49 protein-coding genes (1 of these 49 only partly in view) are annotated in these 57671 nt (G+C 40.9%); 25 read left to right on the top strand and 24 right to left on the bottom strand.

Annotated elements, in window-relative coordinates:
- Positions 1–77 precede the first annotated feature (77 nt).
- Positions 78–452, top strand: coding sequence for a hypothetical protein (locus H6G83_RS14835; protein ID WP_190473524.1), 375 nt, complete (start codon positions 78–80; stop codon positions 450–452).
- A 193-nt stretch (positions 453–645) separates the two neighbouring features.
- Here H6G83_RS14835 and H6G83_RS14840 read toward each other — a convergent pair whose 3' ends face one another.
- Together H6G83_RS14840 and tnpA are read right to left on the bottom strand one after the other, a co-directional pair.
- Entirely contained in the window at positions 646–1911 is a 1266-nt protein-coding gene (locus H6G83_RS14840) for a nicotinate-nucleotide--dimethylbenzimidazole phosphoribosyltransferase (RefSeq protein ID WP_190473527.1), read from the bottom strand.
- Between the two features lie 233 nt (positions 1912–2144).
- Entirely contained in the window at positions 2145–2552 is a 408-nt protein-coding gene (gene tnpA / locus H6G83_RS14845) for an IS200/IS605 family transposase (protein ID WP_190473529.1), read from the bottom strand.
- 235 nt (positions 2553–2787) lie between these two features.
- On the opposite strand from tnpA, the gene H6G83_RS14850 reads away from it, so the two are divergent.
- Complete coding sequence (locus tag H6G83_RS14850; RefSeq protein ID WP_313936170.1) at positions 2788–3597, top strand: transposase; 810 nt, start codon at positions 2788–2790, stop codon at positions 3595–3597.
- A gap of 32 nt (positions 3598–3629) precedes the next feature.
- On the opposite strand, the gene H6G83_RS14855 is transcribed toward H6G83_RS14850, so the two are convergent.
- Together H6G83_RS14855 and H6G83_RS14860 are read right to left on the bottom strand one after the other, a co-directional pair.
- Entirely contained in the window at positions 3630–4370 is a 741-nt protein-coding gene (locus H6G83_RS14855) for a DUF2232 domain-containing protein (protein WP_190473534.1), read from the bottom strand.
- Positions 4371–4382: 12 nt separating this feature from the next.
- A complete protein-coding gene (locus H6G83_RS14860; protein WP_190473537.1) occupies positions 4383–5081 on the bottom strand; it encodes a Crp/Fnr family transcriptional regulator in 699 nt (232 codons plus the stop codon).
- 980 nt (positions 5082–6061) lie between these two features.
- On the opposite strand from H6G83_RS14860, the gene H6G83_RS14865 reads away from it, so the two are divergent.
- Together H6G83_RS14865 and H6G83_RS14870 are read left to right on the top strand one after the other, a co-directional pair.
- Positions 6062–10306 (top strand): hypothetical protein, encoded by a 4245-nt coding sequence (locus H6G83_RS14865; protein ID WP_190473540.1) that lies wholly within the window; start codon positions 6062–6064, stop codon positions 10304–10306.
- 325 nt (positions 10307–10631) lie between these two features.
- Positions 10632–11234: an MBL fold metallo-hydrolase gene (locus H6G83_RS14870; protein ID WP_190473543.1), complete on the top strand. Its 603-nt coding sequence runs from the start codon at positions 10632–10634 to the stop codon at positions 11232–11234.
- Here the strand turns inward: H6G83_RS14870 and H6G83_RS14875 are convergent.
- The 6 genes from H6G83_RS14875 to H6G83_RS14900 form a co-directional block, all read right to left on the bottom strand.
- A complete protein-coding gene (locus H6G83_RS14875; protein ID WP_190473546.1) occupies positions 11217–11453 on the bottom strand; it encodes a hypothetical protein in 237 nt (78 codons plus the stop codon). The two genes, H6G83_RS14870 and H6G83_RS14875, sit on opposite strands and share 18 nt — an antisense overlap.
- 168 nt (positions 11454–11621) lie before the next feature.
- A complete protein-coding gene (locus H6G83_RS14880) occupies positions 11622–12449 on the bottom strand; it encodes an Rpn family recombination-promoting nuclease/putative transposase (RefSeq protein WP_190473549.1) in 828 nt (275 codons plus the stop codon).
- Positions 12450–12840: 391 nt separating this feature from the next.
- On the bottom strand, positions 12841–13506 hold the full coding sequence (locus H6G83_RS14885) for an ABC transporter ATP-binding protein (RefSeq protein WP_190473675.1): 666 nt from the start codon (positions 13504–13506) through the stop codon (positions 12841–12843).
- A gap of 30 nt (positions 13507–13536) precedes the next feature.
- Complete coding sequence (locus H6G83_RS14890; protein ID WP_190473552.1) at positions 13537–14808, bottom strand: ABC transporter permease; 1272 nt, start codon at positions 14806–14808, stop codon at positions 13537–13539.
- A gap of 168 nt (positions 14809–14976) precedes the next feature.
- On the bottom strand, positions 14977–16521 hold the full coding sequence (locus tag H6G83_RS14895) for an efflux RND transporter periplasmic adaptor subunit (protein WP_190473553.1): 1545 nt from the start codon (positions 16519–16521) through the stop codon (positions 14977–14979).
- A 224-nt stretch (positions 16522–16745) separates the two neighbouring features.
- Positions 16746–17108 carry a hypothetical protein gene (locus H6G83_RS14900; protein ID WP_190473556.1) on the bottom strand — a complete coding sequence of 121 codons (363 nt, stop codon included), beginning with the start codon at positions 17106–17108 and terminating at the stop codon, positions 16746–16748.
- Positions 17109–17894: 786 nt separating this feature from the next.
- Between H6G83_RS14900 and H6G83_RS14905 the strand changes: the two genes are divergently transcribed.
- From H6G83_RS14905 to H6G83_RS14920, 4 genes are all read left to right on the top strand, one after another.
- Positions 17895–19175: a lipopolysaccharide biosynthesis protein gene (locus tag H6G83_RS14905; RefSeq protein WP_190473559.1), complete on the top strand. Its 1281-nt coding sequence runs from the start codon at positions 17895–17897 to the stop codon at positions 19173–19175.
- A gap of 110 nt (positions 19176–19285) precedes the next feature.
- On the top strand, positions 19286–20491 hold the full coding sequence (locus H6G83_RS14910) for a polysaccharide pyruvyl transferase family protein (RefSeq protein WP_190473562.1): 1206 nt from the start codon (positions 19286–19288) through the stop codon (positions 20489–20491).
- 71 nt (positions 20492–20562) lie between these two features.
- Positions 20563–20847 carry a hypothetical protein gene (locus H6G83_RS14915; protein WP_190473564.1) on the top strand — a complete coding sequence of 95 codons (285 nt, stop codon included), beginning with the start codon at positions 20563–20565 and terminating at the stop codon, positions 20845–20847.
- A gap of 169 nt (positions 20848–21016) precedes the next feature.
- Positions 21017–21895 carry a tetratricopeptide repeat protein gene (locus H6G83_RS14920; protein WP_190473677.1) on the top strand — a complete coding sequence of 293 codons (879 nt, stop codon included), beginning with the start codon at positions 21017–21019 and terminating at the stop codon, positions 21893–21895.
- A gap of 386 nt (positions 21896–22281) precedes the next feature.
- On the opposite strand, the gene H6G83_RS14925 is transcribed toward H6G83_RS14920, so the two are convergent.
- Positions 22282–22683 (bottom strand): response regulator, encoded by a 402-nt coding sequence (locus H6G83_RS14925; protein WP_190473679.1) that lies wholly within the window; start codon positions 22681–22683, stop codon positions 22282–22284.
- Positions 22684–22910: 227 nt separating this feature from the next.
- On the opposite strand from H6G83_RS14925, the gene gyrA reads away from it, so the two are divergent.
- The 5 genes from gyrA to H6G83_RS14950 all read left to right on the top strand — a co-directional run bounded on the left by gyrA (position 22911) and on the right by H6G83_RS14950 (position 34425).
- Positions 22911–25412 carry a DNA gyrase subunit A gene (gene gyrA / locus H6G83_RS14930; RefSeq protein WP_190473565.1) on the top strand — a complete coding sequence of 834 codons (2502 nt, stop codon included), beginning with the start codon at positions 22911–22913 and terminating at the stop codon, positions 25410–25412.
- Positions 25413–25599: 187 nt separating this feature from the next.
- Complete coding sequence (locus tag H6G83_RS14935; RefSeq protein ID WP_199328441.1) at positions 25600–26352, top strand: ABC transporter ATP-binding protein; 753 nt, start codon at positions 25600–25602, stop codon at positions 26350–26352.
- Between the two features lie 1098 nt (positions 26353–27450).
- Positions 27451–29652 (top strand): lipoxygenase family protein, encoded by a 2202-nt coding sequence (locus H6G83_RS14940; RefSeq protein WP_190473568.1) that lies wholly within the window; start codon positions 27451–27453, stop codon positions 29650–29652.
- Between the two features lie 240 nt (positions 29653–29892).
- Positions 29893–31080, top strand: coding sequence for a TRC40/GET3/ArsA family transport-energizing ATPase (locus tag H6G83_RS14945; protein ID WP_190473571.1), 1188 nt, complete (start codon positions 29893–29895; stop codon positions 31078–31080).
- Between the two features lie 582 nt (positions 31081–31662).
- A complete protein-coding gene (locus H6G83_RS14950; RefSeq protein ID WP_190473574.1) occupies positions 31663–34425 on the top strand; it encodes a GAF domain-containing sensor histidine kinase in 2763 nt (920 codons plus the stop codon).
- A gap of 155 nt (positions 34426–34580) precedes the next feature.
- Here the strand turns inward: H6G83_RS14950 and H6G83_RS14955 are convergent, their stop codons facing one another.
- Positions 34581–36197 carry a CocE/NonD family hydrolase gene (locus tag H6G83_RS14955; protein WP_190473576.1) on the bottom strand — a complete coding sequence of 539 codons (1617 nt, stop codon included), beginning with the start codon at positions 36195–36197 and terminating at the stop codon, positions 34581–34583.
- A gap of 61 nt (positions 36198–36258) precedes the next feature.
- Positions 36259–37035 carry a hypothetical protein gene (locus H6G83_RS14960; RefSeq protein WP_242044600.1) on the bottom strand — a complete coding sequence of 259 codons (777 nt, stop codon included), beginning with the start codon at positions 37033–37035 and terminating at the stop codon, positions 36259–36261.
- A 292-nt stretch (positions 37036–37327) separates the two neighbouring features.
- Between H6G83_RS14960 and H6G83_RS14965 the strand changes: the two genes are divergently transcribed.
- The 11 genes from H6G83_RS14965 (at position 37328) to H6G83_RS15015 (ending at position 45246) form a co-directional block, all read left to right on the top strand.
- Positions 37328–39541 (top strand): phosphoketolase family protein, encoded by a 2214-nt coding sequence (locus tag H6G83_RS14965; RefSeq protein ID WP_190473577.1) that lies wholly within the window; start codon positions 37328–37330, stop codon positions 39539–39541.
- 212 nt (positions 39542–39753) lie between these two features.
- Entirely contained in the window at positions 39754–40314 is a 561-nt protein-coding gene (locus H6G83_RS14970) for a 7-cyano-7-deazaguanine synthase (RefSeq protein ID WP_190473580.1), read from the top strand.
- Entirely contained in the window at positions 40307–41299 is a 993-nt protein-coding gene (locus H6G83_RS14975; protein WP_190473582.1) for a hypothetical protein, read from the top strand. Before H6G83_RS14970 ends, H6G83_RS14975 begins: the two co-directional genes overlap by 8 nt.
- Complete coding sequence (locus tag H6G83_RS14980; protein ID WP_190473584.1) at positions 41299–42225, top strand: CBASS oligonucleotide cyclase; 927 nt, start codon at positions 41299–41301, stop codon at positions 42223–42225. Before H6G83_RS14975 ends, H6G83_RS14980 begins: the two co-directional genes overlap by 1 nt.
- Before the next feature lie 12 nt (positions 42226–42237).
- The gene (locus tag H6G83_RS14985; protein ID WP_190473586.1) at positions 42238–42819 is read left to right on the top strand and encodes a hypothetical protein; all 582 of its coding nucleotides are present in this window, start codon (positions 42238–42240) and stop codon (positions 42817–42819) included.
- Between the two features lie 407 nt (positions 42820–43226).
- Positions 43227–43448: a hypothetical protein gene (locus H6G83_RS14990; RefSeq protein WP_190473588.1), complete on the top strand. Its 222-nt coding sequence runs from the start codon at positions 43227–43229 to the stop codon at positions 43446–43448.
- 4 nt (positions 43449–43452) lie between these two features.
- On the top strand, positions 43453–43665 hold the full coding sequence (locus H6G83_RS14995; protein ID WP_190473590.1) for a PIN domain-containing protein: 213 nt from the start codon (positions 43453–43455) through the stop codon (positions 43663–43665).
- 156 nt (positions 43666–43821) lie between these two features.
- Entirely contained in the window at positions 43822–44085 is a 264-nt protein-coding gene (locus H6G83_RS15000) for a type II toxin-antitoxin system ParD family antitoxin (protein ID WP_190473592.1), read from the top strand.
- 5 nt (positions 44086–44090) lie between these two features.
- Positions 44091–44414 carry a type II toxin-antitoxin system RelE/ParE family toxin gene (locus tag H6G83_RS15005; protein WP_190473684.1) on the top strand — a complete coding sequence of 108 codons (324 nt, stop codon included), beginning with the start codon at positions 44091–44093 and terminating at the stop codon, positions 44412–44414.
- Positions 44415–44488: 74 nt separating this feature from the next.
- The gene (locus H6G83_RS15010; RefSeq protein WP_190473594.1) at positions 44489–44848 is read left to right on the top strand and encodes a ribbon-helix-helix domain-containing protein; all 360 of its coding nucleotides are present in this window, start codon (positions 44489–44491) and stop codon (positions 44846–44848) included.
- On the top strand, positions 44845–45246 hold the full coding sequence (locus H6G83_RS15015) for a type II toxin-antitoxin system VapC family toxin (protein WP_190473596.1): 402 nt from the start codon (positions 44845–44847) through the stop codon (positions 45244–45246). Before H6G83_RS15010 ends, H6G83_RS15015 begins: the two co-directional genes overlap by 4 nt.
- 559 nt (positions 45247–45805) lie before the next feature.
- On the opposite strand, the gene minE is transcribed toward H6G83_RS15015, so the two are convergent.
- The 6 genes from minE to H6G83_RS15045 form a co-directional block, all read right to left on the bottom strand.
- Entirely contained in the window at positions 45806–46096 is a 291-nt protein-coding gene (gene minE, locus H6G83_RS15020; protein WP_190473597.1) for a cell division topological specificity factor MinE, read from the bottom strand.
- Positions 46097–46128: 32 nt separating this feature from the next.
- The gene (gene minD / locus H6G83_RS15025) at positions 46129–46935 is read right to left on the bottom strand and encodes a septum site-determining protein MinD (protein ID WP_190473599.1); all 807 of its coding nucleotides are present in this window, start codon (positions 46933–46935) and stop codon (positions 46129–46131) included.
- 45 nt (positions 46936–46980) lie between these two features.
- The gene (minC, locus tag H6G83_RS15030; protein WP_190473601.1) at positions 46981–48090 is read right to left on the bottom strand and encodes a septum site-determining protein MinC; all 1110 of its coding nucleotides are present in this window, start codon (positions 48088–48090) and stop codon (positions 46981–46983) included.
- Positions 48091–48169: 79 nt separating this feature from the next.
- A complete protein-coding gene (locus tag H6G83_RS15035) occupies positions 48170–49495 on the bottom strand; it encodes a four-carbon acid sugar kinase family protein (protein ID WP_190473603.1) in 1326 nt (441 codons plus the stop codon).
- Positions 49496–49500: 5 nt separating this feature from the next.
- Complete coding sequence (locus H6G83_RS15040) at positions 49501–50160, bottom strand: hypothetical protein (protein WP_190473605.1); 660 nt, start codon at positions 50158–50160, stop codon at positions 49501–49503.
- 415 nt (positions 50161–50575) lie between these two features.
- Positions 50576–50737 carry a hypothetical protein gene (locus H6G83_RS15045; RefSeq protein WP_190473607.1) on the bottom strand — a complete coding sequence of 54 codons (162 nt, stop codon included), beginning with the start codon at positions 50735–50737 and terminating at the stop codon, positions 50576–50578.
- 607 nt (positions 50738–51344) lie between these two features.
- Between H6G83_RS15045 and H6G83_RS15050 the strand changes: the two genes are divergently transcribed.
- The gene (locus H6G83_RS15050) at positions 51345–52856 is read left to right on the top strand and encodes a hypothetical protein (protein ID WP_190473609.1); all 1512 of its coding nucleotides are present in this window, start codon (positions 51345–51347) and stop codon (positions 52854–52856) included.
- A gap of 38 nt (positions 52857–52894) precedes the next feature.
- Here H6G83_RS15050 and H6G83_RS15055 read toward each other — a convergent pair whose 3' ends face one another.
- From H6G83_RS15055 to H6G83_RS15075, 5 genes are all read right to left on the bottom strand, one after another.
- A complete protein-coding gene (locus H6G83_RS15055; protein WP_190473690.1) occupies positions 52895–53176 on the bottom strand; it encodes a hypothetical protein in 282 nt (93 codons plus the stop codon).
- Between the two features lie 401 nt (positions 53177–53577).
- Entirely contained in the window at positions 53578–55125 is a 1548-nt protein-coding gene (gene cobA / locus H6G83_RS15060) for a uroporphyrinogen-III C-methyltransferase (protein WP_190473611.1), read from the bottom strand.
- 48 nt (positions 55126–55173) lie between these two features.
- Entirely contained in the window at positions 55174–56034 is an 861-nt protein-coding gene (locus H6G83_RS15065; RefSeq protein ID WP_313936186.1) for a class I SAM-dependent methyltransferase, read from the bottom strand.
- A 116-nt stretch (positions 56035–56150) separates the two neighbouring features.
- Positions 56151–56990 (bottom strand): WecB/TagA/CpsF family glycosyltransferase, encoded by an 840-nt coding sequence (locus tag H6G83_RS15070; RefSeq protein ID WP_190473614.1) that lies wholly within the window; start codon positions 56988–56990, stop codon positions 56151–56153.
- A gap of 58 nt (positions 56991–57048) precedes the next feature.
- On the bottom strand, positions 57049–57671 hold the end of the coding sequence (locus H6G83_RS15075) for a GumC family protein (protein ID WP_242044602.1). It continues 1537 nt past the right edge of the window; only the last 623 of its 2160 coding nucleotides appear in the window; its start codon lies off the right edge, out of view — the gene reads right to left on this strand; it ends in the stop codon at positions 57049–57051.

Consider the following 57671-nt stretch of genomic DNA (forward strand, 5'->3'; position numbering starts at 1 on the left):
TTAAATAATTCATAAGTATATTTAACATTGCGAGTAAATTGAATAACATAGAGAAAATGTGCGGACGAGGGTATTAAATGGAGCCATTACAACAACAGATCCTGACTTTGAGTCATAAGCTGGATGCCCTCTACCAGGTGATTGAGCAGCTTGACTTAAAAGTCGCTCAAGCTTTTTCGGAATGTTCTTTAGCCAGAACAGAAGCAAAAGATAATTATCTGGAAAATAGCCAAACTGGTCATTACCAGTTTAAAGGACATATCGGTTTTAATCAGGAACTAGAACATAAGGATGTACTGACAGACGGCCTTTACCTAGACATGAGCCGTCAAAATGGAGAAAAAGTATTATCACCAGAAATTCAAATACAACGACTAACGGCACAATTAACCGCAGCCTACAATCGTATCGCTGCTTTAGAAGAACAATTACTCAGAGAAAGAATTCACTAGTTAATTAAACTAAAGTCAAACTTACCCAGTTTTCCCGGAGTCTGTCTGAGTCCGGTATTTTAGGTTTTTGACAGTTGACAGTTGACAGTTGACAGAGGGGACAGTCTTTCCTCTTTCCCCCTTCCCCTTTCCCCTTTCCCCCTCATCTTTATGGCATAAGTTAGCAATTACGATATACTTTCCCCTTTCCCCCTTACCCTTTCCCCTTTCCCCCTCTTGTTTCCTCACTCCCCAGTTCTAACCGTTGAATTTGGCTTTCAATGGCTTGTAACAGTTGATGTTGTTGCCAATTCTTGTATAGGTTAGCGGCTATGCAGGCTGCACCAGCTCCTACGCCTTCCTTGACAAAGCCTTGCTCATATGCTTGGAGTTGGGTGTAACGGGAATCAGCAAAACTTAACTGAGTGGCTAAGAGTGGAGGGGTTTTCATTTGCGGATATTGGCTATTTTTACCTATATTCAGAGCTAATTCGACAGTGCTGCCTGTGGGGTCTTCTGCTACCCACCGGGTTGTGCCTACAACCACTGCTGTAGGTTGCCAAGCTAAATTGTAGGCTTGGGCGATCGCACTGGTCAAAGCATAAACAGCCAACATTTGCGTACCCCCAGCCAACATCACACCACAACTGCGACTAGCTGCGATCGCCATCCCTGCCACAACCACCTGCATGGGATCACCAACGGCGGCGACTAGTTTTAGTGGGTCTGGGGTCTGGGGATTGGGGGGAGATGAGGGGGAAAGGGGAAAGGGGAAGGGGGAAAGGGGAAAGGGGGAAGACTGTCCCCTCTGCCCCTCTGCCCCCCTGCCCCTCTGCCCCTCTGCCCCCTGCCTCCTCATCCTCTCCAACCCCTGCTGCACGACTTGCCATTTTTGCTCATGGTTACAGACTGGGTGACTGCTGTTGACTTTGCCTGCTGCGTCAATGCCTAAGCCAGTTAAAATTGCTTGAGCAGTTGTAGTCCCACCCACAACGCATTCGCTGAGAATTACATATCCCTGGGGAACTTTAGCAGCCAAGCGATCGCCCCAAAGCAAACCTTGCTCAAATAGATGGTGTACAGTTGTTATTTCCATTGCCGCGCCTGTACTCAAACATCTAGCAGGACAACCACCTAAATCAATTATTGGTATAGCCGGGGAATGAGGTAAACCCGCATTAAATACATCAACCGGAATGTTGAGTTCCTCCACAACCGCGCGGGATATAACAACAGGAGATGCACCTGCTGTCAGTGGTGGTAGGGGATACTTGGGTTGATGTGCTGCACCGTAGTATAAAAACTCAGCATCAGCGCAGGCAGTATATTTCCGATCCTCCGGAGTGCGACCAGCCGCCGAAATGCCGGGAATCAGACCAGTTTCCGTAAAACCGAGGATACAGGTAAATAAGGGTAGGCGATCGCTATATCGTCGCAACCAAGCTTCACCCTGTTCGATTTGAGTATAAATGCTTATCATTAGTCATTAGTCATTAGTCAACAGTCAACAGTCAACGGTACTCAACCTTAAACAGTAGACTATCGACTATTGACCAATCTTTAACGTAACGCGAAAGTCCCTACATAGGCGCGAAGCAAGGTAGGGATGAATAGCGGGCTATGACGATTGCATACCTGAGTGAAATCAACCGTGAGGTTGATAAGGGAACGGTATGTATGTTCGCGTAGCGGCACGTAGTGCGGAGTAGCCAATCATTCTTCTGGGTTTTCTTGAGATTGTATATATTGTTGAATTTTTTCAATAGGTGCGCCACCAGTAGAAGCAACATAATATGAACTAGACCAAAATAGGGGTTTTCGATAAAAAGTAGATAAATGCTCTGAAAATTCTTTTTGGATAATTCTACTAGACGCTGATTTCAGGCTACCTACAAGAACAGATAAATTGTTGTCTGGGTGAAAATCAATTAGTAAATGAACATGGTCTACTTCTCCTGAAAATTCAATTAGTCTGCACCTAGTTTTGATGCAAACGTTAGCAAATATTTCTTGTAACCGTTCCAGAATTGGAACGGTTATTGTTTTGCGCCTGTACTTGGTGACAAACACAAAATGCAGGTGAATGGAGAAAACAGAATGAGAACTTTTTCTGACAACCACTTAACAACCCTATAGGTCAACCGTAATATCATAGAATAATTTATTTTAGGAGACAACTAGATCAGTGGCTACAAGGCGGATGACTTTCAGGTTATACCCAAATAAACAAATAGAGAAGTCTTTGAGGTATCACCGGAAGCTCCACAAAGACTTGTACAACTGTGCTATATACAATAGATTCACTCAATATCAAAAATTCAATCATTCTGTTAGCTATTTCGAGCAACAAAACTCATTGCCTGCTTTCAAGGAGATTTGGACTGAGTACAAGCTAATAAATTCTCAAGCCTTACAAGCAACCTTAAAACGTGTTGATTTTGCCTTTGAACGCTGGTTTAAAGGATTAGGTAAGCGTCCTAGATACAAATCAATTCGTCATTACTCAGGTTGGACTTATCCAGCTAAAAGCGGATATTCAGTAGAGTCCAATGGTGAAAATGGTTATATTACTTTAGCTAAAATTGGTAGTATTCAGATGCGGGGCAAAGCTAAGTATTGGGTAACTCCAACCACTTGCACAATTGTTTACCGTAATGGTAAATGGTACGCATCTATTACCATTGATGTGCTAGACCAAGTTCTAAAACCAGATGTTTTACCAATTAATGCTGTTGGTTTTGGAATGCTTCGTAGTACCATCAAATATAAGGTTGAGCAAATTGGTGGTGTGTTTGTTGAAGTTCCGACCAAAAAAGTAAAGCCTAGCCAAACCTGCCCAAAATGCGGTCATCAACACAAAAAAACTCTTGATATTAGAGTTCATAATTGTGAGTCTTGTGGATACGTTCAAGACCGTGATATTGCTGCTGCTGAAGTTATGCTTTACTATGCTCAAGGTAATCTACCGGGGTTTGGAACGAACCTCGTTCGCGTTGGCGTAGCCTCACGTAGTGAAGCGTCTCGCAGAGAAGATGCTGATGTCACTAGCTCTACTTCACGTACTCGCTCATCTGCGGGAAGCATGAAGCAACTGGGGCAAATGAAGCGTCAAAAACTCAACTCTACTGGGGTGAATGTAGAAACTCACCCCTCAACGTTCGCGTAGCGTCACGAAGTGAAGTAGGGGTGAGTAGTTCATTAATCCAATAGAACTTGTATCCAATGGGGAGGGCGGGGAATGGGATTGCCTAAGCGATCTAAAAGTAATAACGCCGCTATGTGTACAACAAACAGATAAATAAAATTGTTGATCACAATTAATGCTACTGCCCCCAACTGAATCAAAAATACACTAGGACTATTTAACAATCCCAGTTGCAAGAAGACCCACTCGATTAACTCTGTGACTTGGGTAATTAAATAAATCCATAGGTCTTCCCCCGACAACACAGACAGTAACCACAAGCGGAAAAAGACCCCCAAACTACCTAACAGCGTACCCAAGGTAATAGAGACAATCCAAGGAGCGCGGCGATACCAAGCCGCACCTAGTAGCACGCCCATGAAGGCAAAAGGCATGACAAACAACAGGCTGCGTGCTGGCCCCATTAACACGGATAACAGTAAACCAGAGGTTACAGCCGCCATCCATGCAGCTCGTTTACCCCAACGTAGGTAAACTAGGGCGATAGGTACGGGGAAGAATATCCGCAACAATGGGCCGAGGGGAAAGTAGAAATTGATAAACCAAATCAGGCTGGATGTGCTTGCTAAGAAAGCTGTCTCTACCATCCTCAAGGGAGCATCAACTTTCATTTGGGGAGATAGCAAGTTGTGTTGCTTTGGCTCTGGTTGATCTGAATTTGGGTTATGTTCGGTCTGAGATTCAGGGGATGTATCTTCCTCTGGCTCATCTGGCAGAGAATCTAATGTACTCATCGGGAAAATTGATTAGATTAACATCTTTTCTAAGGCTGACAAATCAGGAATACAAATAGTGTCTTGATCTCGCTTAATCAAGCCTTTTTTTTCTAACCTTGTCAATACCCTAGTCACAGTTTCTCTTGCCAAACCACTCAAACTGCTCAGTTCTCGATGAGGTAAATTAGGGATTTCCGTTCCTGTCTGTCCCCGTTTTCCTTGACCTTCTGCTAAAAATAGCAGAGTATCTGCCACCCGCGATTGACTATCAGATTCTCGCAACCGCAGCCGGCGATTTACTTGCCGCAAGCGCCTAGCCATCAACTGCGATAAGCGCACACCAGCCAAAGGTTCCGTGTGCAGCAACTTGACAAAATCTTGGGAAGGCATACTGCCAATTACTGTACTAGTCAGAGTAATCACATCTGTGGAACGAGGTACTTCATCTAAAGCCGCCATTTCCCCAAATAATTCTCCTGTGCCGAGAATATTCAGCGTCACCTCTTTCCCTTCTAAATTATAAGTACGTATTTTTACCCAACCATCAACTATAAAATATACAGCGCCTCCCCAGTCGTTTTCTAGTAGGATAACCTGATTAGCTGGGTGTGTACGTGTAACAACATGATTAAGAGCCAGTTCTACAGCAGTTTCTGGTAGCCCTTGAAAAAAGGGAGCCGAGATCATCCAAGGATTAGTAGACAACTGCAAGCTATATCGGTCTTCCATTACGACATTATGATGATTAAGCGGCTATATGTAAACAAAGTTAAAGAAGTACATCTTAGCCTAAAATGTTAAGTACTAGTTATTACACTAATGTTTTTAAATTTTATCTTATAAATTTAAACTACGTTACACTTATACACGCAACTGTTCTTGATTTTTAATTGAAAAACAACCAAACTCAAACTAGTTAATTTTTGTTAATCAGTTTAACTAAGTATTATGTACAGTGTCTTAGGCGTAAGCCATAACCTGCCAAAAGCTTTGGGCTAGGGGTAGGAAGTGGGAAGTGGGTAATGGAAAATTCACCAATATCATCATAAATCATAGTAGATATTTGTTAACCCGCGCCTACTTTTTTATAGGTAGTAAATTCGTGCAAAAGTCAAATAGGAATTTGATAGTTTAATACTTTTTTGCTATTCACTCAGTCTATCGTTCTCTACGGAAATCTAATTAAATACGTATTATCACGTAAATACATATATTTAACTACTACAAATTTTTGCTACTGACTACTGCTAAAAATAGGAGTTTGCCGACAAGCAGAGTTTTCTATTGACTGAAAATTTAAGATTTTTAACATGATTGTTCTCTGTTGCTCAGTATTTTAGATGTAGCAGATTCATCTGAGAAACAAAGTAGTGTTATACACTAAGCAGTTTCCTTGGCGGTTTGGATTTTTTTATGTTTTCATAACTATGAACATCATCATGAGAAACTGACTGGAACAAGTGCTGAGGGTTGAGGGTTGAGTCAAAATACTAGTTCTTAGCCTAAGCACCCTTTTTCACTTGTGCTAGTTGCTCATGGCGAAACTTGAGACAAAGTTAGGAAATGCAAAAATTCTCAGTCATAGACAAAAAACCATACACCAAGGAATGACATACTAAACCAGATCCAAAAACTGTCAACTGACAAAGTGATTGTAAATTAATTTTCTAACCCAGTTAACCTAAAATTTCTAGCTAAGGTAATTTAAAGTGACTTCCCGCAATGATGAAATTCAAAAACTGATTGGAGATATTGACAATTTGCTTAACAGCAATGGCAAGCGCCTGTCTAGGCTTTTGTCTAGTCAGGCGCAAGAGCCAAAAGATGTTTTAGAAAGAGTTCGCAATTTTTTAGTCAGTCTCCAAGAAAGTGAGACTGTAGAGCATGAACCAAACCGTAATTCGCCTTTGCTCACCAAGTTTATTGGTCAAGGGAAGAATCAGCCTTCACCAGAAAACCATCAACCCCAAGAAGATAATAATTTTTTCTTCCAACAATTTAAAAATGAATTATCGGAATTAATACAGCCCTTGCAAGGGGAGATTACAGCACTGTTGCAAGAGCGAACAATTTTGACACAAGAAATTAGACAACTAGAACAGAAGCGATTACAAAATTACTCCTTAAGTCAGCAGTTAGCTCACCAAGAGCAGATTATTACAGACTTTTTACAAGTCCTGATGAGTCGCCTAGTGCCAGTAATCAATGCCCATATTACTGAGGGTGGTGTTAATCCTGATACTTACACCAATGGCATGAACGGCAACAGATTGGAGTTACCACCCGCAACGACTCCAATTTGGGAATCATCGTCACAGGGAGAAAGGCTAAACCAACTAACGAAAGAGTTAGACCAACGCTTATTATCGCTTGATGGTACTGTTAACGTTGTTTTTGAGGCATTACAACGCAATATTAATACTTATCACGAATCCCTGTCGCAAGCGATCGCCAAAATGCACAGTACGGGATTACAAAGTGAACAGTTGATGACTACGTTCCTCAACAATTGGACAGAGTATTTACAACAATTATCTAATTTTCAGCCGCCTGTTGCCAAAGAAAATACCCCAGCCACAACCGCACCATCATCACCAACCCCAGCTCATACTATTATCGAAGTTTCCCCACCAGCAGAGTCTAGCAGTACGACAGCAACTCCAGAATTAGCTCCTCCGTTGGAAAACCAACAAGCGAATACAGATGAGTTAGATGCAGTATTGCAGCAACTTGGTGTTGATGATGCTTTCTCTTTAGACAGTCCTCATAACTTCACTACTTTGCTCCCTAATAGTTGGGAATTGGCTAATGATGAAGTTGATTTAATTTACGCTAGTTTGTTTGGTAATGATAGTTTCACTGATGCCAATCTTGAGGTTAACCCAAATTTAATTACTTCTGATTTACTGGATCTGGATGTTGATGAGCCGCCTATAACCATAAATGATTCTCTAACAGAGGAAGATAGGGCGGCAATTATGCCGGAGGCTTGGTTTGATCAATCGGATGATTTGTTTGATTTTACAGATACTCTAGAACCAGAAACGCAAGTTCTACCACTGCAAGATACGGACTTACCAGCATCACCAGCAACACCGTTATTTTTTGAGCAATCAGATACAAATCTGTTTGACTTCAATGATACGCCAGAACCACAAACCCAGGTTTCACCACCATTATCTGTGGAAGTAACTCCAGAACCACAAACCCAGGTTGCGCCACCACCATCTGTGGAAGTAACTCCAGAACCACAAACCCAGGTTGTGCCACCACCATCTGTGGAAGTAACTCCAGAACCACAAACCCAGGTTTCACCACCACTATCTGTGGAAGTAACTCCAGAACCACAAACCCAGGTTGCGCCACCACCATCTGTGGAAGTAACTCCAGAACCACAAACCCAGGTTGCGCCACCACCATCTGTGGAAGTAACTCCAGAACCACAAACCCAGGTTTCACCACCACCATCTGTGGAAGTAACTCCAGAAACTCAACCGAGTGCTACTGTATCGCCAGTTGCAACTACCGAAATTGTGACTACGCAACCAAACGATACTGATATAGTAGTATCACTGGTAGAGATAGATTTCACAGAGGAGGAACATTCATCTAATGTTTCTTTGTTGTTGGCAGATACGGAACAAGTAACTGTAACTCTGATTACGCCAAAGTCAGAATCTCCTCCTCACAAGGAGCCTGAACAGTCGTCGGATAGTTATATACCCGCTTCACCACAGGAAAATTTACTTTCTTGTGAAGTGACTCAATTGGCAAACCCGCCAGATATCTCTCTCAATGAGGAGCAATGGCTACAATTACATCAGGATTTGGCTAAATTTGATGAGCAATCTTCTGAACCACAACCAATAAATAACTCAGATATTGTAAATAGTTTAGTTGAGCCTCAACCAGCGCCACCTGAACAAAAAATTACAGAAACAAGTGATGTTGTTACTTCACAGCCAGCCTCTAAACCCGCAGCCAACGAGGTTTTAACTTTTACTGCAAGCACAGATCAAGTAGAAGTACCTAATTCTGGTGAAACTATTGCGACTGTTACACCCAATAATTCTGTGAATAATACTGAGGCTGCATCAGGTAATTCTGATTCGCAGTGGTATTTAGGGATAGATTTGGGAACTACAGGAATTTCTGCTGCTTTGTTAAATCGCGCTACTGGTGTGGTGTATCCTATCTTTTGGTCAACAGAAGCACAACCTGGCGCAAATTCATTCCAGCAGTCTTTCCGACTACCAGCAGAAGTTTATTTACCGACTGCTTCTGTAACTCCGACTTCCCCAGATAAAGAGGTGTCTGAGTCGAAGAATCATCTTTATTCAGTGCAGTTGAAGCCGTATTTACAGGTAGCTATTCCCTACAAGAGTGAACAGCAAAAATGGGAACCTGTACTACAATTTAACGAATCCTCTGCTGGGCCTTTGGTTTGGGTGGTGCGATCGCTCTCTAAATTACTCTTGACTCTCAAAGCCGACCGCTACAGCACTACTCAAGGCTTAATCGCTACGGCTGTGGGTCTAAATCAACGCAGTTTTCATGGTATTGTTAGTAATATTGCGGGAATTATCTGTAACTGTCCTGCCAGTTGGTCAGAACAATATCGCTTTAATGTGCGGGAAGCTTTACTGACAAGTAAATTAGTCCAACATCCACAACAGGTATTATTTGTAGAAGAGGCGATCGCTAGTCTTCTCAGTTTTATCGATGGTGGCAATGGTGAAGCTGTGAAATTAAGCACACAGCAAGGTTTATCCCCAGCCAAAACTAGCGACCACTCTTTGGTAGGTAACACCCTCATCTTGAATATAGGGGCAACTGCCACAGAAATGGCACTGGTTGATATTCCCGATGATTTATCGCAACTGACCCATAATAATTTCATGCTTCACAGTTTTGCCTACGCTAGCAAGGGACTGGAGCAAGATATTATTTGTCAGTTACTTTTATCACCAAAATACCGCAAATCTCGCTGGGAAACCCCAGAAGACAGCCAGAAAATTACCAGCAACCCTTGGCAATGGCAGCCTTCTGTCCCCGGCTTAGACAGGATGCAGTGGCAAAGTTTGGGCTTGGAAGGGTTAGAATTGCCCCGCTTGGGTGAACCAGATATTCCCGCCCGGATACGCCTCCAGCAACATTTAGAAAGTTCTCTGCTGGGTCAAGCAGTTTTAGATGCAGCCTTAGCATTAAAGCTAATTTTACAGCATCAGGAATCTTTTACCCTAGAATTAGCAGACCAAAGATGGACTTTACAGCGTCGGGAATTAGAAAGTCAAGTATTTATCCCCTTTGCTCGTCGCCTGAACCGCGAACTCAACAAACTATTAGTCGCCCGTGGTATCCCCACCGAAGCAATTAATCAAGCCATTCTCACTGGTGGCGTAGCGAATTTGGGGGTTGTTAACCTGTGGCTGCGGCAAAAACTCCCCAATGCCAAAATTATCCAAGACTCATACTTGGGAGAAAACGGCGCACCTAACTGTAGTCGCGTAGCTTGTGGTTTAGCTTTACTTCCTCTACATTCCCAAGTATTGGAAGAATCAAGACATCAATACACCGACTACTTCCTGTTTACAGAATTGCTACGACTATTGCCAGATAGGGCATTATCTTTTAGCGAAGTGCTGCATTTATTTGAGGAACGCGGGATCAATACCAGTATTTGCCAGCAAAGACTGTTAGCCTTCCTAGAAGGAGAACTTCCCCCTGGCTTCATACCTGCATCGCCTGAGTCTAGCTGGTTGACTGCTAATTCTCTGGGTCATTTTGATTATCGCGCGATCGCAACTGCGCCTCTGTTTGAAAAACAAGGCAATCTCACCTACCGCCCCAATTCCCAACAATTGCAAATACTCCACCGTTATCTTCATGCCATCAAAGCCAGTACTCAGCAGTCATTAGAGGAACCTTATACGGTAAATTTTGTTTCTGTTTAGAGACAGTTGACAGTTGACAGTTGACAGTTGACAGTTGACAGTTGACAGTGAACAGTGAACATCACCAACTCTCAAGAAATACAGGTGACAGGTGAGTCCAGTCCTGTAAGCGGGTTTCCCGCCGTAGGGAACTGGCGTTCGCCCTTGGCGTGCCGAAGGCATACCCGGAGGGTGACAGGTGACAGGTGACAGAAAATAGGGAATAGTTGTGTTTCTTTCATATTTTGCGGGAGCGTTAACTGCGCCCGTGGGAGGCTGATAACTGATAACTGACAACTGATAACTGATAACTGATAACTGACAACTGATAACTGATAACTGACATATGAAATCTCTGCACCGTCCTGATCTTTATGGCTGGTCTACTTTCAACCCGGCAAGAAATATTGATTTTAATGGGTTTGCTTGGATTCGTCCTGATGGCAATATCTTGATTGACCCGGTAGCCTTATCTAACCATGATTGGAAACATTTAGAATCTCTCGGTGGTGTGGTTTGGATTATCCTGACAAACTCTGACCATGTGAGGTCAGCTAAGGAAATTGCTGACCAAACCTACACCAAAATAGCCGGGCCAGCAGCCGAAAAGGATTCTTTTCCTATATACTGCGATCGCTGGTTGTCTGATGGTGATGAAATTGTTCCAGGGTTAAAGGTGATCGAACTCCAAGGTTCTAAAACTCCTGGTGAGTTGGCGCTGTTGTTGGAAGAAACTACCTTAATTACCGGGGATTTAGTCCGGGCGTATCAAGCAGGTAGCTTGGGCATTTTACCTGATGAAAAGCTGCTAAATAAGCAGCAAGCTGTTGCTTCGATACAGAGGTTAGCCGATTTGGAGAAAGTTGAGGCGGTGTTGGTTGGGGATGGTTGGTCAGTGTTTCGTGATGGACGCGATCGCTTAAAGGAACTGTTAGCAACTTTGACGTAACGCGAAAGTCCCTACATAGGTGCGAAGCAAGGTAGGGATGAATAGCGGGCTATGACGATTGCATACCTGAGTGAAATCAACCGTGAGGTTGATAAGGGAACGGTATGTATGTTCGCGTAGCGGCACGTAGTGCGTAGCCTCACGTAGTGAAGCGTCTCGCAGAGAAGATGCTGATGTCACTAGCTCTACTTCACGTACTCGCTCATCTGCGGGAAGCATGAAGCAACTGGGGCAAATGAAGCGTCAAAAACTCAACTCTACTGGGGTGAATGTAGAACCTCACCCCACAACGTTCGCGTAGCGTCACGAAGTGAAGTAGGGGTGAGTAGTTCATAATAACTATTAACCACATCTCATTAGATTAGAGATGTGGTTAATGTGTAATTATTAATCTTGATTTGTGGATTGTTTGTTTAATTCTTGCTGCACTTCCTCTAATTGCAAATTTAATTCTTGTGCTATTTGCTCTCCAGTCAATCCTAATTTCAACAGCAAAGCTATTAACCTCAACTTTTCTTGACGCACACCTTCCTGTATGCCTTCCTGTCTACCTTCCTGTATGCCTTCCTGTTTAGCTTCTTGATACACCTTTGTCTGCTTCAAATCACTTAAACTAAACATACTTTCAATCTCCTCTCGATTCATTGATGGGAATTTGTAAACCAAGATAGTCTCGATCAAATCTAATAATTGTTGTTGTTTGGTTTCAGTATTAATTTCTTGTCTTGTTCTATCTATTAACTCTCTAGCAGTGCTAATTGCTGTATCTTCATTTTCTATGATTAATCTTATGGTAGCAATCCCAAGTGATAATGATGCTGTTTCACCCAGTTCATCCAAATAAATAAGCTGAACACGAGGACTATCTAATAATTCCGCGTGATGACTTCTATCTCCTATATCGACGTTGCGAGTAGGATAAATGACTACAGAACGCCAAGGATTCTGGGGTTTATATTGGCGTATGTATAAAAATAATTCTGAAAATAAGCGGTAATAAATTTCTGTGTCTGGTTGAAACTGTACTTCTACAAAGTAAATGGGATTTTGTACTTGTGTCGGGAGAAAAACCCCATCTATACGAAACGCAGTTTGTTTAATTTCCACAGAAGAAAATTGATAGGTTTCTGCGGTTTGGGGTGAATTGTCAATTAATTCAAAAAAGATACTAGGAAGTTCTTGAAAAAAACGATAAAATATGCTGTCTGTCTTCACCTTTGGTTGATGGTTGAGATTGCCCCGTATTTATTTTACAGGCGATCGCCATCTATAGAAATCCGATTTTATTTCTGAACAAATCTTAGCATCTGTAGGGTGGGCAGTGCATCGGCATATCATGGCTACGTATACTTCAAAAATCAATTATGATTCTTATATTACCGATTACATGACAAATATTCAAAATATGAAAATTAATGTTTTTTGAAAAGATTAAATGATAACGATGTAATTACCTGACTTTTCACGGGATCTGGAAAACCCCTCTCCAAACCTCTCCCCTACAAGGAGAGAGGCTTTAATTGCTCCCCCTTCCCTTGTAGGGAAGGGGGCTAGGGGGTTAGGTCTGTCGTTATCTTTTCCAAATGACGTGAAAAGTCAGATATAATTACGACTTGACTATTAAACCATCTTGAACACGAATCACTCTTTTAGTCTGAGCAGCAATATCTGGCTCATGGGTAACAATCACAATAGTAATTCCTTGCTGATTTAATTCTGTTAATAAACTCATAACCTCATAAGAAGTTTCCGTATCTAAAGCACCTGTAGGCTCATCTGCTAACACTAAAGCAGGTCGATTTACTAAAGCACGCGCAATAGCTACCCGTTGTTGTTGTCCCCCAGAAAGTTGACTGGGACGATTAAAAACACGTTCTTCTAGCCCCACTTTTTTCAATGCTTCTAATGCTCTTTGACGACGTTTATTTTTAGGTATGTTAGCATATACCATTGGTAGCATGACATTTTCTAACGCTGTTGCTCTTGCCAGCAAATTAAACTGTTGGAAAACAAAACCTATTCTTTGATTGCGGATATAGGCTAATTCATCATCATCATAAGTAGTTAAATTTCTACCTTCAAAAATATAATGTCCACCACTAGGACGATCCAAACATCCCATAATATTCATGAGTGTGGATTTACCAGAACCAGACGCACCCATAATAGAGACATATTCTCCTTCTTCAATTCCTAATTGGATGCCTTTGAGAATGGGAACGCTAACTTCTCCTAATTGGTAGGTTTTAGTAATAGATTCCATCCAAATCATTGTCGCACTCATAACTTAGCACTTTTATTCTTAATCACTACGTAAAGCATTAATGGGGTCTAGTTTAGCGGCGTTTCTGGCAGGAATTACACCTGCAATTAAACCAACTATTAAAGAAAGGGCAAAACCAACAATTACTGATAAAATAGAAATTACAAATGGGAATTTAAAAATAGTTGAGGCGGCAAAAGCAAGTAAAATACCAGTTGCCATACCTATACCACCGCCAACAATAGAAATAACGATCGCCTCAGCTAAAAATTGATTGAGAATGGCTGAATTGGTCGCTCCTACAGCTTTACGAATACCAATTTCCCTGGTGCGTTCCACTACAGAAACTAGCATAATGTTGGCAATACCGATACCACCAACAACTAGAGAAATACCTGCGATCGCCACTACCATAATCGTAAATAAACCCACTACATTTGTAAAAGTGCTGACAATATCCGCTTGGTTAGTTAGGCGGAAATCATCGGCTTGTGGTGGGTATATCTCATGACGCAGACGTAAAATATTCGTAACTTGAAACTGTGCCGCTTCTAACTGTTCTTGATTACTAGATTGAATTAAAATACCACTCACAGAAACACCAGTCAGTGCATTATTTCCTACCAACCGCTTTGACATAGTAGTGAGAGGGATAAATATTTGGTCATCTCTATCAAATGGCCCTTGAGAACCCTTTGGTTCTGTAATCCCAATCACATCATAAGCCTCTCCTTGAATGCGAATTTTCTCACCTATCGGTTTACCACCCTGTCCAAAAAGCGTTCTCACAACTGTCGGCCCCAGCACCGCGACTTGTGCAGAAGAATCTAATTCTTCCTGAGTAAAAAATCTTCCTTCCTGGGGGTAAGTATTCCTCGCATCTGGATAGTTTAAATCTGTACCGTAAATTGTGGTGGAAGTGTTTTCACCACCATATACAACTTGAGCATTTCGTTGCAGATAAGCAGAGACAATTTCCGCAGAGGGGGCTTGCTGGGCGATCGCTTTGGCATCCTCCCAAGTTAATGTGCTAGTAGAACCCACCCCCTGTCGCACATTCCCATTTCTCGCCGCACCCGCCAAAACTTGGATCACATTTGATCCCAACGCCTGGATCTGTTGTTCTACACTCTTTTGCACCCCCTGACCCACAGAGGTAATAGCAATTACCGAAGCAATACCAATAACCACACCTAACATAGTCAGCCCTGTGCGTAACTTATTACTCCACAGGGTTTCCGCCGCCATCGATAAAATTTCTAAAAATGGGACGGTACGAGAATTGTCTTTTTTCTTAAAACCCTTAAGCATAGTGTAGTGGGGAGCAGGGGGAGATGAGGGAGATGAGGGAGTGGGGGGAGATGAGGGAGTAACCCACCCCTAGCCCCTCCCTGGAGGGGAACGGGGAGATGAGGGAGATGAGGGAGTGGGGGAGAACAACTGTCAACTGATAACTGACAACTGATAACTGACAACTGACTAAGGCCCACCTTGAGGGCGACCGCCGCCACCGCCACCGCCGCCTGCACCTGGGAAAATTCCGCCTCTTGGTCTAGATTGAGGTCTCATTCCAGGTGGGAAACTGAGTAATACTCTCTCGTTACCTTTCAAGCCTGATTTAACTTCGGTAAAGTTGTTTACTGTCACTCCAGTTTCAATAGGAGTAAACACTGGTTGATTATTTCCCCTTGAGACAAAGACACCTGTGGCATTTTCTCGGCGCACAACTGCGGCTGTGGGTACGACTAAAGCATTTTCTAATTGACCGGCTTGAAAATCTGCTTCTACATTCATCCCCGATCGCAGTAATCTTTGAGGATCACTCAGCGATACTTTCACTTGAAAACTGGTCACGTTCTGCTCTACTGTGGCTTGAGCTGCAATCTGACTAACGTTACCTTTAAATGTGACCCCTGGATAAGCATCCGCCCTAATGGTCACTTCTTGACCTAAACTGATTTTGGCAATATTCGATTCAGATAAATTAGCTACAACTTCATTACGTGAAGCCAAAGCCAAGATTGAGGAAGATGTGGCTGAAGAAACTGCACTGCCTGAAGTTGTAGGAGTTACGAATGCACCAGGATCAGCGTATTTTTGCGTAACAACACCGTCAAAAGGCGCACGTAATATGGTATCATTAATTGATGCTTGGATATTTTGCAGCGTACCACGGGCAGAGGTGACTTGCGCCCGCGCTACTTCAATATCTTCTCGGCGGTTCCCCGCTTTTAGAAGTGCCAAGGCTTCTTGTCTTTGCCTGACTGTCGCTTTTGCTTGCTCGATGTCTTCTTGGCGTGAGCCTGCTTGTTGTAAAGCCAGTGCTTGCTGTGCCTCATTTACCTGAGCTTGAGCGCTGTCGCGTTCTGTACGTTTTTGATTGACTGTTTGGAGGGCGATCGCACCACTGCTATATAGTTGTTGATTCCGGCGTAAATCGTCTTCAGCCTGATTTAAAGTAGCTTGAGCGCTTTTTAAACGTGCTTGGGCTTGTGCAATATCTTGCGGGCGATTACCTGCTTCTAGCTTGCGTAAGTTCGCTAATGCTTCATCTAACTGAGCCTGGGCTTGGCCGATATCCTGGGGACGGTTCCCCGCTTGTGCCTTTTGGAAGTTCGCCTCAGCCTGTGCTAATTGTCCCTGTGCTGATACTAGTTGTCCCCGCCAATTGGAATCATCCATATAGGCTAAAACTTGCCCTTGCTTGACAACATCACCTTCCTTAACTAGCAGTTGCCTAAGTATACCGGAGTTCTTAGGACTAAGGTTAATTGACCGTTCAGGCTTGACAGTTCCATTAGCTGAAACCGTAATTGGGATAGTTTGCCTTTGTAGCGCCTGCGTCAAGACCCGGCTTCTCGCTTCTTGACGAGGAACGACTGCTACTTGGTAATAAATTGCATAGCCAATACCACCCAAAATCCCCAAGACAACCAGCCAAGACAGCCAATTAATTTTGGCTTTCTTCTGCGTTTGCGGAAGTAAAGCTGGTGAATCTACAGGGTGTCTTGTCTCAGTTGTCATTTGCACTCCCTTGTAGAAAAATTTACTACAGAACTAGTTACTAAATACTAGTTCTGTAGGTTGGTAGCCCTGTATTTATTATTATCTCTAGTTGCGTAAAGAAAACACAAAATCATTGATTTATGTATTTTCTCCAATTCATGACGATGCAGATTATCAATTACAACTAATATGTCAAACTGGTTTTGTGTGTTTATACTCAGCCTGCCAGTACTGAGTAACTGTTAAAGTCTGATGACAACACCATTAGGCAGCCTCACCCTACCATCTCTCTGTCTGACTAGCCTTCTGCTAGGTACAATTTCTTGACTGGGAAGAACGATATCGCCGTTAGGTAGCCGCCAATAACCGTTATTACGTAGCCTGACTAGCCTTTTAGGGGGAATAATTTGCCCATTAGGCAGCCTGTAACCACCATTACGGAGCCTGACTACTCGTTGATAACCTACCTCACTATAAACTGGTCTTTCTCCGTATCCACGCGAATTTTCGTATCTACTTTCAGCATTAGCTGGATTAGACAAAAGCATGGGTGCAAACATGACAGCAGCAGCTAAAAAGATAGTGGCACTATTCTTCTTCAACATAAAATTAATTCCTTGTTTGTGCAGATGTTGCTTTTTGTAGAAGGTTACGGTGTGGGAAAACCGTCAACCTATGTCAGCAATTATCCGCTTAACGAATCGATTTTCATAAGTGACAAAAGTCACTAATGTTTACTAAGTACCATATGACTATAGTCACGATAATTCCCATTTATAGGCATCTAATTTAATCTCTGAAAAAATTTTAATATCAGTAGGGTGAGCAATGCTGATCTTACTGATCATCGCAAAAATTACTGTAAACCTGATTCAGACATCACTAAAACTAACATGAAACATTTTCGCCTTTCTCACTAAAGTGAAAAATTGACCAAGCTATGACAAAAACAAGAGACGCTAACTTTGATATTGACTATTATTAGTTGTCAACTATCTATAGAGCGAGATGTCAACTTACACTCTTATTATCAGACTTATTAGAAGAAATATGCAGCTTTTTCAGAAGCTGCTGGTGTTGTGCTGGAGTTAATAATTTTCTCATTACCAGCATACTTTCAAAAAAAATATTCCTTAACTCCCTCATCTCCCATCCGTACAAATGTCTTTAAATACGCACAAAAAAGATGAAGCACTCTTAGTTATAAAAAATCCTTATATATTATCCAATGATTGCTCTAATAAAACTCTGGCTTTTACATAAATTTTATGGTACAAAGAAAAGCTAAAGGAACTTAGTCAAACAAAATGCAAAATTAACTAAATATATAATCCTTTCTAGCTATAGTTTCACAGCATTTTAAAAAATCAAAAGTTCTAAATAGAATACTAATGATCCTTAACAAGGTAAAGCTGTTACTTTCTGGTCAATTCATGCAAAACGTCGGCTGGCTTGGAACAGCCGAACTAGCAAATCGGGTATTTCGCCTGGGAACAACAATCACTCTAGCTAGAATGTTTAGCTCCCAAGATTATGGAGCAATGGCTGTAATTTACACAATTTTTGAATTTGCCAATGTTCTCACCATGAGAGGTGGAATTGGTGCAAAGATTATTCAGGCAGATGAACAGTATCTCCAAGGTATATGTAACACATCATATTGGCTGAACTGGATTTTATGCGGGTCTATTTTTCTGCTCCAATGTGCCGCAGCTTATCCAATTGCTAAATTTTATAACAATGAACAGCTAATTTTTCCCATCTGTACCCTTGCTTTGATGTACTTAATGTTCCCATTGTTTATGGTGAACGCAGCTCTGATTGAAAGAGAAAATCGGCTAAAAATCACTGCATTATGTAATGCTATGCAGTCATTCATTGCCAATAGCATTACAGTGGCTTTGGCGATTTTAGGCATGGGTGTTTGGGCTATAGTTTGGTCTATGGTTTTATCAACTCCAGTATGGATTATCATCACCTGGAGAAACAATTCTTGGCGACCTCCTAAATCTTTTTCCCTTGAAAGATTGCCTGAAGTTATTCACTTCGGCAAAAATATGCTTGGTATTGAATTGTTGAACAAGGTAAGAGGTAACTTAGATTATTTAATTATTGGTCGGCTGCTAGGGATGAATGCACTGGGAATCTACTATTTTGCATTCAATGCTGGCTCAGGCATAACTATGAACGTAGTGAATGCACTTATCTCAGCTTTATACCCTTATCTTTGTACTGTTCGTGGAGACTTTATCCAGCTAAAGACAAGATACTTTAGCAGCTTTAAAAAAATTATGTTGATTGTAGTACCAATTGTGAGTTTACAATCAGTTTTAGCGCCATTATATGTACCCATTATTTTTGGACAAAAATGGGTAATGGCAATACCGATATTAATCATAATTTGTTTATCAGTGTTACCCCGCGCCTGGGCATGGACGAATAGTATATTACTGAATGCTGTAGATAAAACTCAGATTAATTTGTATATCAGCATTGGATATACAGTATTTTTTGGAGTTTCTATATTACTAGCTGCACAGTGGGGAATATTTTGGGTAGCTGTAGCTGTTCTGATTTCTAATTTAATCTTCGTACCTATTTCGGCTCTGTGGACTTATGGCTATGTTTTTAACAAGAATAAATATAGCGATTCTTCTTTAACGAAAGCATAAAAATCAGAGTTAAAAGTAAGGAAGTGTGAATTTATCAGCAAACATATTGGTTAGTGTTATATTTATCCAATATTTATTGCTTATTAGCTTTGTCCAACCAACCTAAATAAATGGGGAAACATTTAATGAAAATTGTGATCGATAATGGCTCTTATAGAATGAGCAACATGGGTGATATATCCATGCTTCAGGTAGCAGTACAAAGGTTGAACCACTTTTTCCCTAGCGCGGAAATTCAAGTGTTTACAGATGCGCCTGATATTATATTCCAGTATTTTCCCAGCGTAACTCCTATAAGTAAAAAGTATTCCCATACTGATTATATCGGTCGAATCAAATCCAAAACCAGCAGCTTACTGTTCGGTAATAAATATCAATTTAATCAAGAAATTAGGCAGATTGTAGAGGAAGCAGACCTTGTAGTATCAGCCGGTGGAGGATATTTTGTAGACCCGTTTAAGGGCTTTGCAATATTGATTGCAGATGTATTAGGATTAGCAAATAAAACAGGGAAAGCTACTGCTATCTTAGGTCAAGGTTTTGGAGCAACACAAGATAAACAATTGCGTAGCAAACTAGAACAGTTACTTCCTGAAGTAGATTTAATAGCAGTTCGTGAAAAACTTACTAGCATTCCCTTACTAAAATCATTAGGAATTCCTGAGAACAAAATTGTTGTCACTGGCGATGACGCAGTTGAACTCGCCTATCAAAATCGTAATCATGAACAAGGAGATGCAATAGGTGTCAATGTTAGAGTATCTAATTACTCTGATATTGATGGTGGGGTGATTAATGTGATCAAAGAAGCTTTAGCAGAGGCTTCTAAAATGTTAACTGCGAAACTCATCTCTACACCTATTTTATATGCTCCTTTTACGACTGATGAAGAATCAGACATTGCTACAGCCAGAGCATTAAATCTGGATGAAGATGGAAAAGATATAACTACGCCAATAGCAGCTATTCAACAGGTGGGACGCTGCCGTTTAGTGATCACAGGAAGTTACCATGCAGGTGTATTTGCTTTATCACAAGGTATTCCTGTTGTAGCTCTAGCTAGCTCTAAATATTATCAAGAAAAGTTTTTGGGTTTAGCGGATCAGTTCGGTGTAGGTTGTAAAGTTATCCTTATAGGTGAATACCCACATAGCTTACATCAAGAAATACTGAATAGTATCAAAGATGCTTGGGAAAGCGCCGAGGAAGTTAAAGCTCCACTACTAGAATCAGCACAACAACAAATTAAAATTGGCTATCTTGCTTATGAAAAACTGACTAAATTTGTTGGAGAAAAATCAATCAAATTATTGTAAGACCAATTTTGGTTGATTACAAGATAGTTTGTGTTTTGTCAAAAAACAGTAAATGCCTGAAATAGTCCTATTTGAATTTTGAACAAATTTACGTACCTGTAGGGTGGGCAGTGCAGCGCCGTATCATTGTTTTGGCACTGCCCACCCTACGTATGTTTCAAAAATCAAGTAGGAATCCCATATCATTACTCCCGATTAACAATTCAAAATTCGTCTTGGAAAGTTTCCTACGGCGGGAAACCCGCCTACAGAACTTTCCGCAAAATTCGCGCATTAAAGACATTTTGCCTACGGCACGCTACGCGAACAGTTGGGGATTTAAACCCCAACTGAAAATGTGCTACGTACAGACGTAGGGGTCTTAAACCCTTTTATTTACGATAAATTCGGTTATGCGCTTATATCTTCCGGTTTCTCACCGGAAGCTTTAAGCCTCACGGTTCGTAACATTTACCTGCCGCCTTAGCCGGAGATCGTTTAAGCTAGCTGAAAGATTATTTGAATTGTGGCTTAAGAGGCGGTAGTGTGCGTAAAGGCATTAGTTTAATTTCTCTTCTGGTTGTCTGTGGTTTGTGGAGTATGCCCAAAGCTGTTCACGCACAGGCATTGATACCTCATACACTGCAATTAGATGCAGCAAGATTAGAAAGGCAAGGGTTGGCTTTAGCTCAAGAGGCGGCTCAACTGGGACAATTTCAACAGTATGAGTTAGCTTTGCCCAGAGCGAGGCTGGCTAGTCAGTTGGCTCCTCTTAATGATAAGGTATGGTTTCTTTTGGGTGGTTTGCAGCTGCAAGCTAAAAATTATGATGCGGCGATCGCATCTCTCAATCGTGCCAAAACTATCAATCCCAAGAATGCGGATGTGCTGTTTGCTATAGGTTCGGCTAATTTTCAACAAAAAAAATATCAAGCGGCCATTGAAAATTATCAAGCTGGTTTAAAGTTAAAACCCAATGAAGCAGACAGTTTATTCGATTTAGGCAATGCTTACTACATGGTAGGACGATTGTCTGATGCGATCGCTCAATACGATAAAGCCGTAGCTCAAGATAAAAAATTCTGGCCTGCAATTAATAATATCGGCTTAATCAACTACGAACAGGGTAATGTGGACGCAGCGATTAAGCGATGGCAAGCTGCTGTGACAATTGATAAACAAGCCGCAGAACCATTATTAGCCCTAGCTGTGGCATTGTACACCAAAGGCGATCGCCAACAAGGTTTAACTTTAGGCGAAACCGCACTGCGAATTGATCCGCGTTACGCCGATGTAGATTTCCTCAAAGAAAATCTCTGGGGTTCTCGCTTACTGGCTGATACGCAAAAATTCCTAGAGTTACCACGCATTCAAGCCGCTTTAGAACAGCGACCAACCGCACCAGCTAGTAGACAGCAAAATTAGGGGTGTAGGGGTATGAGGGTTTAGGGGTGTAGGGGTATGAGGGTTTAGGGGTGTAGGGAATCAATAGATTCCCTCACTGAAATTTGTTGAGTTTGCCAAATAATTCTTCCCCTTACACCCCTATACCCCTACCCCCTTACACCCTTACACCCTTACACCCCTATTTCTTCCTGACTACTTGCTTATTACTCATAATTCATAGTACGTTTATACTAAACTATTGGGAAACTTCGCCCAATATTTTTTTGAGCGAAGAGTCCTAGAAAATGTGCTTTATAGCTGTAATCAAATAGATTAGGACATTTTGAAACAGTAAATGTCAGCGAAAGTAATGTATTTACCTCCTGCCTCCAGCATAGCTGCCTCCTGCCTGCATACCTGCCTTACTAGTTGTCACCGGGGAGGTGTGCCATAATTTGGTCAACAAACTGCTGATGATCTACAACAGGCTTAGAGATGTAGCCATCAGCACCGCTAAGTTTGAGAAAGTTTTCGCGATCGCCTTCCATAGCGTGTGCTGTGACTAAAATTACTGGTAGGTGAGCAGTCTGTGGATCGGACTTTAACATTTGTGTAATTTTAATGCCATCCACAGATTGACCTTGATAAACACTCCTAGATAAAGAAACATCCATTAAAATTAAGTCTGCTTCTTTGGATTGTGCAATTTTGATTACTTCTTCTACATTTTCAGTATGTTTTACCCCCAAGCCGCCGCGCTTGGTCAAAATCTTAGAAAATACACGAGCATTAATCAGATCGTCTTCGACAATCAAAACAGTTTTCATGAGAATTTCATTTACAGAGGTGATAGGGATGACAACCCGAATAAACACAGTTGTCTAGCTTCTTTTTAGTATCAATATACTTTTCTGTCATCAAGGATAATACTACGGCTTTTTATCCTGTGATAATCAAGATTGTGTGATGAATCTCATTTCATCCGTTATGCTGTGTTTGCTGCCGTGTTTAGTGCTAGCGAAATTTATGTAGTTCAATCTCAGGGAAATAACTCATGGCAAAACAGTTAAACCTTCTCTCCACGGGACAGGTAATCACAACAGCCCTGCATACAGAGATGCAACGGTCTTATCTTGAATATGCCATGAGTGTGATTGTAGGCCGAGCCTTACCAGATGTTCGTGATGGCTTAAAGCCAGTGCATCGGCGGATTTTGTACGCCATGCACGAACTAGGTTTGACCCCCGATAGACCATACCGCAAATGCGCCCGTGTGGTGGGGGATGTGCTGGGTAAATACCACCCTCATGGCGACCAATCTGTTTATGATGCTTTAGTGCGGCTGGTGCAAGATTTTTCCTGCCGTTACCCTCTCCTCGCCGGACATGGCAACTTTGGTAGTGTCGATAATGACCCACCAGCAGCGATGCGTTACACAGAAACGCGCCTAGCTTCCATCAGCCATGAGGGAATGCTGACAGAAATTGGCGAGGAAACAGTAGAATTTATTGGTAACTTTGATAACTCCCAACAAGAGCCGACGGTATTACCTGCACAGTTACCATTTTTGCTGCTCAATGGTTGTGCGGGAATTGCTGTGGGGATGGCGACGAATATTCCCCCCCACAATTTAGGCGAAATTGTTGATGGTTTGATTGCTTTAATCGACCAACCAGATTTAACTGATGACAAATTATTAGAGTTAATTCCGGGGCCAGATTTCCCTACAGGCGGGGAAATAGTTGGTGACGGGGGGATAAGGGAAGCTTATATCACAGGTAAAGGTGGTATTGTCTTACGGGGTGTGGCGACAGTCGAAGAAATTCCTGGGGGTAAGGGAAGCAAACGCCGCACGGCAATTATTGTGACAGAATTACCTTATCAGGTGAATAAGGCGGGGTGGATTGAGAAAGTGGCGGAATTGGTGAATCAAGGACGCTTGCAAGGAATTTCTGATTTGCGGGATGAAAGCGATCGCGAAGGGATGCGTGTAGTCATTGAACTCAAACGCGATACCAACGCCCAAGAAGTCCTTCAACATTTATATCACCAAACGGCTTTACAAACTAACTTCGGGGCGATTCTTTTAGCTATCGTTGATGGACAACCGCGCCAGTTAAGCTTGCGGCAATTATTGCAGGAGTTTCTCAACTTCCGGGAACAGACACTCAACCGCCGCTACAGTTACGAGTTAGGGAAGGCGCAAACGAGATTACATACCGTTGAAGGCTTGCTGAAAGCTTTATCTAATTTGGATGAAGTCATCGAAATTTTACGCCGTTCCGCCGATGGGAGTACGGCGAAAGTCAGCTTGTGTAGCCGATTAGATTTGAGTGAAGACCAAGCGGATGCTATTTTAGCAATGCCATTGCGTCGCCTCACCAGTTTAGAACAGGAGAACTTGCAGCGCGAATTTGGGCAACTGAGCGAACAGATAGCTTTGCTCACCAAATTGTTAAGCGATCGCAAAGAGTTACTCAAGGCGCTGAAGAAAGATTTGCGATCGCTCAAAAAGAAATACGCCGACCCCCGCCGCACTAAACTAGGTGCTAGCCTTCCCGAAGAACTACCCAAAGGTAAAAACAAACAAAACGGTTCTACCACAGCCGATGAGGAAGGAGAAAATCAGCAACCCTTAGAACCAGCCGAAGAAGCAATTTTAGAAATTACCCATCGCGGATACTTACGCCGCATACAACCAGGGAAAAAATCTAAGGTGGAAAATGGGTTGTTAGAGAATGACTTCATCATCCAAACCAACCTCACCGACACACACCAAGAGTTATTAGTATTAACCAACGGCGGTAAACTTTACCCTGTGAAAGTAGGAGACATCCCCCAAACGACCGGACGTTCTCCACGGGGTACACCATTGATTACCATGCTTACCAGCACAGCCCAAGGTCATCAAGAACCTGTAGTTAGCCGCTTTTTACTTCCGGAAAATTTCAACGCTCAACAATTAATTCTCCTCACTAAACAAGGCAGAATTAAGCGTCTAGGTTTGGAAGAATTGACTAACTTAACTCGTCGGGGAATTACAATTTTAAAACTCAAAGATGATGATGAATTACTATTAACTCAATTCACCAAACCAGGAGAGCAAATCACCTTAGCTAGTTCTGGGGGACGCTTGTTAAAATTCGCAGCCAATGATGAACAACTCCCAGTTATGGGTAGGACGGCTATGGGTTTACAAGCATTCCGACTGTTGAGAAATCAACAAATGGTTGGCTGTGTCAGTGCAACGCAAGCAGAGTATTTATTGTTATTCACTGAACAAGGATACGCCAAACGCTTGCCAATCAACCAAATTAAGGCAGCAAATCGTGGTGATCTAGGCACACAAGCGATGAAATTTGACAATAAAACCGATGTTCTCGCTAGTATGGTAGGAGTGAACGCTGAGAGTGAAGCAGCAATCATTACGAACAAAGAGCGAGTATTGCGGATACCCACAGACTCAGTACCTATCTTACCTAGAGATGGTAAAGGCGAAAGCATCCTCCAACTCAACCGGGATGAAAAAGTGATTGCTGTTGTTGAGGTGAGGTAGAGCGAGGGACTGGGGATTAGGTACTGGGAACAGGCTTTGCCGTCATGTTCAAAACCCTTACACCCAGTCTCAACAGATCAGCTGATTGTGTTATCTCTAATAAGAGATTAAAGCTGTACATTTAGCCGCGAAACTCTCAGGTATATTCTCTAGTCTCTAGCCTCTAGCCTCTTATAACTAAATTATTATGGCAAACACTCTTTCTGTTACTGACTCTTTAGTTCCTAGTCCTGTACCAAAATCAGCAATTATTCGGCTAGAAAATATCTTTAAAATTTATGGTAGTGGCGAAACCGAAGTTAAAGCTCTAAATGATGTGGATTTGGTAATTAATGAGGGTGAGTATTGCTCGATTATGGGGCCTTCTGGTTCTGGTAAATCTACAGCGATGAATATTATCGGCTGTTTGGATCGACCAACGGGAGGACATTATTATTTGGATAATGTGGATGTGGCGCAAATGAATGATGTAGATTTGGCACATATCCGCAACAGAAAATTGGGGTTTGTGTTTCAACAATTCCATCTTTTACCCCAACTGTCTGCTTTAGAAAATGTTATGTTACCGATGGTGTATGCTGATGTTAAGCCGAATGAAAGACGCGATCGCGCGACAGAAGCTTTGATACGTGTCGGCTTAGAAAAGCGCCTCAACAACAAACCCACTCAACTATCAGGTGGACAACAACAAAGAGTAGCGATCGCCCGCGCCATTGTCAATCGTCCTGTAGTCCTCCTCGCAGACGAACCTACAGGCGCACTTGATTCACGCACCACCCAAGAAGTACTAAATATTTTTACTGAATTAAATGATGGGGGAATTACGGTAGTAATGGTAACACACGAACCAGAAGTTGCCCGGCAAACTAAGCGCATTGTCTGGTTTAAAGATGGGGAAGTGGTTAACCCTCACCTGACTCCCGAAGAATTAACAGAATAATTCCTCATAGCCAAAGGCTAAACTAACGCCTCTGTTGGCGCAACATTATGTAGAAAACTTAGCCAATTGGCTTCCTCAACTCAAATGATATAGGATCAATACTTGATTTTTGAACAAAAATCAAGTATTAGTCCTATATTAAGCGTTAGTAAGAGTTCTGGAAAACTTTTCGATTTATAGCAGGGCACAGGTGACAGGTGATAGAGTTAAAAGCCTTTTGCTGTCTCAGTTTTTTCATTTCCTGATGTCCTAACTGTCTTGGCTATTGCTATATTAATTTACAATTTTTCAGTATAAATACTGTATTCTAAAGATGTTTATGTCTATAACTTATTATCAGTGGTGAATGCGTAAAAAGTAGTAGCAAAAGCTAAAAAAAATTGTGAAAATTTTATGTTATTCAAGAGAATGGTAAAGTGATTGTGATTTTATAAAGACCTAGTTTTAGGAGTTGTTTGTATAAGTAATAATATCAATTTGCTTACTTCGATTTACCCGCATAAGGTGTAAAAAACGCGGGTTTCCACAATAATAAAATTAGTGTTGAGACGCTAAAATTAAAAACTGGGTACGATTTTCTACAAGATTATACCGCTATGCAAAGCATATTTGAGTTGAGAGTTAACAATTTATCAATATAGTTAACAGCCCTTCGGGCGAGGCAGAAGGCAGCTATGCTGGAGGCAGAAGGAAAAATTTTGAATTAAGAATAAAGCCTTTTTGACTCGCCCATTTGGGTTTAAGTCAAGCGCCATAATCTCAGATTTGGAGGTCTACGATTAGAGGAGGGTTTAAATCCCCCTCTAATCGGCCTCAAGCCGGACTGCCTTTCAACTCCTGCCTCCTTTAACTCATTACTTGCAACCTCAATTTTTGTGGAAACTAGCCTTTAAAGCCTTGATTCCCTACGGCGGAATAGAGTTGTTTCACTATTTTACCGATCATCCTATGTGAGTGGGGAACGCCGACAGGGATTGCCAAATATAGCTCAAAGCCTGGAAAGGCATATCGGCTATTTTGGAAAACAAATTTTGCGTTAGTTCAACTTTCAAACCTAAAACATCTACTCATTTCAAGCAATTAACAAGCAAGGAAATTATGTCAGAAATTAGCACTGAAAATTCTTTAACTCACCTAAATCAGCAACCTCAAGATTTAGATATAGTAGAAATTCTGAAAGAGATATACGCTTTGGTGAAATTATATGAAAGAATAGGGGATGATTTTCAATACAAATACGATTACCAATATCTCAATCCTTTAGCAATCACCCATATACCTATACTCAAAATTAACAATCCATTTAAAAATACAGAAACTAGTATACCTCTTCTACCAAAACAAGAATATCCTAACCTAAAATGGTTAGTTGCCTTAGTAGTCCGCATAGTTGTTATTCTGTTCAACAAATCATTAAATACCGAACAGAATTTCTTGAAAAAAATGATTGGTATTGCCTTAGATGCAATTGGTGACGAACTAAACAAATCACAGACTCAAGAAGAACTAGACGGTATTCTTTCAAAACTAAAATCAAGATTAGATGAAATTGATAAATCTGAGAATATTGACGGAAAACTAGCCTATGCTAGAGCAACTCAACCACAGCCAGAAACTATTACTCACCCTGCAATCGAAGCAGAATTTCAAGAACTTGACAAACAGATAGAACAATTCTTAGCGGCACATCTAGAAAAGCTTGTTAGCAATTTTGTAAAGATAGATGATTCACCAGCACCAAGAGAAAAGCTTCAGGATATAATTATATTTGTCGCTAAGTTAGCAGAACTAGCCAAGTATCTAAAACCCAGTCTCCAGCTTGGTACTGCTACTCCTACTGCCACTCCTGCTTCTAGCCTTGAGGATTACAACAATCAATTTCAAATTATAGACAAGCCGGATATTTCTTATCACTTTCAGGAAGATAAGTATTTTGCTTATATGCAGGTAGCTGGCCCCAACCCACTGGTGTTACAGAGGGTAACACAAATAGATGTGCGTTTACCAATTACTGAAGACAAATACTCCGAGGTTGCTAACTACTATGGGGTGTCAGATAATCTCAATCAAGCAATAGCAGAGGGTCGGATTTATCTAGCAGACTATACTGTGTTAGATACCATAGTCAATGGCAATTTCCCTGTAAAACAAAAGTATATTTCTGCGCCATTAGCCTTATTTGCAGTACCGCCGAGTAACTATAGCGATCGCTCTTTATTCCCAGTAGCAATTAGTTATCAGCAAACCTCGATTAGTAATGATTGGATTGTCTTTACACCCTTAGTTAGTGATACTAACGCAGATACTTGGATGACTGCCAAGAATATAGTACAAATGGCAGATGGCAACTATCACGAATTAATCAGTCACTTAGGACGGACTCACTTAGTGGTTGAGCCTTTTGTTGTCGCAACTAATCTATTACCCGACAACCATAGTTTAAAAAATCTTCTCAAGCCTCACCTTGAGGGTACGGTACTGATTAATTATGGCGCTCATGCCCTATTAGTTGCCCCAAAAAATGGTGTAGATGAGTTACTAGCAGGGAGTATTGGCAGTGATCAAGCTTTAGCTGCTCATGGAACGCAAAGCTACCTATTTAATTTTAATGATATCGCCTTTCCTAATACTTTAAAAAATCGTGGTGTTGATGATGCTAGTAAGTTACCTACTTACCCTTATAGAGATGACGGGTTACTCATTTGGCAGGCTATTGAAACTTGGGTAAGGGACTATTTTAATATCTACTACCCCAATAATTCATCAGTGCTTAACGATGAACATTTACAGACTTGGGCTTCTACATTGAGTTCTCAAGAAGGAGGGCGGTTACAAAATTTTGGTGACGATGGAAGCGGGCGTATTCAAACCTTAGATTATCTAGTGAAAGCTGTCTCAACAGTTATTTTTACAGCTAGCGCCCAACACGCGGCTGTGAATTTTCCCCAAAAAGAACTTATGATGTATGCACCAGCATTTCCTTTAGCCCGTTATGTCCCTGCACCGACAAATCCCCAGCAATCAGAGAATTTCTTTAAAGGGTTGCCACCGCTAGAGCAGTCACTGCGTCAGATCGGCTTACTTTATTTACTTGGCTCTATCTACTACACCAATTTAGGTAATTACTCTGCGTCAGCTTTCCCAGATCCAAATGTAAAACCGGCTCTGGATAGATTCCAGACAAGCCTCAAATATATTGAGCAACAAATTCACCAAAGAAATAGTAACAGTAAAGGCGATCGCATAATACCTTACGAATTTTTGTTACCTACCAAGATTCCTCAAAGCATCAATATTTAACTTGAGTTTGGGAGAACCTACAGAAGGTTCAGTCAATGAAGGTTGGTAGTGCTTCTTGCATCTGCCGTTACTGGGGTGCTTGTTTTTACAAGCATCCCTTGATTTTTGCCTTACTGTCTCACTTTCGTCCTCAGCAAACCGGATTATCATAAACGAAAAGTGCTGTATTCCTGGGAAAGCGTCAATAATAGAGATAGCGTAAATAAATGTAAACAATTCTCAGGCAGGGCAGAATCATTCATGCGAGTAATTTTGATGACAGGTAAGGGCGGTGTAGGTAAAACTTCTGTGGCGGCTGCAACTGGACTCCGTTGTGCAGAGTTGGGCTATCGTACACTAGTCTTGAGTACAGACCCCGCGCACTCATTAGCAGATAGTTTTGACATGGAACTAGGCCATGCACCTAAACAAATTCGTCCCAACCTGTGGGGTGCAGAACTAGATGCGCTGCAAGAATTAGAAGGAAACTGGGGTGCAGTCAAGCGCTACATTACCCAAGTTTTACAAGCTAGAGGTTTGGAAGGCGTACAAGCAGAAGAATTAGCCATTCTTCCAGGGATGGATGAGATTTTCGGCTTGGTGAGAATGAAGCGCCACTATGACGAAGGCGAATTTGATGTCTTAATTATCGATTCTGCACCCACCGGGACTGCATTGCGACTGTTAAGTTTACCAGAAGTCGGCGGTTGGTATATGCGCCGTTTCTACAAACCATTTCAAAATATCTCCGTCGCCCTGCGTCCCTTGGTTGAACCTATCTTTAAACCAATAGCTGGGTTTTCCTTACCAGATAAAGAAGTGATGGATGCGCCTTACGAGTTTTACGAACAAATTGAAGCGTTGGAAAAAGTATTAACTGATAATACGCAAACTTCCGTGCGGCTCGTGACTAACCCTGAGAAAATGGTGATTAAAGAGTCACTACGCGCCCACGCATATTTAAGTTTGTACAATGTTGCCACAGATTTAGTTGTGGCTAATCGCATTATCCCTCCCCAAGTGGAAGATCCATTCTTCCAGCGCTGGAAGCAAAATCAGGAAGAATATCGTCAAGAAATTCACGAGAACTTTCATCCATTACCAGTGAAAGAAGTGCCGCTATTTTCAGAGGAAATGTGCGGACTACCAGCGTTAGAGCGGTTAAAAAATACTTTGTATAAGGATGAAGATCCCACTCAGGTATATTATAAAGAAACAACTGTGAGGGTGGTTCAAGAACAGAACCAATACAGTTTGGAATTGTATTTACCTGGGATTCCCAAAAACCAAATTCAACTCAATAAAACGGGAGATGAGTTAAACATCACTATTGGCAACCATCGCCGGAATTTGGTGTTACCGCAGGCTTTAGCAGCTTTACAACCCGCAGGAGCAAAGATGGAAGACGATTATTTAAAAATCCGCTTTGCTGATGGGATGAAAGTTTAATTGGTGGCAAGATAAATCCAACCAGTATTCTAACTGACATCTTGCACTTTCTCAATAAGCAGATGGTGGGCAATGCCCACCCTACGAAATAACAGGGGTTTTAGGCTTTGATGTTCGCAATAATGTAATGGTGCAAGATATAAGCTAAAAGCCTTTTATATCAAGTCCGGCTAATTACGATATGGTTGATTTAGTCGGTAATGGGTAATAAGTAATCGGTAATTGTCTGTTACCATTATCAATTACCCATTACCAATTACCAACCCTCAAGATATGATAAATGTTTAAGCGGACATGATATTATTTATAGCTTGAAAAGACGCGAGTAATATCGTGTCTTTTTTATTTATAGCAGGTTACAGGATATCTACCCAATATAGCTTTACCTCAACTGTGTTTTGCCATATCTTAATAAGTTATGTAAGTAACTAAAAATAAAGATTTGTGTAAAAAAATCAATAATTTTAGGAAAAATTAATTGACCGTAATTTTACTGTGGACAATGTAATATCTTCAATTTAAAAATGTTTTTATATTTATTATAAATATCATAATTTTCCTTAACTTTTTTAAAGAAAAACAATGTTACCGATCGCTGAATCAAATTCTCATGTCAGTCTGAATCAAGAAAGCGTACTGCGCCGTATCACAGCTCGCATCCGTCAATCTCTAGAGTTGGAGGATATCATCACAGCGACAACGGCGGAGGTACGTTCTTTATTAGGTACTGACCGAGTGATGATTTACAAATTTCATGCAGATGGAAGCGGTCGAGTAATTGCTGAGTCGATGTATGAAAATTGTCTACCCTCGCTGCTGAAGCTAAATTTTCCAGCTGATGATATTCCCCCCCATGCAAGGGAACTTTTTCTCAAGTATAAGGTGCGTTCTGTAGTCAATGTAGATACACAGGAGATTGGTCAAAGCCCTGTGCGTAACTTGGAAACGGGAGAATTAATTGCCGAAGAAATTCGTTACCGTCCTGTAGACCCTTGCCATGTAGAATACTTAAGGACGATGGGGGTGAAATCTTCCGTCATTGCGCCTATTGTCCATGAAGATGCACTTTGGGGATTATTGGTATCCCATCACTCCCAAAGTCGGGTGGTTAGCGCGGGTGAGTTAGAAGCCATGCAGATGATTGTAGAGCAATTGGGGATAGCGATCGCCCAAAGTCATCTCCTCACCCAAGCCCGTGCTAAAGCGCAACGAGAAGCCCTGATTAATCGCATTGCTACCTTACTACACTCATTACCAACCATCGCCTTACAACCAGCTTTAGAAGCAACTGTTGCTGCTTTTGCTGGTGTTGGTGCTAGGCTGTGTTTAAGGAATCGGGCTATTGACTTACAAAATAGTCATAGTCAAAGTTTTGGAGAATGTTTAATCCCTGGAAGTAACTGTGTTCAGCTTTACACCTGCGGACAACAACCCGTAATTTCCGAACCAACTATTTATCCCCTGATTGAACAGTATAATGTCTGGCAGGAACGCTACAAAACCCATCCTCATGAGTTGTGGGCGATTAACGACATCTATCAAACTCCAGCCTTGCGGACTTTACAACCTGTTTTTCAACCGACAAAAATTCGGAGTATTTTATTCATCCCTCTGGAATACCGTCAGCAGTTGTTAGGTTATTTAAGTATATTTCGTCATGAAGTAGATACTGAAACCCTGTGGGCTGGACAATTTGATCCTAACCAAAAGCAAACCTTCCCACGGATGTCCTTTAATTTATGGCGTGACTCCAAAAAGGCGCAAGCGCAACAATGGACAAATGAAGACATTGAACTAGCTAAAGAAATAGCTAAACAGTTTGCCTCAGCCATTCAGCAGCATGAACTGTACCAACAAGTACAAGCTTTTAACGAAAATTTAGAAAAACAAATCCATCGACGTACAGTTGAACTACAAAACACAACCAAACAACAACAAGCTGTGTTTGGTGTGATTACCAAAATTCGGGAATCTCTAGATACTAATACGATTTTTCAAACTACTACTAAAGAAGTTTGCCAATTAATCAAAGCTGACCGAGTTTCTGTATATCGCTTTGATACTGACTGGGGTGGTGAATTTGTCGGTGATTTTGAAGCTGCAAGCCCCCATTGGTTGAATGAATCAAAAATAGGCGTTAATCTGGTTTGGAACGATACCTACTTACAAAAAACAGAAGGAGGACGCTATCGCTACAATGAAACATTGGCGGTAGACGACGTTTATCGGATGGGGTTTACTCAGTGTCACCTGGATAATTTAGAACAGTATCAAATTCGGGCTTTTGTACTGGCTCCTATCTTTTTTGGGCAAAAACTTTGGGGTTTACTCGCAACTTATCAACATACTGGCTCCCGTCAATGGCAACCCTCAGAAGTCAATTTTCTCACACAAATTGCTGCCCAGTTAGGAGTGGCGCTACAACAGGCTGAACTACTTACCCAAACTCAGCAACAAGCGGAAAAATTAACTCAAACACTGCATAATTTACAACAAACCCAGACCCAACTAATTCAAACAGAAAAAATGTCTTCATTGGGTCAATTAGTTGCAGGTGTTGCTCATGAAATTAATAACCCTGTAAACTTTATTTATGGCAACCTCAGCCATGTGAGAGAATATGCTGAGGATTTACTCACGATGTTGGAGCTTTATCAGCAAGAGTTTCCTACTCCTAGTGAAGAAATTTTGGAGGAGGCAGATAGGATAGATTTAGAGTTTTTATCTAAAGATTTGCCTAAAACTCTAGCTTCTATGCAAGTTGGTGTCGAGCGCATCCGTCAGATAGTTGCGTCTTTACGCACTTTCTCTCGTCTTGATGAAGCCGAAATGAAAGACGTAAATATTCATGAGGGAATTGATAGTACTTTGATGATTTTGCAACATCGCTTAAAAGCTAAACCGGAAATGGCTGGAATTAAGCTCATCAAAGAATATGGTGATATTCCTTTGGTAGAATGCTATGCTGGACAGATGAATCAGGTATTTATGAATGTTTTGAGTAATGCTCTTGATGCTTTGGAAGATGATCGCGAGTCACAATCAAAACAGCATCCGGGTGAAATTATCATTTCTACTACTGTTGGGCAAATCACAGACAGGGTTAAAAGCGTAGTCATTCGCATCAAGGATAATGGCCCTGGTATGCCAGAAGAGGTAAGAGCGAGAATATGCGATCCATTTTTTACCACCAAGCCAGTCGGTAAAGGTACTGGTTTAGGCTTATCTATTAGTTACAAAATTGTCGTGGATAAGCATGGTGGTGTTTTTAAATGTAGTTCTCAATTAGGCTCAGGTACGGAGTTTTGGATTGAAATTCCTATTCAGCAGGCGTTATTTAGTTGACAGTTGACAGTTATCAGTTATCAGTTGTCAGTTATCAGTTGTCAGTTATCAGTTATCAGTTGTCAGTTATCAGTTGTCAGTTGTCAGGTTATTTCCACACTGTCCACTGTCCACTGTCCACTGTCCACTGTCCACTGTCCACTGTCCACTGTCCCCTATCTCACTGGTAACAGAACTCTGGAACCCTCGCCATCACAACTGACGGTGATTGTGATTACTTGGGCATTTAGTAAACTATCACTATGCAAGACTGCGCCATTGCCAGAGTTCATGGCGTAGGCTGGGTAACAGGTTGCACTTAAACTTAGGCGTATGGCGTTACCTTGAGATATTTTGACACAAGTTGTTTGTAGTTGAATCTTTCTGGTGATGTTACTGGTTCCGTCTGCACAATGTAAATAACCTTGCGTCAAGTTGTATACTCTGCCGTCTGGATAGACTTGTGAGAGGACTGCACATAAATCATAACTGGGTTGGTCAGCAGTACAGACAATTTCTACTATTACATCCCCTAGTAAATGTAAGTCTGCGGTGAGGGGTTCGCTGGTGTATGTCAGGACATCTGCACGAACATCGATATGCGATCGCTCAAATACTCCAGCTGCGATCGCTCCATGACCACCCACCGATGGCACTGGTCGCCAGGGGTCATGTACTAGAACTTCTTTGTGTTCTGGCGGCTGAGGATTGGGTGTCAAAGTTCCAGCATCTTCTCTAATATTGGCTAGTCCGGTGGTTGACAAGTAGTAAATTTTCTGGTTTACTATATTTATAATGGGAATATATTGCCACATATTATCGCCCATTTCAAACAAGTATAGAGGGTAATTATCTAACAAGCCTGTATCTATACCCTTGAGAAAGTAATCAAACCATCTTATCTGCATCTCATCTATAGGACTGGTGGCTTGATTGCCAAAGTCAACTTCCCCGACTTTGCGACCCCAGGGTATATGCGCCCAAGGCCCGACTACTAGATGTTGGGGTGTGGTGGCACGGGCTACCATATCCTTATATAGATGCAGCGTCCCGCGTAGGTAGGTATCGAACCACCCACCGATATGCAGCATGGGTAAATCAACATCTTGGAAGTGGGTTTTGGGTGAGAGTTCTTGCCAGTATGCGTCGGGTTGGGGATGGGCTACCCAATCGTGATAAAAAGATTCGGGTGCGAGTTGTTGGAGAATTTCGGGGTTATTTAGGGGTAGGTTACGGGATGCGGCGAATAATGCTTGATAGGTTTGTTTGTCTCCTCGTAGTCTGGCGGTTTCTGTGGCTAGTTGAATTGCCCAAGCGAGGTTAGTTTGTAAACAAAATGCACCACCTTCATAAGCCCAATCTGTATATAAATCATAACCGATCATCGCCGGGCAGATAGTTTTTAGGGCTGGTGGTTGGGCAATGGCGGCATATAACTGAGTCATCCCTTGATAGGAGAAACCATACATCCCTACTTTACCATTGCTACCTGGAAGACTTGCAGCCCAGTTGACTGTATCTTCACCATCGGCAATTTCATGGGCAAATAACTGAAATTCGCCGCCTGAAGTACCGCGTCCGCGTACATCTTGAATCACGACAATGTAACCTTGGGCAGTATACCATGTAGGATGGGCATAGACAACAGTGGATGCGATCGCTCTCCCATAGGGTTGTCGCATCAATAATACCGGAAACTCCCCGACTGCATCCGGGCGATAGATATCTGCATCTAGCCTGATACCGTCGCGGGTATACATCGATGCTGTTTGCTTATCAAGAACTCGAAACATATCTCAACCGCATCACCCATTACCAATTACCAATTACCAATTACCAATTACCAATTACCCCTTACTTCTTTTTCTTTTTCTTCTGTTTACTACTCACAGAAGGCCCAAACCCACGGGGTACTTGTGGGAGTTCCTGCTGGTAGAAATTGATGAGTTCTTCTACTGGAAACCTTCTTTCGGGAACCTCCTCTCGTGATTTCAATCCTAAGTCTACTTGTACCATATCCCAATCACCAACAATCACAGTTGATACTCGATTAGCCGCAAACGCACGTTCCATCACTGGTGCAGACTCAACAGCTTGTAAATCAAGCAATTCACCAATTAAAAAAGCGTTAAATTCTTTGTCATTTTTAGTAAAATCTTCTAACCTCTGCGTCAACACTGCTATACATCTGTCACGTAAATCAGGATGTTTCTCAGCAATTTTACGTAGCGAGGTAGCAGCATCAGCGAGGTCGTAAGCATCATTAGACAAATCTTGAAGATATGCTTCTAATGTAGGAATTGCCGCCGCCCCGATAGTACCATAGAACTCGAATAATTCATTGGGTAGCCAATCATCATCAAGTTCATGAAATAGAGTTACCAGGGGTTGAATTGCTGCTTCTGCACCGAGTTGATTCAACACCCGCACTGCATGAACTGGCCCCCAAGCTTCTATAGTATCGATGTCACCGCTATTTAACCCCTTGTCCGTCGCCAAGCGAATGAGGTCGGGAATATGGTCTGTATTGAAACCAAGTTCCTGTATATAATTGGGGATAGTTTCCATTTCGCTACAATCACCATAGGTTAATAGCTTATCTACAGGAGATGGATAGATAGACCCTGACATATTACTTATCTCCACCATTTCAGTTGTCACTATTATCCCAGTGTTAACAACTGAGATGGCATATCTACTAATAATTTTTGATTCTTTAAAGTAACCCACCCCTAACCCCTCCCAGGAGGGGAACATATGGACTATGGACTGTTGACTATGGACTAATGACTAATGACTATTTAAACTACTTATATTTTGCATTGCCAAACACTTATAAACTGATACAACGCTAAAGATGTAAAATTTCTGTTAAATTCAACGAGCATCAATAGTTTCACATCATCCTTATCAGGTACTCAGCATGACTGCAATTACACCCAAGGCTTCCTCGGCGCTTCCCGAATTTGCGGAAGGTATTCAATATTTTGGTGAGGCGCTGCCAGACTTTGAAACTTATGGTGCTACACCTGCGATAGAATCGGGCAAAGTAGCGATCGCATCTCCTACAGACCCAAAAGCAGTATACCAAACCTTACTCGCTGCCGATGCCTTACGCTATCTGACATTACAAATCACTGGAAGTAAAGCTTCTGGACATCCAGGCGGGTTTGCCAGCCAAGCAGAAGCTTATGCGGCGTTGGTCATGCTGGGGTATAAGAATATTATTACCGAAGTCGGACACCACGCCCCTGGATTTTATAGTGCCATGTTCTTGGATAGATCGCTAGAGGATATGGGCATTTCTACAGTACAACAATTGCGCGATCGCTTCCGCGAAAAGCACGGGTTATTAGGACACCTTTCCGGTTACATCCCTGGTATTCTCGCCCCGGCTGGCCCCTTGGGACAAGGACAACACTTTGCAATGGCGGCGGCTAAGTTACATCCAGATAAATTATTCCCCTTCACCCTCGGCGACGGTGGACTAGGTGAACCCTACATCATTAGTGCAATGGCACATTTCCACACCGCATATCCCCAAGCCACCAACTTTTTACCCGTCCTCGTCTGGAATGGGTACAGTCAAGAACATCACAGTATGGTTTCCCTGAAAACCAACGAACAGATGACCGCATTTTGGCAAGGTAACGGTTTTGCGGAAGTTGTCTTAGTCGATGCCAAAGACTTTGACGACCAAAACCAACCAGGAGATTATGTAGATAGTACCGCCTTCTCCTTCCAAAAACGCCTGGAATTTACCCAAGCCGTCCTCGTCGCCGCCGATAAAGCCGCCCGTTCCGCCTTGGGTGGTAAACTGACAGTATTTATTATCAAACAACTCAAAGGCGCAGGCGTTCACGCCAAAGGTGCAAAATCTCACAACCTCTATCCCAAAGACACCTTAGACGCACCCCACATTGTCACCGCTTTACAAAGCCGTGCATTATCCCCCGCAGCTTGGCAAACTGTGAGAACCAACGCTGAACGCGCAGGTGGCGGCCCCGCAGCCAAAACAGTGGTGACAGAATTTGAGTTACCATTACCAGAATTAGGTACATTACCCTTAGAAGAATATGCAGTCGGTGGGGAAGCGAAAGTTTCTACCACCGCAATGGGACGACTGGTGGGTGTAGTCGGACAGAAAGATCCAAACTTCCTCGTCACCAACGCCGACGGTAACGAAGCATCGGGTATTGGGAACATCAACCAAGCCTTAAAAATCATCCACCCCACCACCGACGACTTATATAACCAAGCACCAAACGGACAAGTTTACGAACCCTTGAGTGAAGATGCTTGTGCAGGTTTAGCGGCTGGCTTATCCTTGATGGGTGCAAGAACCCTGTGGTGTTCCTATGAGTCCTTTGCCATCAACGGCTTACCAATATGGCAAACCGTCACCCAAGCAATGGCAGAATTACGCCGCCAAACACCCTCAACAATTACCCTATTTACTGCTGGTGCATTAGAACAAGGACGCAACGGTTGGACACACCAACGTCCAGAAATTGAAGCCTACTTTGCATCGATGATGCGGAACGGCAATGTATTTCCTGTATTCCCCCCCGATGCTAACAGTATCCAAGCCTGTTATGACTGGGCGTTAACAACAAAAAATAAGGGAATTGTTATTACTGCAAGTAAATCACCTTTACCAATTCGTACCACTTTTGCACAGACACGCCAAGGTTTAGAAGAGGGTGCAATAGTATTACATGAAACTGCGGGTGAGAAGAAAGTTGTGTTTGCCGTAATTGGCGATATGACATTAATTCCTGTGTTTGAAGCAGCGAAATCTTTAGAAAATAAAGGTGTAGGAGTGAAGATAGTTTCTATCATCAACCCCCGCCGTTTATATCGTCCCGGTGATGTGGCTTGGGACACCTGTTCACAACCTGATAGCGGTTTCATTGATGATGCAAAATTCGCCGAATTATTTGGCGGTGATGCGTTAATTGGTGTGACTGGTGGTGCTGCATCGATGTTAGAACCCATCATGTTGCGGAGTAACAGCAAGCGCGACACCTTCGCCTGGAAGCGTGGGGAAACTACAGCCAGTGCTGGCGAGTTGATGGCTTTCAATGGTTTGACTGCTGAGGCTTTGGCGAAGCGGGCTGTTGAGTTAGTGGGTTAGAGCTAAATAGCTATAATGTAATGAGATACCCCCATCTAAGTAATTTGCCGGATGGGGTTTCTCAAAAGAAGATTTTTAATGTTTTCAAAAAAATTGATGATATTTGATAAAATATGATTAAATATTTACTTTTGTAATTAAATTTTTTATTTGAAATAATCTACGATAATAAATATTGCCCTATCTTACTCGTTATAAATTATACATCACTAATGTTAACACCCAAAAGTACATTATTACTGCTAAGTGGTGGTATCGATTCATCCGCTTGTCTTCATTACTACCTCAATAAAGGATTCTCTGTAAGTGCTTTGTTCATACACTATGGGCAAATTTCAGCAAGCAAAGAAGAATCTGCTGCAACTAATATATCTAAACACTACAACATACCCATTGAGAAAATTAAGTTAACAGGTTTTAAAAAATGGGCGGGTGGATATATACCTGGAAGAAATGCTTTTCTTTTACATACTGCATTAATGGCATTTAAAGAAAATACAGGTATTATATCTATAGGTATTCATGCTGGTACTAACTATAATGATTGCTCTGAAAGATTTATAGCAACTATGCAATCATCTTTCGATATTTATACGGATGGTTGTATTCGTATTGGTGTACCTTTTATGAAGTGGGATAAACGGATGATTTGGGATTATTGTAAACTTAATCAAGTACCCCTTGAAATAACTTATAGTTGCGAATTAGGGCAAGAGCAACCTTGTGGTCAATGTTTATCTTGCAAGGATTTGGAGGCTCTTCGTGTTGGCTAGAATTTCTACTATAGGGCAAAAATTGGGATTAAGAATTTCTACACCTCTTTTAGTTCCATCTTTTTCAACTAAAGGCTTCAAATTTAATACAGAAGGGCAATCAGAAACCACTAATATTATTAATTTAATGTCAGATTGGTTAACTGAATCAATGTTAGTTAGCGCACATGATATTTATTATAAATATATACCGGAAGAAATTAGCACAGTAACAGAATTACTTTTTATTGATAGTGGAGGCTATGAGAAATTGATAGATGATGATTTTTCAAGTGTATTTTTTGCTGGTGCATCAGTGCATGAATGGAATGAAAATTATTTGAGAAAAGTTTATGATCAATGGAGTAATCTAACATCTTGTGTTCTTGTCAGCTATGATAACAAAAAAACTGTTAAAGAACAAATTGAAAGTGCAAAAGAATTATTTAAAAGCTATCCTAATAGCCTCCATACAATTTTATTAAAACGGGAGAGAGAAGAAAATTTATACATTAATATAGATTCGGTTATGTCAAATATCCAGTATTTAACCAATTTTGACATAATTGGTCTTACAGAAAAAGAATTAGGCAATTCTATCCTCACTAGAATGCATAATATTGCTCTGATTCGTCAGGAACTAGATAAACAAGATATTAATAAACCTATTCACATTTTTGGAAGTTTAGATCCTGTCACTTCACCCTTATATTTTTTAGCTGGTGCTGAAATATTTGATGGACTCACATGGCTTAGATATTCATACTTTAACGGCATTGCAGTTTATCAACACAATCATGGTGCAATTAAAACAGGAATATCTATAAGAGATGATAGAGTGAGGTCTCAGTCATTTGCTGAAAATATTAGCTATTTAGAAGAACTCAAGCTTCAAATGAAAAGCTATGTAATTAATAATGGAGATTTTACTAAATTTAAATTTCATTCGGATTTCTTTAGAACTTCTTATGATTCTCTATGTACTAAATTAGGAGTATTAGCATAATGGGCGGTTCTGGTTCAGACTTTTTAAGTGAAACTTATAGTCCTAAAGCAATAGCTAGAGAGATTCGTGAAGCAGAAGCTCAAACAAAAAATCAGCAGTTTGAAGTTGAAGTTTCTAGCATGATCGGTTCATTATTGGCTCAGTATAATGATCGTGACACTGAAGCAATTAGAAATTATATTAATAATATTAAAGATGCTTTGAATAAGGATATTGAAGGTACTGTCAATATTTTGTTTGGCGGTTCAGTTGCCAAACATACCTATGTTGATGGACTTAGCGACATAGATGCACTTGTGTTGATTGACAAAACTGAGCTTGCAGATAAGTCACCGAGAGAGGTAAAAGAATACTTTTCTAATAGACTTCAAGAAAGATTTTCTAAACAACCTGAAATAGGTAAATTAGCTGTAACAATTCAATTTAAAAATGCAGAGATTCAACTTCTGCCTGCTCTTAAGCAGGAATCAGGCTATAAAATATCAGATTCCACAGGTGAACAATGGTCTGCTATAAAACCTACAGAATTTACTGATGTATTAACTAATTTAAACCAGTTGTTAAGCAAGAAACTGATACCGACTATTAAACTTGCTAAATCCATTATCTCTAATCTGCCTAAAAGCCAACGCCTAAGTGGTTATCATACAGAATCACTTGCCGTAGAAGTTTTTTCTGAATATAATGGGCAAGCAAGAACTAAAGATATGTTAAAGCATTTTTTCAGTGAAGCTGCCAGGAAAATACATTATCCGATTAAAGATAAAACAGGTCAATCTACACATGTAGATGATTACCTTGAAGCAGAAAATAGTAAGCGTAGACAAATTATTTCTCGTTCTTTAGATAGAATTAGTCGCCGCATGAAAAATGCAGATGGAGCTAATTCAGTTGAGCAATGGCGCGAAATTCTAGATCCTTCCTAATACATTACAGTTATGGATTTACAAGAACTTGAACATCATTATAGAGTAATCGATATGATGTTATCTATGCATTCCAAATTGAGAGATGATAATCAAAATCTTGCTTTAACCGTTAACTTGGTTTTGCTAGTTTCATCTGTAATACTTTGCACTTTTGTATTTATAGATCCAGAATTACTTAAATTTTTGAAGATTAATACTCAAATATCTCAAATAACTATTGGCTTATGCTCTAATATAGCTTTTGTAATTTCACTGATTGAATTTAGAGTGGATTGGAAACAAAAAGCAGAAAGACATGGCCAAGCTTGTGAAATTTTAGGTAAATTGAAAGCAGAATGTAGGGGGATTTTAAAATCAAATACTACAGTTGATCCTCAAATAGTAGCAGAACAATGTAGAAGTTGCGCTCAGATATTAAATACACTTCCTAAAATACCCGACAATAAATTTCCAAGTTTGAAAGCTTACCATAAGACCAAGATTGAACTAAGTAAAATAATTGATTTACATCCAGGCATACCCGTTTGGATATTAAGAATAACCTTGATATATCATAGCTTTAAAAAACTTTTTTCAAGGCAGAACCCATAAATAGCAATTAAATACCTAATTTAAGTTATGAAGTATTTTACCTTATAGATACCCAACTTCTTAAATAAGTAGGGTATCTGAGCGCCCCCAACCTATTATGTTTGAACGCAACTTAGTCTTGTAGAGAGCGTTATACCAATTCTCTGTAACAATGCACTTAATAAAATCTTGCGCCTTTGCGTGAGCTTAACAGATCAAATATTAAGTGCAACTTCATGGAGAGATGGTATTACGCTATCACTAACCCACCAAAGTCATAACTCCCGTGCAAATGGTGGGTTAGGCGCAAAACTGGAAATCTGCATCTTGACGACATGAGCCTGTGCGCCTAATCCACCCTACTAGGTTTTGCATAATTTATAATAAAATAGCTATTCTCTTCAATTTAGAATTTAAAGTTATTCATAATGCTGCAAATCATCAAAGCAACCTGTACCAACGGTGAACTTGTTTTAAGTGAAAAACTTAGTTCCGAATTAGAAGGAAAAACTCTACAAATTATGTTTATTGAAACCAGCGAACCTAATCAAGCAATAGATTCTCAAGCATTAAAAATAGAACAATTTTTAGAACGAGTTAATAACTACTCATTTCTATTACCCGCAGATTACAAGTTTAACCGAGAATAAATTTATGACAGGTAAGATTTTTCTCGATAGTAATCTCTGGATTTATCTCTATGCTCAAAATGCGCCCGAAAAATCCCAAAAAGTTGCAGAAATCATCAAAAATAATTATTCACTACTGCTAGTTAGCACTCAGGTTTTGGGTGAATTATTTCATGTTTTAACCAGGAAAAAATTAACCTCTACAACAGAGGCGATCGCAATCATAATAATCAGCTAATAGAGAATAAAGTAAGAATCATAAATCCATTTATTGGATTTTATATATTATTATTTATCCCAAGCATCACCAACATAAATAGTTTTTTGACTTGCAATGGCATAAAATGGCAAAAACTGCCATAATATATAAAGACAGATTTAGGAACTACCTCTGATGACAAGTATCAATATTTCCTTACCTGACACAATGCGAGCCTACGTAGAAGAACAGGTTGCTCAAGGTGGTTACAGCAGCGTCAGCGAATATTTTCGTGAATTAGTACGACAAGACCAAAAGCAGAGAGCGAAGGAACGTTTAGAAACTATGCTGCTGGAGGGGTTAAACTCTGGAGATGCAACAGAAATGACTACTCAAGACTGGGAAGATATCCGTCAAGCAGTACGCGAGAGAATTAGCAAACGTCAAGGTACAGTTTAATGGTGATGTTTGCAATTAAAAAACGACCTCAAGCTATACGAGATTTAATAGACTTAGCAACCTACATAGCACAAGATAATTTAGATGTTTCAGACCGCTTTTTAGCAGCAGCCGAAGCAACATTTAAACAATTAGCAAAAACTCCAGGTATAGGAAGAATTTGTCAATTTGTTCATCCCAGCCTAACAGAGATTCGACAAATATCTATTAAAGGATTTAACAAGTATCTCATCTTTTACCGCATCACTGAATCGGAAGTTGATATTCTTCGAGTAATTCATGGTGCAAGAGATATTGAAGCAATATTTAATGAAGATTTAGAGCTATAGTTACTACTATTATAATGTTGGCTCTCATTGAGCAAAGGCAAACTTACTGCGAATTACTACACAAGGAGAGAAGCATGAGTAATACTCAAGGGTTGGTTCACTTAAATCTAGACTTATCGCCTGAACTCGACCAGATATTAGAAGAGTTAACAAAAAAGTTAGGCGGAAGTAAAAATGATGTGCTGCGTCAAGCCATAGCATTAATGCAAATCATGGTAATAGCTAAAGAACAAACTCAGAGTTTAGGTATTCCTGAAGCAGAAAAATTAATAGCTAACGAAATTATAACACCGCCTAAAACAGCAACAGCCACTCACCCATTAGACAACTTTATAGAAACCTTTGGTGTTTGGGAAGATGAACGCACATCAGAAGAAATTATCGAAGATATCTATAATAGCCGTACTATTTCTAACACTGATTATAGCCTGTGACTTACTTACTTGATACAGATACCTGCATATATTGGTTGCGAGATAGATTTTCTGTCAGAGCAAAAGTTAGGGAAATAGGCTGGAATCAGATTGTTATTTGCGTCATTACTGCTGCTGAACTATACTATGGTGCATATAATTCTAGCCGAGTACAAGAAAATTTAACTCTTGCAGAAGAATTTATTAAAAATTTACCAGTCATACCACTAAGCAATAATAGTATCAAAATTTTTGGAGAGTTAAAAACCGAACTCCGCAAAAGTGGACAACCAATAGGTGATTTTGATTTATTAATTGCTAGTGTTGCCCTTACTGAAAGCTATATTTTAGTGACTAATAATACTCGTCATTATAGCCGTATAAACGGGTTGAAATTAGAAAATTGGACTTTATCATAATGCTTCTAACAAGAATCTCATCTTTTACCGGATCACTGAATCAGAAGTTGATATTCTCCGAGTAATTCATCGTGCAAGCGATATTGAAGCAATATTTAATGAAGATTGAGAACTATAGTTATTACTATTATAATGTTGGCTCTAATATGTAGATAGCCTAGCCTGCTTGATAGAATGCAAGGAGACTTCTCAAGAGGTTAATATAGAAGCGATCGCCAAACTACGCAATCAACTACTCAGAAGACCAGCCGCAGCTATTGGTAGCGTATTTAGCCCTTTTAAATAATTGTGTCCACCTACTTATTATCCATAGGGGCGTACAGCTAGCTGTGCGCCCTACAAATAATCGATGTGTTGCAAATATTTTTTGAATTGCTATTACTTAATTTGGGCAAATTGTTATTAGCAGTAGCCACATAAGTCAAGATATGGATGAATCATAAAATTTTTATCGCCAGCAACTTTTCAGCCTGTCCCCTATCAAAATATTAAGCAGCATAATTTGACGATGTAATATCAATTGACATCGTTGATTAAGCAGACAAGATTTTGCTGCTATTTAAGGTGTTTCGTCGGAGCCGGGTAGCTCTGGTTTTACCCGACGAATGGGTAAGTTAGCAATCAAGGCGGTGGTTCTTTGATTGCTCTCTAAGGCAAACTCTAGACCCTCTGCTTCTACTTCTACATAGCGACAGACGATATCTAAAATCTCCTTCCGCATTTTTTCCAGAGTTTCCGGGTCTAAGCCGGCGCGGTCGTGGGCGATGACAACTTGCAAACGCCGTTTGACTTGAGAACGGCTGGTGTCAGAACCACGTAAAAAAAGTTTGTCTATTAATTCGATGATCATTGCGGATAAGTATGCAGAGATTGGAATGTTGGTTACACAATCTTAGTCCAAAATAACCTTCGCAGACGAGCAAAGATGCTATCGTGGGGTGCGTCAAGGTCGAGAAATTCCACTGTTTCTCCTTCTAATCTGCGGGCTATATTCTCAAAGGCTACGGCTGCTAGAGATGGGGTATCGTTTAATACCAGAGGTTCGCCGCGATTGGTGGAGACAATTACACGTTCGTCATCGGGGAGTACGCCAATTAAGGGGATCGCCAACAGTTCTTGGACATCCTGAACTGACATCATATCGTTAGCCCGTACCATTGCTGGTCTGATGCGGTTAATGATCAGGTGGACGCGCTTCACGCCTTGGGCTTCGAGTAAGCCGACTACTCTGTCAGCATCACGGACGGCGGAAATTTCCGGGGTGGTGACGATGAGGGCTTCTTTGGCTGGGGCGATCGCATTTTTAAAGCCGTTCTCGATCCCGGCTGGGCTATCGATGATGACGTACTGGTACTTCTGCGCTAGGGCGTTGACCAGTAACTTCATTTGTTCCGGCGTTACCGCGTCTTTTGTCCGGTTTTGGGCTGCTGGTAAGAGGACAAGGTTTGGCTGGCGCTTATCTTTGACTAATGCTTGTTCTAAGCGACATTCTCTAGATAGGACTTCTACCGCCGTGTAAACGATGCGGTTTTCTAGCCCCAATAGCAAATCCAAATTCCTCAGACCAAAATCCGCATCGACTAGGGCGACTTGACGACCCACTTTGGCTAAGGCCATCCCCAAGTTTGCCGAAACTGTAGTTTTACCCACCCCTCCCTTACCGGAGGTAATTACGATAATGCGCGTCATGATAACTATGTGCAGGATTTATGGTTAGATAAATATATTAAATATTTATGGTGTTTGGTTGATCTTACTTATTTGCTGTCGGGAAAAATCAGTAGTCCTGACGATGCGTATCCCTTGAGCAGTAATGTGTGCTACTTCAGGATAGAACTGCATCGGTGATTTTTCTGGCGCTCTAGCTACAGCATCAGCGATCCGCAATTGGGTTGGTTCCATTTGCAAGGCCATGATTAGACATTCACGATTACCCGCAGCCCCAGCATGAGCAATTCCCCGCATACGACCCCACACCAAAATATCCCCATCTGCCACTACGATACCACCTGGATTGATATCTCCCAATAAAATTACTGTACCTGGATGGCGTATTTCTACTCCAGAACGGATGGTCATTTCCAGATAAAGCGCGTCGGCTTGGGGTGTAGAAGATGCTTTTGATTCGGAACTGAGGACAGTTTCTGGTTGTAATTGTTCTACAGAATAACCAGATATGACAGCCGCGATCGCAGTTTGTCGCCTACTGGTGGCGACAGATTTGAGTTGCAGTTGCACTTCGCTAAAGGTTTCAGCGAGTTGTTGCAGTTGTCTACCATCTAGGAGGCGGTCATAAGCTACTAGATGTACGGATGTGTTCCGACTACGCAGGCGATCGCCTGCATTTAAGCGGAACTTTAATTGTTGCCAAATCTCAGCCCAAGTAAATTCTGTAGCAGGTAATTGTAATTCTGTAGGTAAAATTACTAATAGTCTTCCTGCCTCAGTTTTTAATTGCACTTGGATGTTATTCTTGACTTTATTCTGGGCGATCGGCTCAGGAGCGTCCAGGCTCAACAAACTAAAATCAGTTTCTACCTCTTGTGTCTCCTGAGAATTGGGTTCTAAATTTAAATCTAAGTCGAGGTTAAGTAAGTTGATCTGTGTCGGGGCAGAATTTGTCTGCTCATCTACAATTGAGGTATCCGACTCAACCTCAATCACTTCAGAATTTGATTTTAAATACTGAAGCACAGAATCTAGCTCCGCATCAGGAATTACAGAGTTAGATTCTGCATCAGTTGGTGCAGAATTTGACTCTGAATTGACAACGGTAGAATTATACTCTGCATCTGAAAATGCAGAATTTGACCCTAAATTGGGGATGGCAGAATCAGAAGTCATGCAGTACCAGCCAAAAGACAAGGGACAGACCCAGTAATTACCAATATTAAACTAGTTACTAATTACATCAACATTTTACTTAAGTATTTTTAGTTAATATTTGATAAACTTTTCCCAAGGCGTTAGTATCCCCAACGTTCCCTGGAAACAATACTACTGGTAAATCAGGAAATTGTGGGTGGTTAGATGATGTTAGCACCATTGAACAACCAGGTAAAATTTGCCCTAGTAATCGGGCGGAAGTTAAAGCTAATCCTGTACTTAAGACATCATTGGAAGTAATACCGCCCTTACTGATGAGAAAGCCAATATCATGAGGTAAGTTGCGGACAATATCCATCAATAAACTTGACACTTTGATGCCAAAATCTAAGCGAGTTTTTACATCTTTGAAAGTGAGTTCTTGACGGCTAGTGTATACTACTGGTGTTTTCAGAGATTGATGTACTTCCTCTACAGTAGCTTTAATTTCAGCTAACAGTATAGTCGCTGCATCTACCTGTTCATCAAGTAACCGTGACACATTAACTTCAATTCCCACAGTTCCCTCAAGTTGTAACAGTGCTGCTAATTGCTGTGTCGTCTTTTTGACATGGGAACCAACTATCACTGCGCCTGGTTTACCCTTTCGCACATACTCAGCCATATTTTCGGCGGCGACTGGTTGGGGAGGTAGGGCAGCCAATGCTGTTAAAATACTGGCAGCACTGCGGAATAAAAAGCGTTTACCTTGGCTAGCGGCGGCTAAGACATCGACAGCAAACTGGTTGAGATCAGCTTGGGTTTCCCCATCGACTACAGCGCAATGATTATTTGTCAGTTGGAGTAAGCGTTCTAAACTTCCCTGACGTATATCATCTAGTAAAAACCTTTCCACCGACTCAGCCGGAATTTTACCTTGAGTTTTTTCTTCCACATACTTAGGTAAGTAGCTGTGATGATAGGCGAAAACTGAATCACGAGCAAATTCAGTTTCATGGACTGGGGTGGGTACACCATCGATAATTAGGTAGTGGATGCTGTCGCGGGTGATGCGTCCCCCCTCAAAAAAAGCAGGAACGAGAAAATGAGCATCAAAGGGGCCGAGTTCTTGAGCGATCGCATCCGTTTCGATGGGATAATGTCCCCGCAAGGTAGAATCAGAACGGCTAACTACGAGAAAGTCATCCACACCTTCAGCAGCTAGCGCCACCTTTAAGTTTTGACAGACTTCTTTGGTAACAGATGCGGCTGATTCTGGAGTTAAAGCTCTGGTATTGGTGAGTATAAAGAAAATCGGCGCATCATCCCGTAACCCTGTGCGTAAAGTTTCCACATCCCAACGCATCAGCAGCAAACAGCTATGGACTGTTTGAGAACCTGTAGGATCATCATCCAAGACAATTATTTTTGGTTTGTTGCTCATTGCAGTCAACGGGACGATTGTAATTTTCTTAATTGTGCTTGTACATCAAGACCAATTTGCCATGCTTGATTAATAATTTGACCATATTCGCTAGCCTGAGTATTTTCTTTCATGGCTTGAATATTGGTTAAATGATTGACAAATAGTTCTTGTTGATTAGCAAGCAATTTTTTATTATCCCGCAAAAGTCGCTCTGTTTTCAAAGCTTGGACTAAATCTTCGCGTAACAGTTGCAGGGCGGTAATAACTTGGTCTCTATCCTCTAGGCTATGATCTAATCCTGAGACTGCCAATTGGTCGTTGACATCCACAGCTACGATTAAGGCATGATATTGATCAACTGCATCTAAAAGCTTGATCAGGGTTTTGGAGGTGCGGAAACGTTGAGCGAGCGATCGCCCCAGTAACAGCAATGCTGCGACTATAATGAATAAAATGATACCTAATGGAATAGCTGAACCAATTGTGGGCAGGATGATGAAGGCATAGATTAAGCCCACAATGATGATAGATAATACAAATACCAACGATATTTCCTGCTGCCAAAATTTTAATCGCTGTTGACGGTTGGCGATACCTGGACGCAGGACTCTATCTGGGGACAACCCTATTAAGCGTCTGAGTTCTCCCTGACTAATTTCTAAACCTATCAAGTCTGGCTGCACAACTGAATATTCCTGTGGTCTGGGAGTTGTGCCATTATTTTAATGTGGTTTGGCGATGGTTTTGTGAAAATTAGGCAATTTTTTTAAACGCAGAGGAATAGGAGGTAAGCGCGGAGGGGCGCGGAGGAGTTTTGAGATTTAAGGAGGGTTTTCAGGTTTTAAGGCGATCGCTGGCAGTTTAGCAAACCAAAATAGTCATGTGGGTCAAGCAGGGGGAGCAGTGGGAGAATTTACTAATAATTATTGATGAGCAAGAGCCTGTGACGTTTGAACAGTTGACTGCACAGGCTCCCGATTGGATGGTGTGGATGGGGTAACTAAAACAATAGTTATTTCACCATGCAGTACTTTTATTACTGCATTCGCTCCAGCGTGATTATGAATTTACTAGAGATGTTAGATACTTTACATAGTTTTACATTCTTGATTGCGTCGCTATTGTGAGGGATAAAGATATCAAAGTTTCGCAGTAATACGGCGAGGAAGAACAAAAGAGAGCATGATGAGTGCGATCGCTATGTTCGCCACAAGTATCGTAGTTGAAGCGCCAAATAATGTAAAAAAATAATAAGAACATTCTTGTTATGCTTAAACTACCTTGACACGCATCTATCTTAAGATATAAACTTTGCGTAGCCTATTAAATTGATAATTGATGGTTTTCAACAAGATGGAACTATGCTTTGATGAGTATCATTTTTGTCAGTTAATAGACACAAATTCTTAAATCAAAGAGCATGAGGTTTAATTTATCAGCATAAATTTATTTATTGGCAAATGTTTCGCTCCTGTATAACTGCATTAGTTGTATTGCAGATATAGAATGAACTTTTTGCAAAGATACTAAAAATATTAAGACTGGTTTGATTGTTCCTGCATCAATTGATGTCAAGAAAGTGAAAGTTTTCTATAATCCTCATCAAATATTTATTAACTTTGGGGAATATAGTTTGTTTGTATTTCGTGAAAGTCTGTTTTTTCAAGAAAGCGTCTGATCTGATTTTTCTGTGCTGTTGATGCTCTGTTTTTGGATAAGACAACAGGAATACGAGTATTATTCGAGCTTTCATCACAATAGAAATGATAATTATTCCACATCACTTTTCTATTTAGGAATAGTCAATTCTTCAAAAAATAGTCCATCCTAATTTATTTTGATGTTAAACATCAAAGGAAATTTCAATATGTATCGTCGTTTTGTACTAATAGTGTGTGTTTTAACATTGGGTTTGTTAATTAGTAGTTGCAATCCTAGTATAAACATGGGGTACTTGCCTTTTCCTAATGGTTATGACTATATGGAAAATTTATCGACTCTAAACAAGGCGACTAAAGAAGGTAATCGCAAGATTATTCGTGAACATGCCTGGAAGTTATGGGCGGGTATCATGCAACCAATAGGAGAATCAAACTGGCCTGTCTGGTATACCTGGCCAAACACAACGGCAGCTTTTAAAGCTCAATCTGCTGAAAAAATTCTTGGAGAAACTGACATAACTCAATCACGTTCTGGCGGATCGATAATAGCGAGAAACCGTGATAATGGAGTGAAACCCAGTAAGATGATTTCCGAAACAGAGCCAAGGAAATACCCTTGTAAGAATAGCGATGGTCAAATAACCATTTGCGTAAACACACCCAATGCTCCAAGTTATGATATTGTTCCTAGCCAAGTTAAGAAAGAATATCCAACCGTTATTAAGAATGATAAAGACAACAATGAATACATTGTTGATGGTAGCCATTTTCAGTATAACGGTGACATCATGATCCCTACTGAGTCACTCAGTCTAGAAGGCATGAATAACATACGCATCAGTCAACTCTACCTTACATCAAAGCTGGATCAACTACATAAAAAGAAATGGCCTCTAGAAGTGACTCCTCTATTTATCGTTACTAAACATATGTACTGGCCTGTAAAAGCCCAAGGAGTTACCGCTATTCCTGTCTGGAATAATGACTTTCCCGACGATTATACAGATTATGTTGGTTACGAAACTTGGAATAATTTAGTGGGGGTTGATCCCAGTGGAAAAACAGTAGGAAAAAAGGAGAAAGTTAAGTTCTTATATAATGTGAAAGATCATGGCAAAGAAAAAGACTTACCAACTAAAGAACAAGATGCTTTAGTGTATGGTTTAGATAGTTTTTACTACCATAAAATTACAAAAGAGGACTGGGATTCATTTGATGAAGCCGATAAAGCAATTCTTAATGCCGCAAGCTATTGGGCAAACAATCAGCCAATCGGTATTGGTGATTACTTAGTTACCATCGCTATGCACATTAATACAAAAGAACTACCAAGCTGGACTTTACAAAGTGTTTGGTGGTCGGACAAGCCTGATCAATTACCTTATGCGGCTGATCGTCCTGAACTTCCACAGGCCAAAGGCCCTTGGAATCATTACTTGCTTACAGACGCTTACGCAATACCCCCTAACAATAAAGGTGAAGTTGATATTACAGTTAATCCATATATTGAAGGAGTCATTCATCCAATTGCTACCAGTTGTCGAAATTGCCATATACGAGCTGGATGGCCAAAAGGTAAAGTCCTCGGCACTGCTAGTTATCAAAACCCTGACTGTTCTGATTTGTTAAGCTACCTTACTCCTGAAAGTAAATGCCTAAAGCCACTCACCTTGACTGATTACTTGTGGACTATTCCTGATCGAGCGATCTCGAAATAGACATATCAGTATTAGTATAATCCGCCATCTAAAGCCGTTCACAAGCACAACCTTAGTGTTTTGAATGGAAGCTGAGGCGGATTTTCTTTTTTGGGATATCTGCTTATCAAAGCTGTTACCAAACAAGAACTAAACACCTGCCTTTCTGCGGTAGTCGCTACTAAAGCTTTAATTTGATTATTGAGTAAAACGAGTAAACGCGATCGCCTTTCGATTAATTCTTCTATTGCTTCCCATTGTCCAGGGCGAAAATTAGATGTTGTATTATCTAATGTCTGACGTAATAGCAATAGTGCTTTTTCTTTATTTGGAGTTACCATATATACACTGTGATTAGTTATTCTTGTTTTAGCATCAAAAATAACTAGTGTCGGTAATTCTGAAGAAAAAGCTGTATAAATTTGGCTTTTTTTTTAAACGCAGAGGAATGGGAGGAAAGCGCGGAGGGACGCGGAGGAGTTTCGAGAGTTATTGGTGAGTTTAGGAGAGGAATTTTTAGGGTTTATAGCACAATACGGTTCAGATAAGAATAATTAACCGCCGATAAACGCCGATAAACGCCGATTAGTTTAGATATTTAGTCAATGTTTCTGCCCAATTTAGCCTTAACTGAACCGTATTGGTTTATAGCAGTCGCCATAGATTAGAACATAAATAAATCACAAATTTCCTAGCAGCTAGCCTTTGAGGCTGTCCCCTGTCCCCTATCCCCTATTCCCTACTATGATGACCAATTGATGATGGCTTGGGTTAGTCCATCTAGGGTGTATTCTTCGGCTTCTACATCTACTCGGCCGAATAAGGTTTGACAAGTTTTTGAGGTTTGGGGGCCGATGGAAGCAATACATACTCCCTCTAAAATATTGGTGATATTGTTAGGAAATATTTGCTCTACAAGTTGGTAGAAAAATTGCCCGGTTTTAGAACTGGCAAAGGTAATTACATCTATTGTGCGGTTTTTTAATGCTAGTTCTGCTGCTGGGGGGATACTAGTAGGACAGCAAGATTGATAAGCTGCAACTTCTATGACTTCTGCACCTTTGGCGGATAATTCTTTAACTAAGATTTCTCTTCCGCCACTTTCTACTCTGGGGAATAATATCTTTTTTCCTTGCAGTGTTTCGGGGAAGTTTTCTACTAAGGAGTCAGCTACAAAGTTAGGGGGAATAAAGTCAGGTTGCAGTCCCCTTTGTTTGAGGCTTTGGGAGGTTTTTTCACCAACGACGGCGATTTTTACTCCCGCTAAAGCACGAGTATCTTTACCTTGGCTATTGAGTCTGTCAAAAAAGTAGTCTACGCCGTTGGTGGAGGTGAGAATTAACCAGTTGAAGTTGGATAAATTTGCGATCGCCTGATCTAATTCCTCCCAACTAGAGGGTGGGCCTATTTCTAACGCTGGCATTTCAATTACTGTAGCGCCAAATGCAGCTAGGCGATCGCTAAATTGGCTCGATTGACCAGAGGAACGGGTGACTAAGATGGTTTTCCCAGTAAGAGGTAGATTACTAGACATAGGTGTGGTTGAGTTCTCTAAAGATATTTTCTCAGGTTGTAGGTAATTGCGTAGCCCAACAACTTCACCAATGACGATAACTACTGGGGAAAGGGATAAACCAGCCGTTTGTGCTAATATATTGCCTAATTGACCAGTCCAGATTTGTTGACTGGGGGTTCCTGCCCAACGAATAATGGCTATGGGTGTGAGGTGCGATCGCCCTCTTCGCAAAAGTTGATGTACAATATCCGCTAGGTTCTTTCCGCCCATCAATATTATTAGTGTGTCTAATCTTGACAGTGCTTCCCAATCTAAAACCTCAACTTCATGGGCTGTCAAGACTGCAAAACAGCGACTCATCACGGGATCTGTGATGGGTATTCCTGCTAATAAAGGTGCAGCTGTGGCTGAGGAAATTCCCGGTACTACCTCAAACTCACAACCTGCGGCTTTCAAAGCCTCAATTTCCGAGGTACAGCGCCCAAAAATAAAGGGGTCGCCTGATTTTAACCTGACGACTAGCTGACCTTGTTGGCAGAATTTCACTAATAAATTATTGATGTCGGCTTGGGGTGTGCTGGGTTTACCGCCCCGTTTACCTACATCTACTTTGAGACAATCAGATGATACACACCCTAACAATTGCTCATCTACTAGGGCATCATAAACCAACACTTGAGCCACAGCCAAGAGATGATAAGCTTTCACTGTCAGGTATGCGACATCTCCCGGCCCTGCGCCGACAAGGTAGACTTTACCCTGTTGTTCAGTCATGATTTGAGAATTGTGCGATCGCTTGCTTGTATGAGTATCAGTTTACTTCTAATTACGTCTGGCAACACACATCAAAGATAAGGCTGCTTCTGAAGAATGAGGATTAATTCCAGATAACCATTGAGCGTAACGATACTTCATATGTGCTTGTCCATAATTGCCTTGTAGCACTTCTGCTCCCACTGTATGATTGTGCGGATAGACGTTGACTGTAAAGCCCAGGGGTTCTAATATTTGGTAATAAAATTGTCTTGTCATACCATCACTAGGTTTGTGATGAGTTTCACTCTTCAGCATAGCATCATGTTCCTTCTGGGACATAAACTTGCCAAAGCTCAACAATCTATATATTGGCACACGGATTTTGTACAATAGCATAGCCAAACCTTTCCAGTTCCAAGCCGTTTGCTGTGGATCATGGTCAGTAATAAGTAATCCACCTGGACGAACCAAACGCGCAGCTTCTGCTAAAACTTTGCCCATATTTTCGCAATGATGTAATGTTGCATTAACTGCAACAATATCCGCAAACCCATCAATAAATGGTAAATTGTGAGCATCTGCCAAAATGGGTGTATAACCAATTGTTTGCGCCATTTTTAAAGAATTACACGACACATCGACACCAATTAACAATCTTGGGGAACCGCCCAAAGTCGCGTATAAATTTCCGGGGCCACAGCCTATATCTACTACAATTTTGTCATCCCAACTACCGCTTGCTGATTGCCAACATTCTTGAAATGCTTTATCTCGATGGCAGGCTGCAAAGTAACCTTTTGCCCATTCAGTATTATCGTAATAAAATATGTTTGCTTTTATTGCTGGACTCAAATTATCAATTTGGCAAATAGGCATATCTCCAGTTTGCCAATTAACATTAGCATTTTGAGAAATGTATCGATGCAATGATCAAAATGTATGGATATTCATAGCGAGGGGTTTAATACTTTTGACTTTTGACTTTTGACTTTTGACTTTTGACTTTTGACTTCCCCCTTGTGAAGAGCTGCTATCTTGCTATATTAGTTTTTTCTCACTAAAGCTAAACTCAGTAATTGCTTGAAAACTAGCCAAATAAAAACCGGAATAGTTTTGCTATATCGATTTAATAATCTTACAGGCTCTTGAATCAAACGATATAACCATTCACCGCCTAAATGACGTATCAAATAGGGCGCTCGTTTTTGAGTTTCTGCAAAGACAGGAAAAGCTCCACCCAAACCAATCATTACAGCCTTAATTTGGTTTTTGTGTTGGTTCATCCAGTACTCTTGCTTCGGACATCCCAAAGACACAAAAACTATTCCTGCTCCACTATCATGAATTTTTTTAATAATAGCCTCATCCTCTATATCTGTAAGAGGACGAAATGGTAAAGGTTCCATTCCAGCTATTTTTATATGGGGAAATAAGTATTCTAACTTCTTTCTCATGTTCTCTAAAATTACTATTTCCGAACCCAAGAAAAAAATTTTAATGTCTCTGAGTGGAGCTAATTTGCATACAGATAAAAGAATGTCCAGACCTGCAACACGGTTTTGAGTCCGCATCCCCATCAGTCTTAACATCCAAACTAATGGCATCCCATCAGGCGTAACAATATCAGCATTTCTTAAAATAGCCGAAAATTCTGGATGCCAATGAGCTTCTATAAGCATATGACTGTTAGCTACACAAACAACTTTGCTAACTTTGCTCATAGCCCATTCTAAGATAATATTTATTTGTACTTCAAAGGGCAATGCAGTAACAGGAGAACCGACTATATTAATTTTAGCAATATTTGCAGAAGATTCAGAAGATTTCAGTTTTAAAGATGGACTGAAGTATTCAAGTTGAATTTGATGATTTGGATTTAGCATATTTTCCTGATATTTTTGTGCTAAATAATAAAATAGACAGAATATATAACTGCTATTTTTACTTCTTGAAAATGGTGGCGATCGCACCCAACACAGGTGTAGAAGAAAACTCTAATTTCTCCAACAATTGAGCCAAAGCAGTACAATTTGTCTTACCTAATCCCACAGCCAAAATACTAGCATCTATAAATTTCGTGAGAATACTAGTATCTGCAAAACCTAAGAAAGGCGATGTATCATAAATAATTAAATCGAATACTTGCTTAAATTGTTCTGTTAAAATTTGAAGTTTAGGAGATGAGAAAAACATTGTAGGATTAGTAGGAATTGAACCACTAGTTAAAATAAACAAGTTTTGCTCATAGGTTCTACCCTGACTATAGTTATTGAATTGATGTATAACATTCTCAAAATGTAACTCTTCACTAATCAAATTACTTAATCCTTGTCTATTAGGTAAGTCTAATATTTTATGGATGGCGGGATTACGCAGATTAGCATCCACTAGTAAAACACGCTTACCCATTGCCGCAGCCGTCTGCGCTAAATAGAGAGCAATTGTAGATTTGCCATCTCTAGGACTGGCTGAGATAACTACTAGAGAACGGATAGCATTCTCCTTATTGACAAGAGAAATATTTGTGTATGCAGAATGAAAAGATTCCCGAAAGTGAGAAATAT

The organism is Anabaena azotica FACHB-119 (assembly GCF_014697625.1).
Lineage (GTDB): Bacteria > Cyanobacteriota > Cyanobacteriia > Cyanobacteriales > Nostocaceae > Trichormus > Trichormus azoticus_A.

Coding starts and splice junctions, on each gene's coding strand:
- H6G83_RS14835 (WP_190473524.1), top strand. CDS start 78: ATGGAGCCATTACAACAACAGATCCTGACTTTGAGTCATAAGCTGGAT.
- H6G83_RS14840 (WP_190473527.1), bottom strand. CDS start 1,911: ATGATAAGCATTTATACTCAAATCGAACAGGGTGAAGCTTGGTTGCGA.
- H6G83_RS14855 (WP_190473534.1), bottom strand. CDS start 4,370: ATGAGTACATTAGATTCTCTGCCAGATGAGCCAGAGGAAGATACATCC.
- H6G83_RS14860 (WP_190473537.1), bottom strand. CDS start 5,081: ATGGAAGACCGATATAGCTTGCAGTTGTCTACTAATCCTTGGATGATC.
- H6G83_RS14870 (WP_190473543.1), top strand. CDS start 10,632: ATGAAATCTCTGCACCGTCCTGATCTTTATGGCTGGTCTACTTTCAAC.
- H6G83_RS14875 (WP_190473546.1), bottom strand. CDS start 11,453: ATGCTTCCCGCAGATGAGCGAGTACGTGAAGTAGAGCTAGTGACATCA.
- H6G83_RS14885 (WP_190473675.1), bottom strand. CDS start 13,506: ATGATTTGGATGGAATCTATTACTAAAACCTACCAATTAGGAGAAGTT.
- H6G83_RS14890 (WP_190473552.1), bottom strand. CDS start 14,808: ATGCTTAAGGGTTTTAAGAAAAAAGACAATTCTCGTACCGTCCCATTT.
- H6G83_RS14895 (WP_190473553.1), bottom strand. CDS start 16,521: ATGACAACTGAGACAAGACACCCTGTAGATTCACCAGCTTTACTTCCG.
- H6G83_RS14900 (WP_190473556.1), bottom strand. CDS start 17,108: ATGTTGAAGAAGAATAGTGCCACTATCTTTTTAGCTGCTGCTGTCATG.
- H6G83_RS14905 (WP_190473559.1), top strand. CDS start 17,895: ATGATCCTTAACAAGGTAAAGCTGTTACTTTCTGGTCAATTCATGCAA.
- H6G83_RS14910 (WP_190473562.1), top strand. CDS start 19,286: ATGGGGAAACATTTAATGAAAATTGTGATCGATAATGGCTCTTATAGA.
- H6G83_RS14925 (WP_190473679.1), bottom strand. CDS start 22,683: ATGAAAACTGTTTTGATTGTCGAAGACGATCTGATTAATGCTCGTGTA.
- gyrA (WP_190473565.1), top strand. CDS start 22,911: ATGGCAAAACAGTTAAACCTTCTCTCCACGGGACAGGTAATCACAACA.
- H6G83_RS14935 (WP_199328441.1), top strand. CDS start 25,600: ATGGCAAACACTCTTTCTGTTACTGACTCTTTAGTTCCTAGTCCTGTA.
- H6G83_RS14940 (WP_190473568.1), top strand. CDS start 27,451: ATGTCAGAAATTAGCACTGAAAATTCTTTAACTCACCTAAATCAGCAA.
- H6G83_RS14945 (WP_190473571.1), top strand. CDS start 29,893: ATGCGAGTAATTTTGATGACAGGTAAGGGCGGTGTAGGTAAAACTTCT.
- H6G83_RS14950 (WP_190473574.1), top strand. CDS start 31,663: ATGTTACCGATCGCTGAATCAAATTCTCATGTCAGTCTGAATCAAGAA.
- H6G83_RS14955 (WP_190473576.1), bottom strand. CDS start 36,197: ATGTTTCGAGTTCTTGATAAGCAAACAGCATCGATGTATACCCGCGAC.
- H6G83_RS14960 (WP_242044600.1), bottom strand. CDS start 37,035: ATGTCAGGGTCTATCTATCCATCTCCTGTAGATAAGCTATTAACCTAT.
- H6G83_RS14965 (WP_190473577.1), top strand. CDS start 37,328: ATGACTGCAATTACACCCAAGGCTTCCTCGGCGCTTCCCGAATTTGCG.
- H6G83_RS14970 (WP_190473580.1), top strand. CDS start 39,754: ATGTTAACACCCAAAAGTACATTATTACTGCTAAGTGGTGGTATCGAT.
- H6G83_RS14980 (WP_190473584.1), top strand. CDS start 41,299: ATGGGCGGTTCTGGTTCAGACTTTTTAAGTGAAACTTATAGTCCTAAA.
- H6G83_RS14985 (WP_190473586.1), top strand. CDS start 42,238: ATGGATTTACAAGAACTTGAACATCATTATAGAGTAATCGATATGATG.
- H6G83_RS14990 (WP_190473588.1), top strand. CDS start 43,227: ATGCTGCAAATCATCAAAGCAACCTGTACCAACGGTGAACTTGTTTTA.
- H6G83_RS14995 (WP_190473590.1), top strand. CDS start 43,453: ATGACAGGTAAGATTTTTCTCGATAGTAATCTCTGGATTTATCTCTAT.
- H6G83_RS15000 (WP_190473592.1), top strand. CDS start 43,822: ATGACAAGTATCAATATTTCCTTACCTGACACAATGCGAGCCTACGTA.
- H6G83_RS15005 (WP_190473684.1), top strand. CDS start 44,091: ATGTTTGCAATTAAAAAACGACCTCAAGCTATACGAGATTTAATAGAC.
- H6G83_RS15010 (WP_190473594.1), top strand. CDS start 44,489: ATGAGTAATACTCAAGGGTTGGTTCACTTAAATCTAGACTTATCGCCT.
- minE (WP_190473597.1), bottom strand. CDS start 46,096: ATGATCATCGAATTAATAGACAAACTTTTTTTACGTGGTTCTGACACC.
- minD (WP_190473599.1), bottom strand. CDS start 46,935: ATGACGCGCATTATCGTAATTACCTCCGGTAAGGGAGGGGTGGGTAAA.
- minC (WP_190473601.1), bottom strand. CDS start 48,090: ATGACTTCTGATTCTGCCATCCCCAATTTAGGGTCAAATTCTGCATTT.
- H6G83_RS15035 (WP_190473603.1), bottom strand. CDS start 49,495: ATGAGCAACAAACCAAAAATAATTGTCTTGGATGATGATCCTACAGGT.
- H6G83_RS15045 (WP_190473607.1), bottom strand. CDS start 50,737: ATGTTCTTATTATTTTTTTACATTATTTGGCGCTTCAACTACGATACT.
- H6G83_RS15050 (WP_190473609.1), top strand. CDS start 51,345: ATGTATCGTCGTTTTGTACTAATAGTGTGTGTTTTAACATTGGGTTTG.
- H6G83_RS15055 (WP_190473690.1), bottom strand. CDS start 53,176: ATGGTAACTCCAAATAAAGAAAAAGCACTATTGCTATTACGTCAGACA.
- cobA (WP_190473611.1), bottom strand. CDS start 55,125: ATGACTGAACAACAGGGTAAAGTCTACCTTGTCGGCGCAGGGCCGGGA.
- H6G83_RS15070 (WP_190473614.1), bottom strand. CDS start 56,990: ATGCTAAATCCAAATCATCAAATTCAACTTGAATACTTCAGTCCATCT.